Raw genomic sequence first — 56,896 nt, 5'->3', positions numbered from 1 at the left:
GCCGACGACCTATAGTGCGAGAGTGGTCATCATCACCCTGGAGGCCCTGCCCGGCGCCCTACTCGTCAGCAGGAGACACGTGGACCTCTCGCGTGTCGCCAGCGCGCTGTGTAGCCGCTGACGCCTCCCATGAGCACCGCGCACGGGCGGGCACCGGAAGGCCGCCGCCCCGGCCCGCCGCAACGCGCCGCCCGCGCCTACCGTCCCATGACCAACGCCCGCCGCACGCGGACCCATCGTGCTCCGGCCCCGGTCCGTCCCCGCTGCGGCGGCCCCAAGACCCGTCCGAGCCGCCGCCCGCGCCGGCGGCTTCCCGAGGAGGTCGGCGATCCCAGTGACCAAGCAGGTCCGACAGATCGATCGTGTCATCATCCGCTTCGCCGGTGACTCCGGTGACGGCATGCAGCTGACCGGCGATCGCTTCACCCAGGAAACCGCGTCGTTCGGCAACGACCTGTCCACCCTGCCGAACTTCCCCGCAGAGATCCGCGCACCCGCCGGAACCCTACCGGGGGTCTCCAGCTTCCAACTCCACTTCGCCGACCACGACATCATGACCCCGGGCGACGCCCCCGACGTACTGGTCGCGATGAACCCCGCCGCGCTCAAGGCCAACGTGGAGGACCTGCCACGCGGTGCCCTGGTGATCGTCAACACCGACGAGTTCACCAAGCGCAACCTCGCCAAGGTCGGCTACGCCTCCAACCCCCTTGAGGACGGCTCGCTCGCGGGACACAAGGTCAGCGCCATACCGCTGACCTCGATGACGGTGAAGGCCCTGGAGGACTTCGCCGTCTCCAAGAAGGACGCCGAACGCGCCAAGAACATGTTCGCGCTCGGCCTGCTGTCGTGGATGTACAACCGTCCCACCGAGGGGACGCTCGGCTTCCTCAAGACGAAGTTCGCCCACCGGCCCGAGATCATGGCCGCCAACCTCGCGGCCTTCCAGGCCGGGTGGAACTTCGGCGAGACCACCGAGGACTTCGCCGTCTCCTACGAGGTGAAGCCCGCGGCGCTGCCCCCCGGCACCTACCGCAACATCACCGGCAACCTCGCCATCGCCTACGGGTTGATCGCCGGCTCGGAGCTGTCGGGGCTGCCCCTGTTCCTCGGCTCCTACCCCATCACCCCGGCCTCCGACATCCTGCACGAACTGTCCAAGCACAAGCGCTTCGGCGTGCGCACCTTCCAGGCCGAGGACGAGATCTCCGGGGTCGGCGCGGCGCTGGGCGCGGCGTTCGGCGGCGCGCTGGGGGTGACCACCACCTCGGGCCCGGGCATGGTCCTCAAGGCCGAGACGATCGGCCTGGCGGTCATGACGGAGCTCCCGCTGGTCGTGATCGACGTCCAGCGCGGCGGCCCCTCGACCGGGTTGCCCACCAAGACCGAACAGGCCGACCTGTTGATGGCGCTGTACGGCCGCAACGGCGAGTCCCCGGTTCCCGTGCTCGCACCGCGCTCGCCCGGCGACTGCTTCGACATCGCGATCGAGGCGGTCCGCATCGCGACGACCTACCGCACCCCGGTCATCGTGCTGTCCGACGGCTACCTCGCCAACGGCTCGGAACCCTGGCGGATCCCCGAGGTGGACTCCCTTCCCGAGATCCGGGTGGACTTCGCCTCGGGTCCCAACAGCGAGGACGGCACCTTCCAGCCCTACCTGCGCGATCCCGAGACCCTGGCGCGCCCATGGGCCGTACCCGGGACCCCCGGCCTGGAGCACCGCGTCGGCGGCATCGAGAAGAGCGACCGCACGGGTGACATCTCCTACGCCCCGGCCAACCACGACCTGATGGTGCGGACCCGCCAGGCGAAGATCGACGGCATCGCACGCGACATCGCCCCCCTGGAAGTGGACGACCCCGACGGCGACGCCGACGTGCTCGTGCTGGGCTGGGGCGGCACCTACGGCTCGATCGGCGCGGCCGTGCGCCGTGTCCGCCGGGCCGGGGGCCGGGTCGCCCAGGCGCACCTGCGCCACCTCAACCCGTTCCCGGCCAACCTGGGCGAGGTCCTGCGCGGCTACGACCGGGTCCTCGTCCCCGAGATCAACCTCGGCCAGCTCGCGCTGCTGCTGCGTGGCAGGTTCCTGGTCGATGTCATCGGCTACACCAAGGTCCGCGGCCTGCCGTTCAAGGCCGAAGAGCTGGCCGGCGTGATTCAGGAGGTCATCGACCGTGTCGAATAACCCCCCGGTTTCCCCCACCGCCCCGAACGGGCGGCCGTTGCGCGGGCTGAAGCTGGTGCCGCGCAGCGACACCGCCTACAAGATGAAGGACTTCAAGTCCGACCAGGAGGTCCGCTGGTGCCCGGGCTGCGGCGACTACGCGATCCTCGCCGCCTTCCAGGGGTTCCTGCCCGAACTGGGCGTCCCCCGGGAGAACATCGTCATCGTCTCGGGGATCGGCTGCTCGTCCCGTTTCCCCTACTACCTGAGCACCTACGGGATGCACTCGATCCACGGCCGCGCGCCGGCGATCGCGACGGGGTTGGCGGCGAGCCGCCCCGACCTGTCGGTGTGGGTGATCACCGGTGACGGCGACGGGCTGTCGATCGGCGGCAACCACCTCATCCACGCGCTGCGCCGCAACGTCAACATCAACGTGCTGCTGTTCAACAACCGCATCTACGGGTTGACGAAGGGCCAGTACTCCCCCACCTCCGAGACCGGCAAGATCACCAAGTCCTCGCCCATGGGGTCGCCCGACTCGCCGTTCAACCCGTTGTCGCTCGCCCTCGGCGCGGAGGCCGGCTTCGTCGCGCGCACGATCGACTCCGACCGCAAGCACCTCACCGGGGTGCTGCGCGCCGCGGCCGACCACGAGGGCGCGTCGTTCGTCGAGATCTACCAGAACTGCCCGATCTTCAACGACGACGCCTTCGAGCCGCTGAAGGACCCGGCCGAACGCGACAACCGGCTGCTGCGGCTGGAGCACGGCGAACCGCTCCGTATCGGTCCCGACCGCGGTGTCGTGCTCGGCGACTACGGCGAGCTGGTCGTCGCCGATATCGCGGAGGTCGGCGAGGAGCGCCTGGTCCGCCATGACGCCCACCGCGCGGACCCCGGGTACGCCTTCGCGCTGTCCCGGCTGGACCAGCCGGCCTTCGCGCACGTGCCGATCGGCGTGTTCCGCGACGTCGAGCGGCCCAGCTACGACCGGTTGATGGCCGACCAGATCAGCGAGGCCCAGACCACGCAGGGACGGGGGGACCTGGCCTCGTTGCTGGCCGGGGGCGACACCTGGACGGTCGGCTGAGCTCCTCGCCGTCCCCTCCGGCGCGCGCCCGGTCCCGCCCCGGCGCGCGCCGGGGCCGTCCCTGGCCCCGTGACACCCCCACCGGCTAGGTTCGGGGTGAGGCGGGTCACAGCGCGCGGTGGCCCACGGTGGACGGGGAGGGCGCATGGGTGTCGGCGGAGCGGCGACGACGGCGAGCACGGTGGACGGGGTCGTGCGGAGAACGGCCACGAGGCTGCCGCGCCGCGTCGGGTTGCGTTTCCAGGACCGCGAGTGGACCTACGCCGAACTGGACGCCGGCGTGGACCGGGTGGCCGCCTGGCTGCTGGGGCTCGGCCTGTCCCGGGGCGACCGGGTGGCCACCTACGGGCACAACTCCGACGCCTACCTGCTGGCCTTCCTCGGCTGTGCCCGGGCCGGGCTGGTGCACGTGCCGGTCAATCAGGGCCTGACCGGCGACGAACTCACCTACCTGCTCACCCAGTCCGGCAGCAGCGTGGTCCTGACCGATCCGAACCTCGCCGGCGAACTCGAGGAGATCCGCGCGCGGGTCCCCGTCCGCGACGTCCTCGCGCTGCGGGGCGCGCCGGAGTCGGTGCTGGAGGTCGCCCGCGACCCCGCCCTGCCGCGCACGGTGGACGTCGAGGTCGACGACACCGACCTCGTGCAGCTGCTGTACACCTCGGGGACCACCGCGCGCCCCAAGGGGGCGATGATGTCCCATCGCGCGTTGGTCCACGAGTACGCCTCAGCCGTCCAGGCGCTCGACATCGATCCGGACGACCGGCTGTTGCACGCCCTCCCGCTCTACCACTCCGCCCAGATGCACGTGTTCCTGCTGCCGGGGCTGGCCGTCGGCGCGGTCAACGAACTGGTCGAGGTGCCCGAGCCCGAGGACCTGCTGCGTCGGATCGAGGAGGACGGGATCACCTCCTTCTTCGCCGCTCCGACGGTGTGGGTCGCCCTGGCCAACGCCTCCGGTTTCGCCCACCGTGACCTGTCGGGGTTGCGCAAGGCCTACTACGGCGCGGCGATCATGCCGGTGCCGGTGCTGAGCCGGATTCGGGAGCGGTGGCCGGACATCGGCTTCTACAACTGCTTCGGGCAGAGCGAGATCGGTCCGCTGGCGACCGTCCTGCGGCCCGAGGAGCACGTGGAGGGGCGCCTGGAGTCGTGCGGCCGCCCGGTGCTGTTCGTCGAGGCGCGGATCGTGGACGAGGAGGGCCGCGACGTCCCCGAGGGGGAACCCGGCGAGATCGTGTACCGGTCGCCGCAGTTGTGCGACGGCTACTGGGACAAGCCCGAGGAGACGGCCGCGGCGTTTCGCGACGGCTGGTTCCGTTCCGGGGACATGGCCCGGCGCGACTCGGAGGGGTACTTCACGATCGTGGACCGGATCAAGGACGTCATCAACACCGGTGGGGTGCTCGTGGCCTCCCGGGAGGTCGAGGACGTCTTGTACCGGCATCCCGCGGTGAACGAGGTGGCGGTGATCGCGCTTCCCGACGACACCTGGGGCGAGGCGGTCACGGCGGTCGTGGTGGCGGGGCGGGCCGTGAGTGAGGAGGAGCTCATCGGGTTCGCGCGTGAGCGGCTCGCGGGTTTCAAAACGCCCAAGCGCGTCTATCTCGTCTCTGACCTGCCGCGCAACGCCAGCGGAAAGCTGCTCAAGCGGGTCCTGCGCGAGAGGTTCACCGCCACCTCCTAAAGCCCCTCTGTCCGGTCCAGGGTCCCCCTCGGTGGTCGCCGAGGGGGACCTTCGTTACTCCGGGATATGTCCTGGCCAACTTTTTTCGGCCGACTGAAAATAAAACAGCTGGTGACCTTATATCCCCTACAGGGCAAGTGTTCGCTTTAACCTTCTCTTAGGTTTTTCGAACGGTAACCTGCTGCGACTATGACCGCCTACGCCTCCCCCCACCCCCCGGAGACCCGGCCCCGTAGCGCACGGCGGGCCCAGCGCAGGTCCGAGCCGGCCCCCGCGGGCATCCTCCCCTCCCGCCGCCCGATGCTGGCCGCGGTCGCGGCGGCCGCCCTGGCCCCCTTCCTGACGCTGCTGGTGCTCGTCTCCACCCAGTGGGAGCCCCTGCTCTCGCTCGACCGCTCCCTCGCCACGGCGCTGTACGAACGCGTCCACCCCGATCCCCAGTTCGCGCACGCGCTGGAGATCTGGACCGAGATGTTCGGCACCTGGGCCATGCGCATCGTGTCGCTGCTGACCGCCCTGTGGCTGTTCGTCCGACGCGAGTTCAGCACCGCGGTGTGGGCCGGTACAGCGGTCTTCCTGGCCAACCTGTTCGGGTTGATCACCAAGCTCGGCGTGGACCGCGCCCGGCCGGAGTTCGCCGACCCCATCACCGTCGGGGTGGGCCCGTCCTTTCCGTCCGGTCACTCCCTGATGGCCGCCACGGGCATGGGCATCCTGCTGTTCGCCGCGCTGCCGCTGCTGCGCGGCGTCTGGCGGCACGTCGCCTGGACCATCACGATCGGCATCGCGCTGAGCACCGCGCTGAGCCGGCCCATGCTCGGCGTCCACTGGTTCAGCGACATCTTCGCCGGTGTGAGCCTCGGCGTGTTCACCCTCGCCGCCACCATGCTGCTGTGGACCTTCCTCCCACCGGTGGCACGCAGGTGGGACCGTTCATCCCGATCCCCGCGTTGAGGCAATAGCCTGCTGGCATGCGTATCGTCATCGCCGGAGGACACGGGAAGATCGCACTGCGCCTGGAGCGGCTGCTCGCCGCGCGCGGTGACACCCCCGTGGGCCTCATCCGCAACCCCGACCACGCCACCGACCTCCGCGAGGCCGGTGCCGAGCCCGTGGTGATCGACCTGGAGAAGGCCACCGTCACCGAACTGACCGAGAAGGTGATGGGGGCCGACGCGGTGGTGTTCGCGGCCGGCGCCGGACCGGGCAGCGGCGCCGCGCGCAAGGACACCGTCGACCGGGCCGCCGCCCGGCTGCTCGCCGACGCCGCCTCCCTGGCGGGGGTGCGCCGCTACCTCATGGTCTCGGCCATCGGCGTGGACGACGGCCCGGCCCCGGGCACCGACGAGGTGTGGGCCGCCTATGTCGAGGCCAAGCGCGCCGCAGACGCCGACCTGCGCGAGCGCAGCCTCGAACTGGACTGGACGATCCTGCGCCCGGGTCGCCTCACCGACGACCCGGGAACCGGACGGGTCCGGCTCGCGCCCAAGGTGGAGCGCGGGGACGTCACCCGGGACGATGTCGCGGCGGTGCTGGTGGCCCTCCTGGACGAGCCGGCCTCGATCGGCCGGACGCTGGAGCTGGTCGGCGGGGACACCCCCGTCGCCGAGGCCGTCGCGGCGGCCACGGCCTGAGCCGTCCTCGCCTTCCCGGTGGTCCACTGGGACCACAGAGGGCATCATGGAGGGCGACGGCCCGGCGGGTTCCTCCCCGGCGAGCGCCGGGGAGCGTAGCGCTCCACGGGTACGAGCCGCCGCACAGGGCAGATGGGTACGGTTACAGATGAGCGTCACGCAGGTCGTGAGAGACAGCACCGTCGTCGAGCACGCCAAGGTCGCCGCGCAGCAGAAGCGCAGAATGTTCGTCGTGCAACTGCGCGTCAACACCTATGACGACGCGGCCAGCAGTGTCCGGCCGGGTCTGACCCGCATCCTCGAAGGCATCGAGGAGGCCGGCTGGCGGTTGGAGCAGACCTCCTACAGCCAGGGGGAGAACGGCGAGCCCGCCCAGTTGTTCATCTTCCGGCCCGAGCCGCCCGAGCCCGAGCAGCCCAAGGAACCCGAAGCGGCCCAGGAGCAGCACTCGGGACAGCAGCAGGCCTACCAGCAGCCGACCGGGGCCCACCAGCAGGACCACTACGGCTACCAGTACCCGGCCGGCCAGTACGGCCAGCCGGGTTATGGCCAGCAGTACCCCGGATACGGCCAGCAAGGCTACGGCCAGCAGTACCCGGGTTACGGACAGCAGTATCCCCCGGGATACGGCCAGCAGCAGTGGTGACATCGCCCAACGCCGCTGGTCCCCGCCCCCGGGCGGGGACCAGCGGCGTCTCCGGGCCGGAAAATCCCTGGCCGCGGCGGAGGATCGCGCGTTAGGCTCCGCGAGGCCACCACAGCACCCGCAGCCTCGGAGGAGACGATCACCCCCACCGGTCCCGCCCCCGTCACCATCCGCCCCGCCGTCCTCGACGACGGCCCGGCACTGGCCCTTCTCGACCACCGAACCTGGTCGTGGACGGTCTCGCCGGTATCGCGCTGGCCCGCCGACGCGGAGTTCTTCACCGACCCCGCCGAGACGCGCGACGTCACGGTCGCCGAGGCGGACGGCCAGGTCGTCGGGTACGTGCGCGTCCGCCCGGCGATGCGCCTCGACTCGGCCGCGCACGTCCAGGAGGTCGCGGGTCTGGCCGTGGCGCCCGAGGCCCAGGGGCGGGGAGTCGGCCGCAGGCTCCTCGACGCGGCCCGGAGCGTCGCGGTCGAACGGGGCGCCCGCCGCCTCACCCTGCGCGTCCTGTCCACCAACGTCCGGGCCCGGGCGTTGTACGCGGCCGCCGGCTACCAGGTCGAGGGCGTCCTCAAAGAGCACTTCCTCCTCGACGGCCGCTACGTCGACGACGTCCTGATGGCCCTGGACCTGACCTGACCCCTAACCGGCGGCGGCCTCGGACGGCCCGCCACCGGCCCGTAGGAAGCGGCGCAGCAGCGCACCGAGCTCGGCGGGGCGTTCCACGTAGACCATGTGGCCGCAGTCCAGCACGGTCTCCTCCAGGTGCCCGCCCGAGCGCGCGCGGCAGTCGGCGAGAAACCCCGGCCGGACCAGGTCGGCGCGGCCCGCGACCACCAGGAGCGTGCGCAGCCCCGCCGGCGGTGTGACGTGCGGACGGACCATCTCCGCCCGCGCTGCCGCGACCGCCTCGGGGGCGAACCGCCAGCGCCAACGCCCGTCGTCCCCCTGGACGAGATGGTCGTCGACCTCGTCGTCGACGGCACCGGGCGTGGCATCGGGCCAGCTCGCCGCGCGGACCGCGCGCGCCTCGTCGGGATCGGCGAAGGAGGGCGCCGGTCCGGTCTCCCGCGTCGCCGTGGCCGCGGGCAGGCCGATGGCGGGGTCCAGCAGGACGAGAGCGCGGAGGCGGTCCGGCACGGCGTTGGCCACGTGCAGCGCCACCGCCGCGCCGAAGGAGTGGCCCACCAGGTCGACCGGTCCCGCGGGGAGCCCGTCCAGCAGCGCCGTGACGTCGGCGGCGTGCCGCTCCAGCGTCCACGGCCGCCGCCAGGTCGACCGGCCGTGACCGCGCAGGTCGGGCGCGTACACCCGGGCCTCGGGCAGCTGTTCGGCGGCGAAGCGCCGCCACCGGCCGCCATGGCCCTGGATCCCGTGCAGCATCACGGTGGGCGCGCCCGTCGGGGGCCCGAAGACGTGCACGTGGAGGGGGCTCTCGCTCATGCGGGAAGCATAGTCGGCCCGCTCTCGGGCGCCCCGCGCCGCCCGGGGTCGTGGCCGGCACCGCCGGGCCGCCCGTGCCGGGACCGTCGTGGCCGTGCGGGACGGCGCGCCCCGAGGCCCCGCGCTCCGTCCCTTCGCGTCCCCCGCGAAACCGCACAGGGCGCCCTTTCCCCGAGGCGGGACCCCGCCACCGCCCATGTCGCGGGGCGGCCGGCCCCCTCCGCCGCCCTCCCCACGACCGGCACGGAGGGGGAACGAATTCAGGGGAAGGTGACGAGGAGCTTGCCCGCGGCGGAAGGGGCCTCGGCGATCAGCCGGCGGATCTCCCGGAGGGGGCGGGCGCCCGACACGGCCGTGCGCAGTGATCCCGCGGCGATACCCCGGTAGGAACGGTCGAGCAGGGCCTGGATCTGCTCCCGGGAGGACGCGTGCACGATGTCGCGCAGCCGGAAGAGGTGGATCCGCCGCCCCGGGTGTTCCCGGAGGCTTCCCGCCGGAATCGGCCGGCCCGACAGCAGACCGTAGTGGACGAGTGACCCCCCCGGCCGGATCGCTCCCAGCAGCGTCGCCGCGTGCTCGCCGCCCACGCAGTCGAACGCGACGTCGACACCGGCCCCTCCGCTCAGCCGCCTGACCTCCTCCCCCCAGCCGGGAACGGCGGTGGACACCACCGCCGACCAGTCGGCGGGAGAGGGGACCCGGCGCCCGGTGGCCCCGCTGGTCAACCCGATGACCTCGATTCCCCGGGCGTCCAAGAGGGCGCGCAGCTGCCCTCCGATCGCCGACGTGGCCCCGTTCACCGCCGCGACGCGGACCCCGGCGTGCGCGTGCTCGTCGACCATGAGCAGGGCCGAGAGCGGGTTGACGTAGGCGAAGCAGGCGTCCTCCGTGGTGACGTCGTCCGGCACCGCGAAGCACCAGCGCGCGGGGGCCACCTTGTACTCCTGCCAGTTCCCCGCCGTCCCCAGGGGCAGCACGCGCCGGCCCAGAAGCTCCCGGGGGGCGTCCTCCCCCACCTCGACCACCTCTCCCACCCCCTCGAACCCCGGCACGAAGGGGTAGCGGGTACGCGAGGCGTAGGCGCCCGAGATCGTGACGAGGTCGGAGGGGTTGACGGTCGACGCCAGCATGCGCAGGCGCACCGAGCCCCCTTCGTCCAACGCGCCGGGTTCGACCTCCACCACGTCGACGACGGACGGTGGGGGTCCGGGTTCACGCGCCAACGCTGCCAGCATCCTCGATCCCCTCGTTCACCGGATCCCGCGCGGACCCTCCGCGCGCCCCGGACAGCAGGTCATGATGCATCATCCACGACGGTGAAGAGGGTCGATACGCCAAGCCCGCCCGCGGTGGCCATCATGGCCACGGCCGTTCCCCCCTCCCCGGCGCTCCGCTGCCGCACCAGCTGGCTGTAGACCCGGGTGACCAGGACCGCCCCGCTCGCCCCGTAGGGGTGGCCGAGCGCGATCGCGCCGCCGTTCCGGTTGACGCGATCGGGGTCGATCCCCAGCAGGTCCAGGCAGGCCAGGGTCTGCGAGGCGAACGCCTCGTTGAACTCCACCACGTCCACCCGGTCCAGTTCCACTCCTGGCTGGCGCGCCAGCAGCCTGCGGGTGGAGGCGACCGCGCCCACCCCGAGCAGGTTCGGATCCACCCCCGCCGCGGCGCCGTCGACGAAGGCCAGCACGCGCCGGTGGCCGAGGGCCCGGGCCCGCTCCATGCTCGTGACCAGCACCATGGCGGCACCGTCGTTGAGCGGGCACGAGTTGCCCGCCGTGACCGTTCCCCCCTCCACGAAGGCGGGACGCAGGCGGGCGAGCCGTTCCGGGCTGGAGCGCGGACGCGGGCACTCGTCCCGCTCCACCCGGGGGCCGAACTCTCCGAGGGTGGTGATCTCGTCGGCGAAGAGCCCCTCCTCTTGTGCCTGGACGGCGAGCCTGTGGCTCCTGGCGGCGAAGGCGTCCTGCCGTTCACGGCTGACGCCGTAGACCCGGGCGACGTTCTCGGCGGCCTCCCCCATGCCCGGGTCGCCCACGGAGTCGGGCGAGAACCTGGCCTTGTCGTAGAAGACGGGCATCCCCGTCCGGCCCGATGGCCGCCGGACCCGCCAGGGCGCCGTACTGACGCTCTCCACGCCGCCGGCGAGCACCACCTCGGCCGCCCCCGCCTGCACCAGGCGGCACGCCTGGTTGATCGCCTCCAGCCCGGCCCCGCACTGCCGGTCGACGGTCACCGCGGGCACGGAGAAGGGGAGGCCGGCGGTGAGCGCTGCCACCCGGGCGACGTTTCCGCCCGGCCCCGCGGCGTTGCCGGCGACCACCTCGTCCACCTGGTCCGCGGCGACGCCACCGTCGCGCAGAACCGCCGCGATCACCCCGGCGAGCAGGAACTCGGCGCCGACGTCCCGGAAGCAGCCGCCCGCCCGGCCGATCGCGGTCCTCCTGGCCGCCACGATGACGGGGGTTGTGGCGGGGTCACGGGATCCGTTGGACTCGATCATCCCTACCGGCCTCGATCCACTCGGTGAGCGTTCTCTTGCTGATCTTTCCGCTGGAGGTCAACGGCCACTGGTCGACGCTGTAGAACTCCCTCGGCACCTTGTGCCGGGGCAGGTGCCGCTCGACGTGTCGTCGCAGCTCCTCCTCTGCGAGGTGCCCGGCCTCGGACCGGCGCAGGACCGCGACCAGCCGGGTGCCCAGGTGGGGGTCTGGCAGGCCCAGCACCTGGACCTCGGACAGGGGGCGCGCCTCGCGGAGGGCGCCCTCGACCTCGGCGGGGTAGACGTTGTGCCCTCCGGAGATGAGCATCTCGCCCTCGCGGCCGATGATGTGCAGTGCCCCGCCCCGGAGGTAGCCCTGGTCGCCGACCGTGCACCAGGCGCCGTCCCGCCGAAACCCCGTCCCGTCGCCGGGGCCGAGATACCCCTCGGAGACGATGTCGCTGCGCACGAACACCGTTCCGCGCTCTCCCTCGCCCAGCTCCGCCCCGTCGGGGGAGCGGACGCTCACCTCGACGCCGGGAAACGGTTCCCCGACGTAGGAGGCGGAGTCGTGGAGGTCCGGGAGGGGGGCGGACAGGTCGGTCGTCGCGGTGGAGACGAAGTTGAGTTCCGACGCGCCGTAGTACTCGACCAGGAGGGCGCGGGGGGCGACGCGCGCCAGCGACGCCATCACGGAGCGGTCGAGTTTGGCGCCGCTGCTCACCAGGGTGCGCAAGCCCTCCAACGCCCCCGGGGAGTCGGCCGCCACGGCGAGGGCGCGCAGCATGGTCGGAACCCCCAGGAACCTGGTCGCCCCCCGATCGGTGACACCGCTGACGCAGTCGCGGGCGCGGAACCTGCGGGCCGAGACCAGGGTGCCGCCCGAGTACAGCGACTCGGCCAGGCCATAAAGGCTCAGCCCGTGGGCGAGCGGTCCAGGGGCCAGTGTCGTCTCGCCCGGCCCGGCGCGGAGCAACCGGGCGCTCGCCGGCAGGCTCCCCCGCCATGAGCGCCGGGTGCGGGCGAACGCCTTGGGCGCGCTGGTGGTCCCCGATGTGAAGCCGATGAGGAGGATCTGGTCGTCGTCGCGGTCCGCCAGTACCCGGCTCGCCGACGCCGCGTCCGTCCGCGAGGTCCACACGTCGAGGCGGTCGGTGCCCGGCGCCTCGACGCCCGCGGTCACGACCACGCGGCAGCGTCGGGCCTCGGCCAGGCCGGCCACGTCGGCGGAGTCGGTGACGAGGACGTCCGGCCCGAGCGTCGCCAGTACCGCGGCCGTCCGCCGCGACGGCCACGACGGGTCGAGTACGGCCGTCGCGCAGGTGGAGGCGGTGGCGCCGACGAAGGCCCGGACGAAGGACGTCGAGTTGCGCAGGGACAGCGCGACCACCCCTTGGGGCGGGCGGCCGGGCAGCAGCGCCCGCGTCCCTACGGAGAGGGCGTTGAGGCGGTGGGCGAACCCCAGCGCGCTGTCGGCGAGCTCGGCGAAGCCGACCGTCTCCCCGTCGATCTCGAAGGCGGGCCGCCCGGGCTGAGAGCGGGCGTGTCCGAGGATCTCCTCGATGATCGGCACGGCGCCTCAGGCCCCCAGGAGCCGGCGGTAACTGCGGTGGACGTTCACCGCGATCAGGGTCGCCACGACGACCTTGACGAGGTCGCCCGGCAGGAAGGCGAGCGAGCCGATCGCGGAGGTGGCGAGGGGCAGACCGGTGACCACGGCGGTCCAGGGAACACCGAAGAGGTAGATCACCAGCACACCACCGGTGAACACGCTGGCGCCGACCGCGAGGTAGCGCACCGCCTGGCGCTCGAACCTGATCGCCCAGTACTTCACCAGCAGGCCGATGACGATCGCCGCGGGGATCCAGCCGATCAGGTAGCCGCCGGTGGGGCCGAGCAGGACCCCCATGCCGCCCCGGCCGCCCGCCAGGATCGGCATCCCCGCGATGGACAGCACCACGACGACCGTGGCCGCCAGCCCGCCGCGCAGCGGGCCGAGCAGCGCGCCGGCGAGCATCACCCCGAGGGTCTGCACGGTGATCGGCACGGGAAGGATCCCGATGGCGATGGCGGGCACGAGGCCGAGGGCGGCGATCAGCGCCGCGAAGACCGCGGTGAGGACCGTGCTCTGCGTGGTGTCCGTTCTCTGCTGGGACATGGGAACCTCAGATCGGGTCGGAGCCGTTGGGAGCACGGAGGGCCCGCCGGGGGCCGTCCCGTTCTGTTCCTCGTTCGGCGGAGTCGTAGCATCGGGCGTCGATCGCCGAGGCGACCTCCGAGGCCGACTCCAGCGTCCTGACGATCAGGGGTACGAGCACGGCCATGGGGCTGTTGCCCAGGCCCCTGGCGTGCTGCGCCTCCCTGATCTCGAAGTACTTCGTGCGGATCTCGGGGATGAACCGCAGCGTCATCGACAGCGCGAGACTGACCTGCGCGGGGTTGAGTCCGACGTGGCGGAAGGGGCGCAGCAGGCGCTCGAACAGGTCCAGGGTCTCGCTGAAACCGGTGGTCAGGGTGACCGTGTAGGCCAGCACGCACAGGGTCAGCAGGCGCAGGGTCGCGGTGACCGCCTCGGAGGGCGACATGGCCAGGGCCATGGTCACGAAGACGACCGCGGCGATGATGAGCAGGCCGCTCATCGCACGCAGCAGCCGTGCCGCGCCCACCCGGGCGAATCCGGCGATCACCAGTGCGGCGGCGAGCGCGGCGAGCTGCGCTCCCGTGTCCCGCAGCAGGTAGACGCCGATGCCGGCCGCGAAGAGGAAGGCGAACTTGTACCCGGCGGGGACGCGGGCGAGGGGGCCGTTCTTCGTGGAGCCGCCGATCATCGGCACAGGTCCTCGTAGAAGGAGATGGCCGAGGGCGGGTCGCCGTCGAAGACGAGCGCGCCCTCGTGCAAGACGATGGCCCTGTCGTAGCCGGTGATCAGGTCCAGGTCGTGGGTGACGACGATGGCCCGCTGGGTCAGCGCGTCGATCCGCTGCTGGAGCCGGCGCTTGTTCCTGAGGTCCAGCATCGTGGACGGTTCGTCGAAGACGATCGTCTCCGGTTCCATGACGAGCACGGAGGCCAGCGCGACCATCTGCTTCTCCCCGCCGCTGAGCGCGTAGGACTCGCGGTCGGCCAGGTGGGACAGTTCCAGCTCGGCGAGGGCCTTCTCGACCGCCACCGCGGTCTCGGCCCTGCCCAGCCCCAGGTTCTTCAGGCCGAACGCGATGTCCTCCGAGACCACCGGCATGACGATCTGGTTCTCGGGGTTCTGGAAGACGAAGCCGACCTTGCGCCGCACCTTCTTGGCGTGCTTGTCGGTCGGGTAGCCGTCCACGGTGACGGTTCCCCGGGTCGGCAGGACCAGGGCGTTGAGCAGGCGTACCAGGGTGCTCTTGCCCGAACCGTTGAGCCCGATCACCGCGATCCGGTGTTCGTCGAGGCTCAGGTCGATGTCCTTGAGGACCGTCTTGCCGTCACGCTCGACGGTGACCTCGGAAAGACGGATCCGCGCGTTCGCGTCGCTCATCAGGCGTCCACGCGCAGGGAGTCGGCGACGTCCGGGGGCACCCTCAGGGCCGTCCTGTCCGGCGACACCCGCACCCAGGTGATGGTGACCTTGGCCGCGACGGCGGGCTCGCCGTCCCCTTCCGGTTCCCGCAGGACGGTGACGTCGAAGGTGAGCCGGGGACCGGCGACCCGGACGTCGCGGACGCGACAGGCGACGGTGTCGCCGAATCTCAACGGCCGCCGGTATTCGACCGACAATTCCTTGACGAGGAATATCAGGTCGCCGACTCCCGGCCGGGTCCGCTCGGCCAGTCCCCGTTCGGCGAGGAAGTCGTTCACCGCGTTCTCGCCGTAGACGACATAACGCGAGTTGTGCACGTTGCCGTGCATGTCGACGTCGGAGAAAGGGACCCGCATCAGACGGCACACCACCGGGGAACGCGGCGGAGTCCGCTCCCCTCGGACAGGCGCCCCCTGGAGTCGGGACGTTCTCGGCACGGAACTTTCATACAGGGGAGACCTTCACCAAAGAGGGGACGGCGTTGTGACCGGATGTCCGGGAAGGCGTTCCCCGCACACCCCGGGAGGCGTGGACGTGTGACGGCTCGACAGGCAACGAGAGCATAATTCATCCGCCTGGATACCACCATGGCCCGTGGCCTGGGAATTCCGAAATGGATCTCTATCTGTTCGGATACCGCACCACTGGATAATCCGCCGGACCTGGTTCCCTTTCCGCCGCCAACGGCGACGGGACCGTGAGCGGAAAGGGGCGGCATCCCCCACGCCAGGCGGACGGTTCCGGCCCCACGCGTCCGGCCCGCTCGATCGCGGCGGATATCGACGTCAGGGCCTCGCCGACCGCGTACCCCGTGGTCCCCGCATTCGCGGCCGGCTCATCCCGCCCGGCCACTCCCCGCGGCCCGCCCCCTCACCGGGCCGCCGTACTCCCGCGGCTCATCACGCCGGTCACGCGAGTGACGCCATGACGCGGTTGCCGCAACCGGACCTCCCCGACCTCCGGCGACAAGACCTTCGCGTTCCCCACCGGGAACACGACGGCGTGAGCGGGAGACGAGCGGACGGCGACCCTTCACGGCCGTGGATGACACGAGAACGGCTCTTCCAGACCGCCATGGCCGATTGACCGCTGAAGCCTTTCCCGCCAACCGGGCGGAGCTGGATCACCTTGGGGAAACGCTCGGAGGCCGACGCGATTCACGGGACGGTCTCACCCTCTTCCTACGGCCCACCGCCTCGCGCGCCCTGACCGTGGCCCTCGCCATGGAGATGAAGCGCGGTATCAGAGGATGTCCGCCACGCTTGGGGTAGACCAGGTTAAGCGGGACACGTGGAGCGTCCGGAATCGCGAGGAAAGAAACACAGGAGTTGATGTGCTGCTGCCCGACGAGTTCCGGGGCCACTCCCACCCCTTTGCCGGACGCTACCGCGACCAGCCATTCGTCGAAATTCCGACAGGTCACGGAGACACTGGGGCGACCATCCTCGGGCCAGTCGTCCAGGCTGACGGTTCCACTGACCTCGTTCAGAACGATCTCCTGGTCGGCGATCTCTCTCCAGCTCACCTCTTCCCGCTGGGAGAGATCCGATCGTACGGACACGGCCGCGATCTGCTTCTCATACGAGAGCGTGACGACTTCCAGTCCGGAAACATCCACCACCCCTCGCAGGATCGCCAAGTCGACGTCACCACAGTCGATGCCGGCAAACGGGGAGTCGCTCCGGTGCACCTGTACCGCAACCCCGGTCTCCTCCTCGAAGTCCCTGAAGAGCTTTTGCGGCCACTCCGCGGGGAATCCCCAGGTGAATCCGACACGGAGCGAGTCACCCCCCTGCTCAAGACGTAGGGCTTCCTCAAGCTGGGGCAGGAGGAACTGGATCCTGCGGTAGAGCGCCTCGCCGGCCGGCGTGAGTTCCACCTGGCGCGTGGTCCGCTCCAGCAGACGGCGACCGAGAAGCTCCTCCAGGCGCCGGATGTTACGACTAAGTGTTGACTGAGATACGTTCACCCTCTTCGCGGCACGGGTAAAATTCCGCTCACCTGCTATGGCCAAGAACCCACGTAAATGGTGCAGTTCGACATTCACAGCCGCCAGTATATACATTGACCTTTTATCGCCTTCTTGAAGTCCTACAGAACATACCGGTCCGGCGCAACGACTCCACCCCCAGAGAACCCCCCGGTAATCGCACCCGCGAAGAGACATCGGGAAGAAAAAGACTGTCGGACCAGGGGGATTCCGCTGTTTGTTCCACGTTAACCTCCCGGCCCACTTCTCCGACACTCTCCTCGTGATCTGCCGAAACAATTGCCGGCACCGTTACCCGATACCCGCACCTGAGGCATCGATGTAATTCACATGTCCTCAAGCGGCCATAAAGTAAACGAGAAGGCGGACACATCGGTCCGGTAACTCATCGACAGCCAACGTCGGACTTCCCGGAACCATTTTTCGCCCCCACCGTCTCCGGCCGGGTCATCGCGCACGGCCGGCCACGCGAACCGATTCGGCGGAAACAGCGGACACATTGACAACGCGTCGTCCGGAGAGAGCGGGAACGGCCACCCATCAACCGCTCGCAGCCATCAGCCGAAGACGTTCCCACGACGACGCCCGTGCCATTCACACCCGCGATACCGGTCCACCGCGGCGCCGTCGGAACACCCCCCGCAGTGTGCCCGGTCCGTCCCATTCCATCCGTATAGGTGAGGCGTCCTGCTTAGATCGCGGCTCTTTCCGCGCGGATGTTCACGCTGCTCGGACAGGCGATCCGGCTGAATCCCCGTCGCCTCGGGCTCCTCCCCCGAAGGCGCGTCGTCCCGAACATCGACGAGCCGGCTCCGGCAGATCCTTCGCAGCGCCCGGGAACACGGTGCGGTTCCACCACCCGGGTCCTTGGAACACCCCGACCGGCCCGGTGGAGCACGGGCGGCGCCCGACCCGCACCGCGACCGCCGACCACAGCGAGCGACCGCCGTCCGCCCGAGATCCGGGGCGGCCCGGTTTCACGTCTTCAGAGCCGAATCCGGCGGGAGGTCATGCCCGCCCACGGACGTGACGTGGGCGACCGGTCCGGCCGGCCCGCCCTCGGCCGGACCGGCCAGCACGCTGGAACCAAGAACTACGGCGACTCCGACACCGGTCGCCCGGCGACCGCTCTCCTCGCCCGTGGCGCCGCCGGCCCGCCTTCGGACGCGAGCACCGCGATCCCACCGTGAAGCGGCGCTCCGGGTCCCATCGAAACCGCGACGGGGCGCCCAGGCGAGGCGCGCCCCGTCTTAGCGAGGGGCGACCGGTCCACCCCGGCACCGGCCGCCCCTGCCAGGCTCCCCCGGTCTCAGGAACGGCTGCGGTCCGGCTCGATCCGGGCCGATGGACGCACCGCCTGGACGCGCGCGACGATCAGGGCCAGCACCAGCGTCGCGAACGCGACCCCAAGCGCCCAGCCGGGAAGCGCACCGGCGGCTGTCCCATGGTCCAGCAGCAGCCCTCCCAGGGCCGCGCCGGCCGCCGATCCCAGGTACATGGCGGCCATCTGGAACGCGATGATCGCCATGGCCTGCTGCTGACGGCCCTGGACGAGCAGATGTTGGAGGACGGGCACACTCGCCCACCCCGCGGCCCCCCACAAGGCGACCGCGACGATCCAGACGAGGACGTGGTCCAGGAACGCCAGGGCGCCCAGGGCCACGGTCAGGGCCACAACGACGACGGGGAACAGTCGCCGGGACCCCAGGGCGTCCACGGGACGGCCGATCAGGGCCGAGCCGGCCACACCTCCGATGCCCCACACCCACACCAGGGTGAACGCCATCGAGGCCAGACCGCGGTCGTCGGCCATGGGGACCAGGTAGGTGTACAGGCCCAGGCTCGCCACCCCGAGGAGGAAGGCCAGGATCACTCCCGCGGTGATCACGGGAGCCGTGAGCAGCCGCAGGTTCTCACCGACCTTCGCCACCAGAATGGTCGGGTAGGGTCCTCGCCGGGCCAGGACCGCGGCCATGCTGATGATCCCGATCGCCACGACCAGGCCCATCGTCCAACGCCACCCGGCCCACTGGCCGATGAGCATGCCGAGGGGCACCCCCGCCACGGTGCCCGTTGAAAGTCCGAAGGTCACCAGGGCCATGGCCCGGCCGCGCTCGTGTTCGGCCACCATGGCGGCGGCCGTGGCGGTCGCCACCGCGGTCAGGATCCCGGCGCCGACGCCGGCCAGCACCCGCGACCCGAGGAACACCATGATCTCGGGGGCCAGCGCGGTGATGAGGTTGCCGAGGTTGAACAGTCCCAGCGAGACGATCAGGGCGCGCTTGGTGGAGCCCGCGACGAGCGGGCCCGACAGCAGCGGGCCGGCAAAGGCGTAGGCCCCGGTGAAGGCGGTGACGCCCAGGCCGATGGCGGCCACCGACACCGCGAGCGAGTCCGCGACCTGGGGAAGGACACCGGCCAGTACGTAGGCGTCGATACCGAGCGAGATGGCCGCGGCGACCAGCGGCCAGAGTCGCAGGATCACTGCTCCACTCCCGATCCGCGCGTCTCGTCGTCGGACTCCTCGGCCCGTGCGGACTTGTAGCCGGACAGGACGGTGTCGATCAGCCCGGGAAAGCGGAGGTCCAGGTCCTCGGCCCGCAGGCTGATCATGCATTTACGTCCCTCGGCCCGCACGAAGGCGACGCCGGACTCACGCAGCAGGCTGGTGTGGTGGGTCAGGGTCGATCTGGGCAGATCGGGGCCGAGTTCGATGCTGTCCAGCTCTCCTTCCTCGGCGAGTTTGCGGACCATCTCCAAACGCAACGGCTCGCTCAGCGCGAACAGGACACGCGGCAGCGAGATCTCCCCGGTCTCAGGATGGACGTACGTGCGTACAGCGGCCATAGTCACCCCTCTCTCACAATTGTGCGACTATTGCCGCACGATCATAGTGCGAAAATATTCGCACAATCAATGGTTCCGCTCCCTGACGCGCCGGGCTGTGACCGGAGAAAGGCCGCGAGGGAGCCGAAGGAGGGGGAAGGGCCGGCCGGCGACCTGTCCACGGCCATGGCCGCGTTGCCCGTTGTGGACACATCAACCGAGGTCAGCGCTTCTTCGCCCACCCGAGCGGGCGCCCCTCCCGCCATCCGTCCTCCGCGGTCCGGATCGCTTCGGCCCGGACTGACCGACTTCGGCCACGGCCCCGTGGGCCAGGCACCGGGTCGTGGGGCGGACGTGGGGCTCCCCGGATCGAGGACCGCTCCCGGGCCGGTGGCCCATGAGGGAAGCGGGGCCCCGGCGCGTTGCGCGTCGAGGCCCCGGGAGGCCCGATCACCACGGCCGGCCTGATGGGACTGCGCCACCCCATCGGGCTGAGGCGCCAGCTCCGCCTTCCCCGGGACGACGCGGCCCCTCCTCACAGTTGGCGGCCCACACCCCGTGGAGTCACAGATCGAGCGTGATGTCGTAGGCGGCCAGCCAGGAGTTGAGCCCCAAGGCCATCTCCAGACCGGAACGGTCGTACTGGGCGCTCACCTCGCCGAGCGGGCTCGCCAGGAGGTTCTTCACCGCCACTTGGTCGAGCAGGGGCAGAACCGGCGACGAGGAATCGTCGAGCACCTCGGCGAGAGCCGTACGCAACCCCCGCTCGTAAGCCGGATCCTGGGTGGTGGGATAGGGGCTTTTGACCCGCTGCACGATCGACTCCGGCAACAGGTCCTTTGTGGCCGCGCGCAGGAGGCTCTTCTCCCGCCCGTCGAAGGACTTCATCTCCCAGGGCGCGTTGAACACGTACTCGACCAGGCGATGGTCGCAGAAGGGCACGCGCACTTCGAGCCCGACGGCCATGCTCATCCGGTCCTTGCGATCGAGCAACGTCTGCACGAACCGCGTCAGGTTGACATAGCTCATCTGCCGCATGCGGCGGTTGGTGCCGTCCTCCCCCGCGAGCACCGGCGTCTCGGAGATGGCCTGTGCGTAACTGTCCCTCAGGAACTCCGGCATCTCCAGCTTCCGTAGCAAGGCGGGATCGAAAAGCGACTTGCCGTCGAAGTACTTCCCCGTGGCGGACGTCAGCCAGGGGAAGGTCTCGGCCTCGACCGCCTCGGGGTCGAAGAACCAGCGGTACCCGCCAAAGACCTCGTCCGCCGACTCGCCGGACAGGGCCACCGTCGATTGTTCACGTACGGACTGGAACAGACGGTAGAGGGAGGGCCACATATCCCCCCAGTAGGCGGGCGGCAGGTCGAGGGCGCGGAGCACCCTGTCACGCAGGGAGGGGTCCGCCAGTTCGGCGCTGTCCATCACGATCTCGCTGTGGTCAGCGCCGATCCGGTCGACGAGATCACGGACGAACGGGGCGTCCGAGGAGCCTCTGACCGGGTCGGCGACGAACTCCACGCCGTGGTCGGCGAAGTCGACGGAGAAGGAGCGCACCGCCCCTTCGCCTCTCGCGCTCAGCTTCTGGGAGGCCAAAGCGGTGATGACGGAGGAATCGAGACCGCCCGAGAGCAGAGAGCACAGGGGGACGTCGGAAACGGTCTGACGCTCGACGATGTCGTCGAGCAGCGCTCGTACGGTCTCGATCGTCGTCTTCAGGTCGTCGGGGTGCTCCCGCGCTTCGAGGGCCCAGTATGTACGCCTGCTCAAGCCCTCTCGACGCACGCGCACCAACTGTCCCGGACGCACCTCGTACATCCCGGCGAAGACACCGCTCCCCGGCGTCTTCACCATTTCCAGGACCTCCCGGAGCCCTTCGGGGCCGACCCTGCGGGGCACAGCGGGGTGCGCGAGTATCGCCTTGGGTTCGGAGCCGAAGACGACGCCGTTCGCGGTCGGGAAGTAGTACAGCGGTTTGACGCCCATACGGTCGCGGATCAGCACGAGAGTCTGGGCCCGTTCGTCCCACACCGCGAAGGCGTACATGCCGTTGAGGTGGTCGACGACCCCTTCTCCCCATTCGAGGTAACCGCGCAGAACGACTTCCGTGTCACTGTGCGTTCTGAAGGTGTGTCCGCGTCCCTTGAGTTCGCGGCGCAGCTCCTGGAAGTTGTACACCTCTCCGCTGTAGGTGAGGCAGGCCAGGACCCTGCCCCCCTCCTCGGCCACCATGGGCTGCCGGCCGCCCTCCAAGTCGATGATGGAGAGCCTGCGGTGGCCGAGAGCGACGTGCTCACCCGTCCACATGCCCTCTGCATCGGGGCCTCGGCAGGCCATGGTCCTGGTGACGGCCTCAAGCGTGGCTGTGTCCCGGCGGACGTCACAGTTGAAATCCACCCATCCGGCGATTCCGCACATGGTCGGCTCCTTGGTCCGGTGTCATCGGAGTTCTGGGTCTGTGAAAGAGCGGAACGCAGGCGAGATATTCACCCGAGACGCTCCCAATCGACTTCTTCCAGGACGGTCCTGCCATTGGGAAAATAGCTGACGGGACCTGTCACATAGGCGCGGGCCTCCATTTCGTTCAGGAGGCGCTGCAGGGCGAAGGCGTCGCTTAATCCGGCGAAAGGAATGTTGGGATCTCGGCCACTGGCGACATATCGTGTGACGTCATCGACCATCCTGCCGAGCTTGACGACCGTCTCGGCCCCCTTGGGGACGGCACGCAGTCCGGTATCCAGTTCGTGGACGACCACGTCTCCCGCACCGGTGCGCCGCCAGACTCGCAACCGGTCGGCATCCCACACAGGGGTGTCGTATACGGCGTTCGCGTAGAGCAGATCACCTGAGCGATCACGGAACACGAAATCGATCTCGCGCTTACGGGTGATGTTGACAAAACTGCTGTAGCCACTTACCACGCCGCTGCCGAGTCGGGCGGAAATCGCCACACTATCGAGCACGTCGTGACCCGATACAGAGAAATCCGACCGTACCCCGAGAACGGTTTCCAGGGACATCGGTGTCCCTGCTCCACAGATCCATTGGAGCAGATCGAGCGGATGTATGATCTCGCTCGACACCCCACTGGTGGGACGGTGATCGTTAATACGGTCCTTGCCCCAGGTGAAGTGGGCGCGGACAAGTGTCAATCCGTCCTCGCGGACGAGATCGCGGAGGAGCATGGTCGTTTCCGCGTAACGTTCCACCAGGTCCATACAGAACCCTGAGACCTTCCTGAGAGCGGACTCCACAGGAGTGAGGTCATCACCGGAGGTGACCAGCGGCTTCTCCGCCAACACGAAACCGTCGAATCCCGAGAGCGCCCGCAATACTTCCGCGTGCGCCAGATCGGGCACCGTGACCACGGCGACGTCCGGGCGGAAGTCCTCAAGCGCTTCGTCGATGAATCGGTAGTACGGGATGGGCACGTCCTGGCGGGTACGTCCGACGTAGGAGAACTCCACCGGAGTTCCCGTGTTCTCGAAAGCCTTTTTGAATCGCCGGCCCGCGTATCCGAGGCCGATGATGAGAACCTTTGCCACTCAACAACCTCTCACGTCCAGATAGAGCAGATCCTCACCGGTCGGCGCGAACCCCAGGGATCGGTACAGCGGAGCACCATCTCGCGTGGTCTGGAGGACGACGCTCTCGGCTCCGGCCTCGCGGAGCCAGCACAGCGCGTCGTCCATCACTCTTCTGCCGAGCCCCTGGCGGCGGGCCGACGGATCGACCACGACCGTCTGCACCCAGCCCACCCGCCCACTGGGGCAACGGGCGGTGGGAGCCCGATGGTCGACAACAGCGATCGCGCAGGCGAGGAGGCTCCCAGGGGAGCCGATGACGCCCACCCGCACCGTGGGCACGCTGCCGGCCGTCACCGGTTCAAGCCACTTCCGGTAGGCCTGCCTCCACACTTCTTCGTCTTCTGGAGTGCGCGCCGTGTACGGACCTTCGCCCGTACTGAGCAGATACGCGCGCAGCCGCACGAGTTCGTCGATGTCATCTGCTGTCGCATGCCGCGGCAGCGGGTATCCATTGCCCCTCACGGCGGTCACTTTAGGCATTACCGAGCAGAAGCAGAAATGCCACACGAAGCGCATCTATGCATGCGATAAATAAATGCAGTTCAAGCTTCGCCGCTTCTTCCCAGAGTTACGTTTCCCCACTTCCGGCAACGGCGCCGAGATCGCCGGGCCGTACGGATCCTCATGGACGCACACGCCACCTCATGGTTTCTCATCTTCAATCTTCGGCGCCCGATGGGGTTACAACAGAATCCGCGGAACCGCCGGAGAAGCAGGCACAGGGAAATGGCAGGTCCTCGTTGACCTGGATTCTTCGCCCGACCTTCCGATGTTCATCGGAACTTACCCTCTCCCCTCCCGGGCCTCTGGGACCGTTCTCGACTCCCGTCGGCCGCCCACATCGGCGACCTCCAAGCTCCTCTCACCCCGCCTGCACGCACCAGAGAAATCCTCTCTTTCACCAGGAGTCGGTTCCGGCCACCGGAACACAGACCGGTTGCGTCTCACCGTCGGGACGGAAAAACGATCCGCACGCCCCCTTCGGAGGCATACGTTTTCCGCCCACTCACGCTGATTCACCCTCGGGTAAACCAACAGACCCGCACTGTTCGCACGCCTCCCCCAGCTCCTAAGAAAGACCTGCATGCCGTCGACCCGCTACAGCTGGAGTTATGCGGATAGTCCATGACCGCTCTCGGTTTGCATTTCCCAGGAGTCAACAGCTCACCTACATTCATTCCGGCAGAACGCGCGACGGAGATTGGAGTTACCGTGTTCGGCTATGTAGATTTCTTTTCCGAGGAGATAGCCAAGCTCAAGCGACAGGGCGGATACCGCACTTTCCTGGAGATCGAGCGCCAGGCGGGCCGCTTCCCCTCCGCCCGAACCTCTGACCTGGGCCGGGAACGGCACATCAGCGTGTGGTGCAGTAATGACTACCTGGGCATGGGACAGCACCCCGCGGTCCTGACTGCGATGAAACAGGCCATCGACGAGGCCGGCGCCGGCAGTGGTGGATCACGCAACATATCGGGCAACAACCGTTACCACGTGGAGCTGGAACGGGAACTGGCCGACCTCCACGGGATGGAGTCGGCCCTGGTCTTCCCTTCCGGCTATGCCGCGAACGACGCCGCGTTGACCGTCCTCGCGGGCCGACTGCCGAAGTGCGTGGTCTTCTCGGATGAGCTCAACCACGCTTCGATGATCGCCGGTATCCGGCACAGCAAGGCGGAGAAACATGTCTTCCGGCACAATGACGTCGACCACCTGGAAGAACTGCTCGCCGGAACCGATCCCGCGCTTCCCAAGCTGATAGCGCTGGAGAGCATCTACTCCATGGAAAGCGACGTCGCTCCGCTGGCGCGGGTGGCCGAACTCGCGGAACGGTACGGCGCCTTCACCTATCTCGACGAGGTGCACGCCGTGGGGATGTACGGTCCACGGGGAGCGGGCAAGGCCGCCGAGCAGGGACTCGCCGGGCGTTTCGACGTCATCCAGGGAACCCTGGCGAAGGCGTTCGGCACCGCCGGTGGATACATCGCGGGACCCGATTCCGTCATCGACGCCGTTCGCAGTTTCGCCTCCGCCTTCATCTTCACCACCTCTCTCCCGCCGGCCGTCGCCGCGGGGGCACTGGCCGCGGTCCGGCATCTCAAGCGCTCCGACCACGAACGCAGATCGCTCCAGGAGCGCGCGGCCCTCCTACAGGGGTTGCTGCGGGAGCGGGCGATCCCGGTCGTGTCGGAGGCCGCGCACATCATCCCCGTCCTGGTGGGGGATTCGCTCAAGTGCCGCCAGGTGGCCGCCGAGTTGCTGGACCGACACGGGTTCTACGTCCAGCCGATCAACGCACCGAGTGTTCCCGTCGGAACCGAACGACTGCGGGTGACCCCCACGCCCCTGCACAGCGACCGTGAGGTGCTCGCGTTCGCCGACGCCTTGGACTCTGCCTGGGAGAACGCGGGCCTTCCGCGCGCCCTCGCCCAGGCCGCGCTTTAAGCACTGGCCCGGCCCTGTCTTCCCCAAGGGAGGTATCCCACCATGAGCAAGGACGTCGTCGTTGTAGCGGACCCGCTGCCCGAATCCGTGTTGGAGCCGTTGGGCGACTTCGAGGTTCGGTTCTGTGAGGGCAGTAACCCCTCCGCGCTGAAAAACGCGCTCCCCGACGCCAGCGCCCTCCTCGTCCGGAGCGGAACGCAGGTGGACCGCGGTGTTCTCGCCGCCGCCCCGAATCTGCGGATCATCGCCCGGGCGGGAGTCGGAGTGGACAACATCGACGTGGAGGCGGCGACGCGGGCGGGGGTCCTCGTCGCCAACGCGCCTCGGTCCAATGTGCTGAGCGTCGCCGAGCTCACCATCGGACTGATCCTCACCGGGCTGCGTCACGTGTTCCCCGCGAACGCGGCCCTGCGGGCCGGCCAGTGGAACCGGAGCCGGTATCAGGGACGGGAGCTCGCCGGAAGCACGGTGGGGCTCATCGGGCTCGGACATGTCGGCACGCTCGTCGCGGAGCGCCTGCAGCCCTTCAATGTCAGCCTTCTCGCCTACGACCCCTTCGTATCGTCCGCGCACGCCGCCAGCGTCGGGGCGCACCTGACCGATCTGGACAGCCTCATGGCGCGCAGTGACATCGTCTCGGTCCACGTTCCCAGAACCCCGGAGACGAGAGGTCTGATCGGAGGACGCGAACTCCAGTTGGCGAAGCCCTCCCTGTTGCTGGTGAACACCGCGAGGGGCGGAATCATCGATGAGGGCGCCCTGAACACCGCTTTGAAGGAAGGCAGTATCGCGGGCGCCGCACTCGACGTGTTCGAGATCGAACCAGCCGTCGGCAACCCGCTGCTCAACCACGAGTCCGTCCTGGCGACGCCTCATTTGGGGGCCAGCACCCGTGAGGCGCAAGAGAGGGCGGGCCGAGAAGCCGTGGCCGCCGTCGTCCAGGCGCTGACGAACCAGCCGGTGCCCTCCGCGATCAATCCGTCCCTACGCCCCGGGTAGCCGTCCGGGGGCGGCGCGCCAGATCGAGGGGGCCGTGGCGGGCCGCGTCGACCGGGTACGTCCCCACGCTTGCCCGATCGCTCCACCGGTGCTCGACCCGGGTGGCCCCCAGCAGAAGGGCGTGAACCCGAGGGGCTGTGGTCGGGCTCCGTGAAACCCGCGGGGCCTCGCCCCCGTCACCGCCCGCAAGATCTCGCGGGCACGGTCCGGACCGGCCGGACGTGTCCCTCCTGGGCTGCTCCCCGACAGTGGGAGCGGTTCCGGCGAGCACGGTTCCCGCCGCCGGGGCGCCCGCCTCGCAGAGCCCACTGACGGGGACGGCCGAGTGATCACTCGGCCGTCCCCGTGCGCACCCGTCGACCGTCCTACTCGGCCGCGCGCCGCGAAGCGGCGTCGCCGGTGGCCGCGACCCCGATGGGGCAGCTCTGTCCCGTGCCGCCGACCCCGCAGTAGCCGTTGGGGTTCTTGGCGTCGGACAGGTACTGCTGGTGGTAGTCCTCGGCGAAGTAGAACGGGCCCGCCGCGGTGATCTCGGTGGTGATGGATCCGTACCCGGCGCGGGTCAGGACCGGCTGGAAGGCGTCACGGCTGGATTCGGCCGCCTCGCGCTGCTCCTCGGAGTGGTAGAAGATCGCCGACCGGTACTGGGTGCCCACATCGTTGCCCTGGCGCATGCCCTGGGTGGGGTCGTGGCCCTCCCAGAAGACCTTGAGCAGGTCGGCGTAGGAGATACGGGCCGGGTCGAACACGACGCGCACCGCCTCGGTGTGGCCGGTCAGCCCGCTGCACACCTCCTCGTAGGTGGGGTTGGGCGTGAAACCGCCCTGGTAGCCCACCGCCGTGGTGATGATGCCGTGGTCGGCACCGATCCGCCAGAAGGTGCGCTCGACCCCCCAGAAGCAGCCCATGCCGAACTCGGCGATCTGCGCGCCGGGCGGGTAGGGCGGGGCGAGCGGGGTGCCGAGCACCTCGTGACGGCCGGGGACCGGCATCGGGGTGTCCCGTCCGGGGAGCGCGTCCGCGGCGGTGACCATCGTCGTCTTCCTGAAGCCGAACATGTCTCCAGGCTATCCACGGCGCACCGGGGTTCCCAGTCCGTCCCCCGGGGGTGGGGACAGGTCCACCCCCGATCCGGTGGCTGGCCGTCGTGTCCTCCGCCCGCCTCCCGTCTACCTTCGTGACCAGGGGGAATCCGTGGAGACGGCCCAGGGCCGGGAAGGGGGAGACATGGGATGGCGCGTGCGGAGCACGATGCCGGCCGTCCTCGTCACGGCCGTCGTCCTCGCGTCGGTCACCGCGGGCCCCGCCGCGGCACTCGCCGACCTGCCGCAACGGCCGCGACCGCTCACGGCCGCGGAGGTGGGCGGGTTCCTGGACACCCGCGTGCCGCGCCTGCTCGCCGAGCACGACGTTCCGGGGGCCGCCGTCGTGGTGGTCACCCGCGAGGGCCAGCTCCTCACCCGCGGCTACGGTCAGGCGGACGTCTCGGCGGGTACGCCGGTCGATCCGGAACGGACCGCGTTCCCCCTGGACTCGGTGGTCAAATCGGTCACCGCGACGGCCGTCATGCAGCTGGTGGAACGCGGGCGGCTCGACCTGGACGCCGACGTCAACGACGTCCTCACCGAACTCCACGTCCCCGACACCCATCCCGGCCGGCCGGTGACGCCGCACCACCTGCTCACCCACACCGCGGGTTTCGAGGACACGCTCACGGGGGCGATGCCCGCGGACCCCTCCGGCGAGGTCCCGCTCCCCGACTACCTGCGCTCGCGTCTGCCCGCTCGAACCCACCCGCCCGGCGAGGTCGCGGCCTACTCCAACTACGGTTACGCGCTGGCCGGCCACCTCGTCGAGGCGGCGTCGGGGCTGTCCTACGAGGACTACGTCGCCCGGCACGTGTTCGCCCCGCTGGGGATGGCGCAGGCGGAGGTCGGCCGCCCCGCCGAGGTGGCGGACCGGCTCGACCTGGCCCGCTCCTACGCCCCCGGCCCCGGCGGCTGGGTGGAGGTCGGCCGCGGGGGCGACAACGTGGTGCCGGCCGGTGGCGGTTACGCGACCGTGGAGGCGGTGGGCCGGCTGTTGCGGGCCCACCTGGGCGACGGGGAGCTCGACGGTCGGCGCGTCCTGTCCGAGACGAGCGCGCGGGCGATGCGGGAGGCCCGGTTCACCCACCATCCCGCCCTCCCCGGCGTCGGATACGGGTTCGAGCAGCTGCGCGGCGGCACCGAGCCGATGGTCGGGCACCGCGGCGACGGGCCGGGGTCGCACGGGCTGTTCGCCCTGTTCCCCGAGAGCGGCGTGGGCCTCTACGCGGTGCAGAACGGGGACGGTGCCGCGGAGGGGGACCGTACCGTCCGCGACGTCGTGGTCGCGGAGTTCGCCGAACGCTTCCTGCCCGGACGGCCGCCGGGAGACGCCCCCGGGCCCGCCGGCGACACGACCGGCGTGGCCGGGGTCTATGTGACCGCGCGGATCGGCGAGGGCGGGGTGGCGCGGGCGGCCGGCCTGCTGGACCACCGCGTGGTGGCCGCCGGGACGGGCGGAGGGCTCGTGGTGGACGGCGTGGCCTGGCGTCCGGCCGGCGGGGACGTCTTCCGTTCCCGGGAGAGCGGTGAGCTGCTGACCCTGGTGCGTGACGGCTCCGGCGCGGTGATCGGTCTGGGGTACGGGGCGGCCCCCTCGACCACCTACCTGAGGGTGCCCTGGCAGGTGGCTCCGCCGACGCTTCTCGTCGCGGCGGCCGCCGGGCTGCTGGCGCTCGCCAGCGTGGCGCTGTGGCCCCTCCACGCCCTGCGGGGAAGGGGGCGCGACCGTCGTGGGAGCGGGGACGGCCGGGCGGCGACGCTCACCGCGGTGTCCGCGGCCCTCACGGCGCTGGCGGGGGTGCTGTCCGTCGCCCTCCTGGGCGCCTTTCCCGCGGGTTGGAGCCTGGTGACGCGGCTGGTCATGTCGGGCTCGCCGCTGCCCGCGCTCCCGTTGACGGCGGTGGCGGTGCTGGGGTGGGTGATGGCCGCGTTCGCGGTCACGGCCTGGTGGCGGAGGCGGTGGTCGCGGCTCCAGCGGTTCCACTACGCCCTTATGGCCGTGGGAGCCCTGCTGGTGGCGCTGGTGGGCTGGGAGGCCGGACTGGTGTGGCGTCCTCTGGGCTGATCCGGATGGGGCGGCCGCATCCTGCCCCGCTAAACAGAACAGTTAAGTTTTTTTCATTATTCACTTGTGAATAATTCCAATACTCTGAAACACGTGTCCGAGATAAACCGTGGTGCCCTGTTTGGTGTTGGCGCCTACCTCCTGTGGGGGCTTGTCCCCCTCTACTGGCAGTTACTCGTCCCGTCCTCCTCGCTGGAGATCCTCGCCCACCGGATGGTGTGGTCATTGGCGGTGGTCCTGGCGATCCTGTTGGTACGGCGGCACTGGAGGTGGATGGCCGAGGTCGTCCGCAGCCCGCGACGGTTGGCGCTGATCGCCTGCGCCGCGTTCATGATCTCCATCAACTGGGGTCTGTTCATCTTCACCGTGAACTCCGGGCACACCCTTCAGGCCGCACTCGGCTACTTCATCAACCCCCTGGTCAGCATCGCCCTGGGGGTCCTGGTGTTCTCCGAACGGCTCCGCCGCGCCCAATGGGCCGCCGTGGCCCTGGGAGTGGTCGCCGTCGTCGTGCTCGCCTTCGATTACGGGCAGCCGCCCTGGCTGGCCCTGGGGATGGCGTTCTCCTTCGCCGCCTACGGCCTGGTGAAGAAGTTCGTGCGGCTGGACGGTCTGGAGAGCCTCACGATGGAGACGCTGGTGCTCTTCCTGCCCGCGCTGGGCTACGTCCTGGCCCTCCAGTTCACCGGCGACGCCGCGTTCGGCCACGTCTCCGTCGCGCACACCGCGCTGATGGTGGGGTCGGGCCTGGTCACCGCGGTCCCGCTGCTGCTGTTCGGGTTCGCCGCCTTCCGCATCCCCTTGAGCATGGTCGGTCTGCTCCAGTTCATCGCCCCGGTGCTGCAGTTCCTGTTGGGCTGGCTGGTGTTCGGGGAGGAGATGCCCGCCGGACGCTGGATCGGGTTCGCGATCGTGTGGGCCGCGCTGGTGGTGTTCGCGGTCGACATGGTGCGGACCACACGGCGCGCCTCCCGCGGGCGCGCGGCCGTCGCGGCTGAGGGACGGCCCGAGCGTGCCGCGACGGGGCGGGGCTGAACGCGGCGGTCACGAGGGGGGCGGGGGGACATCGCCGCGCCGGGGGTCGCCTCGGTCGAGGTCTCCCGGCCCCAGGTCGTCCCAGCCCCGGTCGGTGCGGGGCCCCGGCTTCCCGGTGGCCCGCTCCCGCTCCTCGCCGTGCAGCCCCTCCGTGCCGCTGGCCCCACCCCGAGGCTCGTCGTCCTCCATGTCGACCAGTGTGTCCCCCTGGAACTCCCCCTCGTGGGTCCCGGCGACGGTGTACTCCTCGTAGATGAGGATTCCGTCCTCGCCGACGTCGACCTCCTCGGCGCCCTGGGCGACGTCGACGCGCGCGTCCTCGGGGATCATGTACCCCTCGGGCACCTCGTCGGGGTCCCCGTCGGGCGCGGGGTCGAGCGTGTCCCGCTCGTCCGGGCGCTGACCGGGGACGGCGGGACGGATTCCGTAGTGCCGGTAGACGAGGTGCTCCTGCTCGGCGGAGATGTGCCGATCGGCACCGAACTCGGGGGCGGTCGTGATGGTCTCCCTGTCGAAGGGGACCTGGACGTCCTCCCCCGCCATGCGGGCGACGCCGATGGGGACCAGGGACTCGTGCCGGCCGAGCGGCCCCGTGCGCACGGCCGCCCAGACGGGCGTGTCGGTCTCGTCGTCGAAGTAGACCTGGCCGATCCGGCCCACGCTGTCACCGTTCTCGTCCAGCAGCCTGTGGCCGGTCAGGTGCTGTGTCCGCGGTCTCGCTGTCACGGTGCTTTCCTCTCCCAGGGGCGGGGTGTCGGTCGGCGGTCCCAGGGCCCGTGACCTTCTTCCAGAACCGCACGAGACTGGCAGTACCCGACCTTTCTCCGCGAAATAGCCCTTATTAGGGGAGCGATACCGAGAAAGGGGCACGGCGTGACCCCCACACCGCCGAGAACACGGAACGCGGCCGGAGGAGCACGCTCCGCCGGCCGCGTCCACGGGAAGGACGGTGATCAGCCGCTGCGCTCCACGACGTAGTCGCACAGCGCCTCGAACGCCCTGCGCGCCGGGACATCCGGCAACGTCGCCAGCTCGGCGCGGGCCTTGTCCGCCCACGCCCGAAGGTCCGCGTAGGCCATCTCCATCGCCGGGTGGGCCCGCAGGAGCTCCAGCGCCTCGGCGGTCTCCGCGTCGTCGAGCGGGCGGCCCAGCAGCGAACGCAACCGCGCGTGCTCGGGCTCGGAGCCGCGCAGCGCGTGGAACATCGGCAGGGTCAGCACGCCCTCGTGCAGGTCGGTCCCCGGCGTCTTGCCCGACTCGCCCGGGTGGCTGGCGACGTCGAGGATGTCGTCGGAGAGCTGGAAGGCCATGCCCAGCGCGTCACAGGCCCGCGTGATCGTCTCCACGATCTGCGGGTCGGCCTTGCCGAAGGTCGCGCCGAACTGGGCGGAGGAGGCGATCAGCGACGCGGTCTTGTCGGCGATGACCTGGAGGTAGTGCTGGAGCGGGTCGACGCCCTCGGCCGGTCCGGACGTCTCCAGGATCTGCCCCTGCACCAGCCGGCCGAACGTCCTGGCCTGCAACCGCACCGCGTCGGCCCCCAGGTCGGCCAGCATCTCCGAGGCGCGGGCGAAGACGTAGTCGCCGACGAGGATCGCGATCTTGTTGCCCCAGCGCTGGTTGGCGCTGACCTCGCCGCGGCGCATCGTCGCCTCGTCCATCACGTCGTCGTGGTAGAGCGTCGCGACATGGGTGAGCTCGACCACGGCGGCGGCCGGGACCAGCTCGGGGGCCTTCGGGTTACCGAAGTACGCCGCCAGCAACACCAGGGTGGCCCGGAACCGCTTGCCCCCTGCCGACAACAGATGTGACGCGGCCTCCGTGAGCAACGGATCGCTGGCGGTGACGGTCTCGTGCAGCACTTCCTCGACACGGTCGAGAGCCGCCTGAACCTCCCGAGCAAGGGCCTCGTCGATACTCGGCAGAGCGAGGAAACCGCTCGGGACAGCACCGCTCACCTGAAAGCTCCACACGTCAGCAGGGCGCGCGATATCCCCTTAACGGGCATACCGCGCGCTCTCGGGATGAACAAAACCGTCTAGCCAAGTTATCGGACCCGGATTGAACAGCCAAAGCCACGCACCGCGCGGCCCCGCTCACCGGGCGAACATGTCCGTGGGCGCCTCCCCCGCGACCTCCGCCTCGGCCGGCTGGGGCAGCATGGTGTCCAGGACCGGTCCCGGGTAGACGCCCAGGAACACGGTCGCGGCCACCCCGACCGCGATCACGACCCCGGTGGGGCCGCCCGGCCTGAGCACCCGGGGTCCCTCCTCCGCGGGCTCGGCGAAGAACATCAGCACGATGATGCGGACGTAGAAGAACGCGGTGACCGCGCTGCTGAGCACGCCGATGACGACCAGCGGGGTGGCGCCGGCGGCGACGGCCGCCTCGAACACCGCGAACTTCCCGATGAAGCCGCTGGTCAGCGGAATGCCGGCGAACGCCAGCAGGAAGAGGCCCAGCGCGCCGGCCAACACCGGGGAGGTCCGGCCGAGCCCCGCCCACTGGGTCAGGTCGCCCGCCTCGCCGCCGCCCTCGCGCGAGCGCACCAGCGTGACGACGGCGAACGCCCCGACCGTGGTGAACCCGTAGGCGGCCAGGTAGAACATCGCACCGGCCAGCCCCTCGGGGCTCGCCGCGATCACCGCGGTGAGGATGAAACCGGCGTGCACGACGGAGGAGTAGGCGAGCAGCCGCTTGATGTCGCGCTGGGTCACCGCGATGACCGCCGCGGCCACCATCGTCAGGATCGCCACCACCCACATCATGGGTCGCCACTCCCAGACGGAACCGCCGAAGGGGACGTAGAACACCCGCAGCAGCGCCCCGAAGGCGGCCACCAGCGTGCAGGAGGCCATGAGCGCGGTGATCGGGGTGGGGGCTCCCTGGTAGACGTCGGGCTTCCAGTTGTGGAACGGCACCGCGCCCACCTTGAACAGCAGGCCCACACCTGCCAGGGCGATCCCCGCCAACAGCAGCGGTTCGCCGTTGGCGATGACGCCCGCGCCACCGCCGGCGACGGCCTCGGCGACGTCGGCGAAGTTCACCGAGCCCGCGTACCCGTAGACCAGGGCGATCCCGAACAGGAAGAACGCCGAGGAGAACGCGCCCAGGAGGAAGTACTTGACCGCCGCCTCCTGCGAGAACAGCCGCCGCCGACGCGCCAGGCCGCACAACAGGTACAGGGGCAGGCTCATGACCTCCAGCGCGATGAACATCGTGAGGAAGTCGTTGGCCGCGGGGAAGAGCAGCATGCCCAGCAGCGCGAACAGCACCAGCGGGTAGACCTCGGTGTGCTGCGAACCCGCGAGGACGTGTTCACGCTCCTCCTCGCTACCGGGCACCGCCGCGGCCTGCGCGGCGAAGGAGCTCTCCTCCTGACCGTGCTCGGCGATCAGCAGCAGGCTGGCGAGGGCGAGCACGAGGATCGTGCCCTGGAGGAACAGCGTGGGCCGGTCGACCGCGACCGTGGCGAAGGCCACCACGATCCCGGCCCCGTCGGCCGGCAGGGCCCCCACCAGCGAAACCGTCAGCACGAACGCGAGGAGCACCGCGCCCAGCGCCAGGACGAGCTGGGTGACCCTGCGACGGGCGCGGGGCACGAACGCCTCGGCGAGCACCCCGAGCACGCCCGCGGCGAAGATCACGAGCATCGGTGAGAGCAGCCCGTAGTCGATGTCGGGCGGCCCCTGAGTGATGACGGGCGCCGCGAGCGTGGTCTCCAGCGCCGAGTAAGCCGCGTGGTTCACTCGCCCGCTCCTTCCTGCCCGCCGGCGACCTGGTCGAGCGCCGGAGCGGGATCGGTGACGTCAATCTGCTGCATGGTCTGCTCGACAGCCGGGTTGATGACGTCGAGCAGCGGCTGGGGGTAGAGGCCGAACAGCACGATCAGCGCGATGAGCGGGCCGACGGCCCACAGTTCGCGCCCCGACAGGTCGCGCGGGGCCGGCCTGTCCTGGGGAAGCGGTCCGGTCATGGTGCGCTGGTACATCCACAGGATGTACAGGGCGGCCAGGACCACGCCGACGCTGGCGATGACGGCGGGAACCGGGTAGGCCGTGAACGTGCCGACGAACACCAGGAACTCGCTGACGAACGGCGACAGTCCCGGAAGCGCCAGGCTGGACAGGCCCGCCACCAGGAACGTTCCGGCCAGGACCGGGGCGGCCTTCTGCACCCCCCCGTAGTCGGCGATCTCGGCGGACCCACGCCGGGCGATGAGGAAGCCCACGATCAGGAACAGCGCGCCCGTCGAGAAGCCGTGGTTGACCATGTACAGCGCGGCGCCGGACTGCCCCTGGGAGGTCATCGCGAAGATCCCCAGCGTGATGAACCCGAAGTGCGACACCGAGGTGTAGGCGATGAGCCGCAGCATGTCGCTCTGGCCGATGGCGACCACCGCGCCGTAGACGATGCTCACCAGGCTCAAGACGATGACGGGCCACACGAACCAGGTCGCCGCGCCGGGGAAGAGCTCCAGGCAGTAGCGCAGCATGCCGTAGGTGCCGACCTTGTCCAGCACCCCGACCAGCAGCACCGCGGTCCCCGGCCGCGACGATCCGGCCGCCGAGGGCAGCCACGTGTGCACCGGCCACATCGGGGCCTTGATCGCGAAGGCCACGAAGAAGCCGAGGAACAGCCACTTCGCGGTGGCCGGGTCGATCCCCGCGAGCAGGCCCTCGGGGCCGGCCAGTTCCGACCACAGGAACGTGCCCTGGCCGGCGCCGGAGCTCAGCGCGTACACGCCAATCACCGACACCAGCATCAGCAGGCCGCCGAAGAGGCTGTAGAGCAGGAACTTCACCGCGGCGGCACGGCGCTGCGCGCCGCGCCCGTAACGCCCGATCATGAAGTAGACCGGGATGAGCATCGCCTCGAAGAGGACGTAGAACAGGAAGACGTCGGTGGCCGCGAAGACCCCGATCATCATCGCCTCAAGGACCAGGATCAGGGCGAAGTAGCCCTTCCCGCGGTCCTCGGCGTCGTCGTTCTCGTTCCACGCCGCCAGGACCACCAGGGGTACGAGCAGCGCGGACAGCAGGATCAGCACCAGCGCGATGCCGTCCACGCCGAGCGCGTAGTGCACCCCGAAGCGGGGGATCCACGGGTACACCTCGGTGAACTGCAACCGGGCGCCCGACGGGTCGAAGCGCGACGCCATGGCGAGGAGCAGGACCAGCGTGGCGAGCGTGACACCGAGCGTCACCCGCTTGGCCGTCTCGGCCCGGTCGCGTGGGAGCAGCGCCACGCCCAGCCCACCGAGGGCGGGTAGGGCGATGGCCAGGGTCAGCCAGGGAATCGTCATCGGGTTCCTCGCGTGCTGGGTCGGAACGTGCGCTGGATCGCCGGCGCGCAGGCCGGGGCCGGCCCGTCCCCCCGAAGACGGCTTCGGGGGACGGTGACGGCGGTGTGCTGTCTAGGCAACGCCCACCCCCAGCATCGTGGCGACCACCACGGCCGCGCCGAACACCATGGTCAGCGCGTAGGAGCGGGCGAACCCGGTCTGCGTCTGGCGCAGCCCCTGCGAGCTCTGGCGCACTCCCTCGGCGACCCCCCTGACCACCCCGTCGACGGCCGTGTCGTCGAAGGCGACGGCGGCGGCGGTGAGCCGCTGGCCGGGGCGCATGAAGAGGGCCTCGTTGAGGGCGTTGCCGTAGAGCTCGTTGCGGGCCGCCACCGTGATCGGGTTGCCCGCGGGAGCGGTACGCGGCACCTCGGCGCGGCCGTAACGCGCCCAGGCGAACGCCACGCCGGCGACCATGAGCGCCAGCGCGGTCAGGCTGGGCCAGCTGGTCAACATGTGGGCGAGGCTGAACTCGTGGTGTTCCGGCGCCCCGACGACCGGCTCCAGGAAGTGGGCGAACCGGTAGCCGAACACCAGGATCGCGCCGAGGAAGACCGAGCCGAGGGCCAAGACGATCATCGGAACGGTCATCGACTTCGGGGACTCGTGCGGGTGGACCCCGTCGTCCCAACGCGCGGTGCCGAAGAAGGTCATGAACATGACCCGGGACATGTAGAACGCGGTGAGCCCCGCGCCGATCAGGGTCGCCCAGCCGAGGATCTGCCCGGTGACGCCGCCGAAGGCGAACGCCGCCTCGATGATGCCCTCCTTGGTCCACCAGCCGGACAGGAACGGGAAGCCGATGATCGCCAGGTAGCCCAGGCCGAAGGTGGCGAAGGTGATCGGCATGGCCTTGCGCAGCGCGCCGTACCTGCGCATGTCCACCTGGTCGTTCATACCGTGCATGACCGACCCGGCGCCGAGGAACAGCCCCGCCTTGAAGAAGCCGTGGGTGACCAGGTGCGCGATGGCGGCGGCGTAACCGATGGGGCCGAGCCCTGCGGCCAGCGTCATGTAGCCGATCTGGCTCATGGTGGAGCCGGCCAGGGCCTTCTTGATGTCGTCCTTGGCGCAGCCGATGATCGCGCCGGCGAGCAGGGTGGCCGCGCCGACGGCGGCGACGACGAGCTGGGCGTAGGGCGCCGCCTCGAAGATCGGGCCGGAGCGGACGATGAGGTAGACGCCGGCGGTGACCATCGTCGCCGCGTGGATGAGCGCCGACACCGGGGTCGGGCCCTCCATCGCGTCGAGGAGCCAGGCCTGCAACGGGAGCTGCGCGGACTTCCCGCACGCGCCGAGCAGGAGCAGCAGCCCGATCGCGGTGATCACGCCGCGACCGGCGTCACCGGCCGCCTCGGCCACCGGCGCGAAGGAGAGGGTGCCAAACGTCGCGAACATCAGCATGATCGCGATGAGCAGCCCCATGTCGCCGACACGGTTGATGAGGAACGCCTTCTTGGCCGCGACGGCCGCCGACGGCTTGTGCTGCCAGAAACCGATGAGCAGGTAGGAGGCCAGGCCCACCCCCTCCCAGCCGAGGAACAGCAGCGCGTAGTTGTCCGCGAGCACCAGCACCAGCATCGCCGCGACGAACAGGTTGAGGTAGGCGAAGAACCGCCGCCTGTTCTCGTCGTGCGCCATGTAGCCCACGGAGTAGATGTGGATGAGCGATCCGACGCCGGTGATGAGCAGCGCGAACGTGATCGACAGCGGGTCGATGAGCAGGTTCACGTCGACCGTGAACGCGCCGACCGAGAACCACTCGTAGACGTGTGCCGAACGGCTGCGCTCCTGTGGCGCCAGGCCCAGCAGCTGGACGAGGGCGAGTACCGCCCACGCGAAGCCGGCCAGCGACATCGCGATGGCGAGCCAGTGCCCCCAGCCGTTGGTCCGCCTGCCGCCCAGCAGCAGGATCGCGGCGCCCGCGAGCGGGAACGCGATCAGGAGCCAGGCGTTGGCGAGGATCGCTCCCTCGGCCGCGGCGGTGACCGCGTGCGGCTCGGCGGCGAGAATTTCCGTCACGTCGCCCTGCCCCTCTAGTGCTTGAGCAGGTTGGCGTCATCGACCGACGCCGACCTGCGGGTTCGGAAGATCTGCATGATGATCGCCAGCCCGACGACGACCTCGGCCGCGGCGACCACCATCACGAAGAAGGCGATGACCTGGCCCTCGATACCGCCGTGGATGCGCGCGAACGCCACGAAGGCGAGGTTGCAGGCGTTGAGCATCAACTCCACGCACATGAAGACGATGATCGCGTTGCGCCGCACCAGCACCCCGGCCGCGCCGATGGCGAACAGGACCGCGGCGAGCAGGATGTAGTTCATCGGGTCCATGACCGCTCGGCCTCCTGCCCGTTCTCGTGGTTCTCGTCCGTGCTCCCGTCGCCGTCGGTCTCCTCGCGGGAGACCTCCGCGGCGCCCTCGGGCGGCTCCGGGGCGACGGGACGTCGCGGCGCCGGACCGGTGGTGAGCCGGATGTCCTCGGGCACCTTGGACTGGTCACGCGGGTCGCGCGCGGCCAGGACCGGGTTGAGGGACAGCTGCGAGACCGAGCCGTCCGGCAGCAGGGCCGGCATGTCGATCGCGTTGTGCCGGGCGTAGGTCCCCGGCCCGGGCAGCGGCGTGGGGTGGTCCCCACGGATGCGCTCGCGCGCCATTTCACGCTGGGTGCGGCGGCGCTTGAGGCGCTGGGTGTGGGCCAGCACCAGGGCGCCGAGCACCGCGGTGATGAGGAGTGCGCCGGTCGCCTCGAAGGCGATCACGTAGCGGTAGATGATCTCGCCGGCGATCCAGGGGATGCTGCCCCCCGCGGCGGTCACGCCCGCGTCGAGGCCGACCGGCTCGGCGACCGTGATGCGGGCCAGCCCGCCGCCCAGGGCGCCGAGGAAGCACAGCACGATCACTGCGGTGAGCAGGCGCTGTCCCCGGATCGTCTCGACGAGGGAGTCCGCCGAGCTCACGCCGACGAGCATGAGCACGAACAGGAAGAGCATCAGCACGGCGCCGGTGTAGACGACGATCTGGACGACCATCAAAAACGGCGCCTGGTTGATGCCGTAGAAGATGGCCAGCCCGATCATGACCACGGCCATCATCAGGGCGGAGTGGACGGCCTTGCGGCTGAACACGACCCCCAGGGCGGCCAGGATCACGATGGCGCCGATCACCCAGAACGCGGTTCCCTCCGCGCCCGACACCGGTCCGGCGGCGAGTGTCGTCGTCTCCTGTAGGAGTCGGGGAGTCACCGTGCGGCCTCGCTGTCCTTATCCGCGGAGGCGCCGGACACGGCGGCCTCGGGCTGCTCGCGGCCCATCCGGTAGTACTCCTCCTCGGTGTCGCCGAGCCGCATCGGGTGCGGCGGGGCCTCCATCCCGGGGAGCAACGGGGCGAGCAGCTGCTCCTTGGTGTAGATGAGGCTCTCGCGGTCGTCGTCGGCGAGCTCGTACTCGTTGGTCATGGTCAGCGCGCGGGTGGGGCAGGCCTCGATGCACAGCCCGCACAGGATGCAGCGCAGGTAGTTGATCTGGTAGACGCGGCCATAGCGCTCCCCCGGGGAGTACCGCTCCTCCTCGGTGTTGTCACCGCCCTCGACGTAGATGGCGTCGGCCGGGCACGCCCAGGCGCACAGTTCGCACCCGATGCACTTCTCCAGGCCGTCGGGCCAGCGGTTGAGCTGGTGACGGCCGTGGAAACGCGGCATCGTGGGCGCCTTGACCTCGGGGTACTCGACCGTGGGCACCTTCTTGAACATGGTCGTGAAGGTGACGCCGAACCCCTTGACGGGATCGAGCCAATCAAGCACCGGTAACCTCCTCGCGCTTGCCGGACGGCGCCGGCGGGGCCGTCCGGGGTTCCTCCGCTGGCACGCTGCTGCCGTAGTGCGGGGCGTGGGCGGGCGGCACGGGGAAGCCCCCGTACGCCGGGTCCTCGTGCACGGCCCGCGCGTCGCGGGCGCGTTCCTCGGCCTCGGCGGCCTGCCGACGCTCGGCGGAACGGCTCATCGCGAGCAGGGCGGCGAGGACCGCCAGGAAGAACACCACGATGACGGCGGACGTGACCAGCGGCGGGTAGCCCTCGTTGCGCAGCACCCGGATCGTCGCGACGGCGGTGATCCAGACGAGCTGCACCGGGATGAGCAGCTTCCAGCCGAGCTGCATGAGCTGGTCGTAGCGGACGCGGGGCAGCGAACCGCGCAGCCAGATGAACAGGAACATGACGGCGGCGAACTTCGCCAGCCACCACAGCACCGGCCACCAGCCCTCGTTGGCGCCCGGCCAGAAGGTGGTGATCGGCGGGGGCGCGAGGTAGCCGCCCAGGAACAGGGTGACCGACATCGCCGCGACGGTGACCATGTTGACGTACTCGGCGAGGAAGAACATCGTGAACTTCATCGAGGAGTACTCGGTCATGAACCCGCCGACCAGCTCCCCCTCGCCCTCGGCGAGGTCGAAGGGCAGCCGGTTGGTCTCGCCGACCATCGTGATCAGGTAGATCACGAACGACGGGAACAGGATGATCGCGAACCAGATCGGTTGCTGCGCCTCGACGATCCCCGAGGTGCTCAACGTCCCCGAGTAGATGAACACCGCGATGAACGACAGGCCCATCGCGATCTCGTAGCTGATGACCTGGGCCGACGCGCGCAGTCCGCCGAGCAGTGGGTAGGGCGAGCGGGACGCCCAGCCCGCCAGCACGATCCCGTAGACGCCGATCGAGGCGGTGGCCAGGACCAGCAGCACCGCGACCGGGAGGTCGGTGAGCTGGAGGCGGGTCTGGACCCCGAACATCGACACCTCGGGGCCGACCGGGATGACCGAGAAGGCGAGGAACGCCGGGATCGCCGCGACCATCGGCGCCGCGATGTAGACGACCTTGTCGACGCTGCGCGGGATGAGGTCTTCCTTGAGGGAGAGCTTCACACCGTCGGCGAGGGACTGCAACAGGCCCCACGGCCCCAGGCGGTTGGGGCCGTGACGCTGCTGCATGCGCCCCATGACCTTGCGGTCCGCCATGATCATCATGAGGACGCAGAGCATGAGGAAGACGAAGATCACGAGCGCCTTGATCAGGATGATCCACCACGGATCAGTCCCGAAGCCCTCGAACCCCGGCTCCGCGGCCAACCGGACCGCCTCTGCGTGCACGGATGGATGGGTCGTCACAGTCGGCTCCCAGCACTCGTCACCGCGCCGGCGGGCGCGGTGTCGTCCACGGCCAGCGACACGACCGTGCCGTTGCCCGCGCCGAGCTCGCGGCGCGCGGCGCAGTCGCGGGCGGTGGCCGGCAACCACACGACACGGTCCGGCATCTCGGTCACCACGGCGGGGACGCTCACCGAGCCACCGGGGCCGGTGACCCGGAGCCGGCCTCCGTCGGCCAGTCCGATCTCGGCCGCGGTGGCCGCGGACAGCCGCGCGATCGAGGGACGCGCGGTACCGGCGAGGTGGGGCTCCCCGTCCTCCATCCGGCCGGCCCCGAGGAGACGGCTCCAGGTGGCCAGCACGGCCTGTCCCGCCTCGGGCGCGGCCTGCGCCGCGGGCCGGGTGACCGGGTCGGGGACGCGGTCGCCGGCCCAGGCCCCCAGGCGGTCCAGCTCGCGCCGGGCGGCCGTGGCGTCGGGCAGTCCGAGGTGGACGTCCATCTCGTCGGCGATCGCCGAGAGCACGCGCAGGTCCGAGAGCGCGCCGGGGACCTTCAGCGCCGCGCCGAACGGACGGCCGCGGCCTTCCCAGTTGACGAAGGTCCCGGACTTCTCGGCGACCGCCGCCACGGGCAGCACCACGTCGGCGCGGTCGGTGACGTCGCTGACCCGCAGCTCCAGGCTGACGATGAACGGGACCCGGCCCAGCGCGGCGCGGACGCCGTCGGGGTCGGGCAGGTCGTCGGGGTCGACGCCCGCGATGAGCAGCGCGTCGAGTTCGCCGGCCGCCGCCGCGGCGATGATGCCCGCGGTGTCACGGCCCTCGAGGGCGGGCAGGTCGCCGACCGACCACACCCGGGCCACCTCGGCGCGGGCCGTCGCGTCGGAGACCGGCCGTCCCACCGGCAGCAGGTTGGGGAGCGCGCCGGCCTCGATCGCGCCGCGCTCGCCGGCCCGCCGCGGGATCCAGGCGAGCCGGGCGCCGGTACGGTCGGCCAGCCGCGCGGCCGAGGACAGCGCCCCCGGCGACTCGGCCAGCCGCTCGCCGACGAGGATGACCGCCCCGGGTTCGCGCAGCGCCTCGATCGCCTCGGCGCAGACCGTCCCCAGTTCGTCCAGGGCGCGGGCCTCCTCCCCCGGCCGGGCCGGCAGGAGCCTGCCGTCGAGCTTGGCCAGCCCCCGGTCGGCGTGGGAGGCGACGGAGTAGACGCGCAGCCGGTTCTTGCGGACGGCCTTGCGCAGCCGCAGGAACACGATCGGCGACTCATCCTCGGGTTCGAAGCCGGCGAGCAGGACGGCGGGCGCCTTCTCCAGATCCGCGTAGGAGACCCCGATCCCCGTGCCCGCGACCCGCGCGGCGAGGAAGTCGGCCTCCTCGGCGCTGTGCGCCCGGGCCCGCAGGTCGATGTCGTTGGTGTGCAACGCGACACGGGCGAACTTGCTGTAGGCGTAGGCGTCCTCCAGCGTGAGCCGCCCGCCGACGAGGACGCCGACCCGTCCCGTGGCCGCGGCGCGGGCCAGTCCCCGGGCCGCGACGCTCAGCGCCTCGGGCCACGAGGCGACCTCCAGCGCGCGGCTGTCCTCGTCGCGCACCAACGGCCGGGTCAACCGGTCGGGGCGCGTGGCGTAGGTGAACGCCCAGCGTCCCTTGTCGCAGTTCCACTCCTCGTTGACCTGCGGCTCGTCACCGGCGAGCCGCCGGGTGACCTTGCCCCGGCGGTGGTCGGTGCGCAGCCCGCAGCCCGAGGCGCAGTGCTCGCACACGCTGGGCGTGGAGACCAGGTCGAAGGGGCGCGAACGGAAGCGGTAGGCCGCGCCGGTCAGCGCGCCGACCGGGCAGATCTGCACCGTGTTGCCGGAGAAGTAGGACTGGAACGGCTGCCCCTCGGCGATCCCGACCTGTTCCTTGGCGCCGCGTTCCAGCAGCTCGATGAACGGGTCGCCGGCGATCTGGGCGGAGAACCGGGTGCAACGGGCGCACTGGATGCAGCGCTCCCGGTCCAGCAGCACCTGGCTGGACAGCGGGATCGGCTTGGGGAAGGTCCGCTTGGTCTCGGTGAAGCGGGTCTCGCCCTGGCCGGTGGACATGGCCTGGTTCTGCAGGGGGCACTCACCGCCCTTGTCGCAGACCGGGCAGTCCAGCGGGTGGTTGATCAGCAGGAATTCCATGATCCCGCGCTGGGCCTTCTCGGCCACCGGCGAGGTGAGCTGCGTCTTGACGACCATGCCCGGCATGACGGTGGTCGTGCACGACGCCTGCGGTTTGGGCATTCCCCGCCCGTTGCCCGCGTCGGGGATCTCGACCAGGCACTGGCGGCACGCGCCGACCGGGTCGAGCAGCGGGTGGTCGCAGAACCGGGGGATCTGGATGCCCAGCAGCTCGGCCGCGCGGATGATCAGGGTGCCCTTGGGCACCTGGATCTCGAAGCCGTCGATGGTGACGGTGACGAGGTCCTCCGGGGGGACTGCGGGCGTCCCGCCCGAAGTCGTGTTCGTGGTGACGGTCACCGTTCCTCCTCGCGTTCCCGTCGTGTCCGGTGGGTGTCGGTCGTGGTCCGGTCGGGTCTCACCGGCCTCCTCCCCACACCGTCGACTTGGCGTGGTCGAACGGGCAGCCACCGTGTTCCAGGTGGTCGAGGTACTCCTGGCGGAAGTACTTGATGGACGACGTCACGGGGCTGGTCGCGCCGTCCCCCAGCGCGCAGAAGGAGCGGCCGAGGAGGTTGTCGCAGATGTCCAGCAGCCGGTCGAGGTCGGCCTCGGTGCCCCGGCCGTCCTCCAGCCGCTCCAGGACCTGCACCATCCAGTAGTTGCCCTCGCGGCACGGCGTGCACTTCCCGCACGACTCGTGGGCGTAGAAGGAGATCCACCTGCCGACCGCGCGCACGACGCACGTCGTCTCGTCGAAGATCTGCAACGCGCGGGTGCCCAGCATCGACCCCGCGGCGCCCACCGATTCGAAGTCCAGCGGCGTGTCCAGGTGGTCCGCCGTGAAGATCGGGGTGGAGGACCCGCCGGGGGTCCAGAACTTCAGCTCGTGGCCGGCGCGGATCCCGCCGGCCATGTCCAGCAGCTCGCGCAGCGTCACCCCGAGCGGCGCCTCGTACTGGCCGGGCCGGGTGACGTGCCCCGACAGGGAGAAGAAGCCGAAACCGGCCGACTTCTCGGTGCCCATCGAGGTGAACCACTCGGCGCCGTTGGCCACGATGCTCGGCACGCTGGCGATCGACTCGACGTTGTTGACGACCGTGGGCGAGGCGTACAGGCCGGCCACGGCGGGGAAGGGCGGCTTGAGCCGGGGCTGGCCGCGGTACCCCTCCAGCGAGTCGAGCAGCGCGGTCTCCTCGCCGCAGATGTAGGCGCCCGCGCCCGCGTGGACGACCACGTCGAGGTCGAACCCGCTGCCGAGGACGTCCCGGCCGAGCAGCCCCGCCTCATAGGCCTCGGCCACCGCGTGCCGCAGCCGCCGGATGACGTGCAGGACCTCGCCGCGCACGTAGACGAAGGCGGTGTTGCTGCGGATCGCGTAGGAGGCGATCGCGATGCCCTCGACGAGCGCGTGCGGGTTGGCGAGCAGCAGCGGGATGTCCTTGCAGGTGCCCGGTTCGGACTCGTCGGCGTTGACGACGAGGTAGCGCGGGTTGGGGTTGTCCTTGGGCAGGAACCCCCACTTCATCCCGGTCGGGAAGCCGGCCCCGCCCCGGCCGCGCAGGCCGGAGGACTTGACCAGCTCCACGATGGCGTCGGGCTCCATCGTCAGCGCCTTGCGCAGGGCCTGGTATCCACCGGTCTCGCGGTAGGCCGCGAGGGTGAAGGAATCGGGTCGGTCCCAGTTGCGGGAGAGGACCGGCGTCAGCGTCGTCACTTCGCGTCCCCTTCGACGTCGTCGGCCCGTTCGGCCGCCGGGCGGGCCGGGTCGGGCGCTGTCCAGCCGTTGCGACGGGCCACGTCGAGGCCGGCCAGCGACGGCGCGCCGGCCTGCGCCCCCTGGGTGGCCAGGCCGTCGGAGAATCCGGCGAGCACCCGGGACGCCTGCTTCCAGGTGCACAGGCGGTCGGGTCCCCGGGTGGGCTTGACGTCACGGCCCAGGCGCAGGTCGTCGACGAGGCTCTTGGCGCTGTCGGGCGTCTGGTTGTCGAAGAACTCCCAGTTGACCATCACGACCGGCGCGAAGTCGCAGGCCGCGTTGCACTCGACGTGCTCCAGCGAGACCTTGCCGTCCTCGGTGGTCTCGTCGTTGCCGATGCCCAGGTGTTCCTTGAGGGCCGCGAAGATCTCGTCGCCGCCCATCACCGCGCACAGCGTGTTCGTGCACACGCCGACGTGGTACTCGCCGGTCGGACGGCGCTTGTACATCGTGTAGAAGGTGGCCACGGCGGTCACCTCGGCGGTGGTGATGCCGAGCTGCTCGGCGCAGAAGGCGATGCCGTCCGCGCTGACGTACCCCTCCTCGGCCTGCACCAGGTGCAGGAGGGGCAGCAACGCGGAACGCTCCCGCGGGTAGCGGGCGATGATCTCCTTGGCGTCGACTTCCAGCCGGGCCCGGGTCGTCTCGTCGCTGAACACGCTCATCAGCGGTCCACGCCTCCCATCACAGGGTCGATGCTGGCCACCGCCGCGATGACGTCGGCCACCGTGCCGCCTTCGCACATCGCCGCCACCGCCTGGAGGTGGGTGAACGAGGGGTCGCGGAAGTGCACCCGGTAGGGGCGCGGCCCGCCGTCGCTGACCGCGTGGCAGCCGAGTTCGCCCTTGGCGCTCTCGACCGCCGCGTAGGCCTGGCCCGGCGGCACCCGGAAGCCCTCGGTGACGAGCTTGAAGTGGTGGATGAGCGCCTCCATCGAGCCGCCCATGATGTGGGCGATGTGGTCGGGGGAGTTGCCCAGGCCGTCGGCGCCGAGCGCGAGTTGGGCCGGCCAGCCGATCTTGGCGTCCTCGATCATCACCGGGCCCGGCTTGAGCCGGTCCAGGCACTGTTCGATGATGCGCAGGCTCTGCTCCAGCTCCGCTACGCGCACCCGGTAGCGCGCGTAGACGTCGCCGCCGTCGGAGACCGGGATGTCGAACTCGTAGTTCTCATAGCCGCAGTACGGCTTGGCCTTGCGCAGGTCCCAGCCCAGCCCCGAGGCGCGCAGCAGGGGTCCGGTGACGCCCAGGGCCATGCATCCGGCGAGGTCGAGGTAGGCGACGTCGCGGGTGCGCTTGAGGTAGATGGGGTTGGCGTCGAGCAGCCGGCGCATGTCCCGGATGCGCTTGGGCATCTCGGTGAGCAGTTCCTTGATCTTGCCGACGGCTCCGGGCGGCAGGTCCTGGGCGACCCCTCCGGGGCGGATGTAGGCGTGGTTCATCCGCAGGCCGGTGATCATCTCGAAGATGTCGAGGATCATCTCGCGCTCGCGGAACCCGTTGGTCATGATCGTGGTCGCGCCGAGCTCCATGCCGAACGTGGCCATCGCGACGAAGTGCGAGGACATCCGGTTGAGCTCCATCATCAGGACCCGGATGACGTCGGCGCGCTCGGGAACCCGCTCGGTGATGCCGAGCAGCTTCTCCACGGCCAGGCAGTAGGCCACCTCGTTGAAGATCGGCGTGAGGTAGTCCATGCGGGTCACGAACGTGGTGCCCTGCGTCCACGTTCGGAACTCCATGTTCTTCTCGATGCCGGTGTGCAGGTAGCCGATGCCGACCCGGGCCTCGGTGACGGTCTCGCCGTCCAGGGTCAGGATGAGCCTCAAGACGCCGTGCGTCGAAGGGTGCTGCGGCCCCATGTTGACGACGAGGCGTTCGGCGGCTCCCTCACGCGCCGCCGAGACGACCTGGTCCCAGTCGCCGCCCGAGGCGTCCACGTAGGTGTCGGTGGTGGTCATGCGTACGACCTCCGCTCGTCCGGCGGGGGGATCTTGGCGCCCCGGTACTCCACCGGGATCCCGCCCAGGGGGTAGTCCTTGCGCTGCGGGTGCCCCTCCCAGTCGTCGGGCATCTGGATCCGGGTCAGGGCCGGATGCCCCTCGAAGACGATGCCGAAGAAGTCCCAGGCCTCGCGCTCGTGCCAGTCGTTGGTGGGGTAGACGTCGACGATCGAGGGAACACGCGGGTCGGCGTCGGGGCAGGTGACCTCCAGCCGGATCTCCCGGTTGTGGGTGATCGAGCGGAAGTGGTAGACCGCGTGCAGCTCGCGCCCCTCGTCGGAGGGGTAGTGGACGCCGGAGACCCCCAGACACAGCTCGAAGCGCAGCGCGGGGTCGTCGCGCAGCCGGCGGGCGACGTCGCGCAGCCGGTCGCGGCGGATGTGGAGGGTCAGCTCCCCCCGGTCGACGACGACCCTCTCCACCGCGTCGGCGAACCCGGCCCCTTCGGCGCCCAGCCCGTGCCGCAGGGCGGTGACGATCTCGTCGTACCCCTCGGTGCGCGGGTCGTCGGGGTCGGTGTAGGGCGGTTCGGTGCCCATCGGAGGGGCGCCGCGGACCCGCAGCCCCCCATAGCCCGATGTGTCACCGGATGTCCGGCTTCCGAACATGCCGGTGCGGACCACCGGGGAACTGAGACGTTGCTCACCTGCCCGAATAGGGGCGTTCTCCCCTTCCGGGGGGTTAGTCTGTCCTTTGTGATCTTGGGGGCTCATGGGGTCACCCCCTCGGTCCGCTGAACCAGAGGAAGAGTGCGCAGCTTACGCTGCTCGATCTCCTCGATCTCACGTTCACGGTGCGCGCCGAGCTTGGTGTTTTGGACCTTGTCGTGCAGTTTCAGCACGGCGTCCAGCAACATCTCCGGTCGCGGCGGGCACCCCGGGAGGTAGATGTCCACAGGCACGATGTGATCGACGCCCTGCACGATGGCGTAGTTGTTGAACATGCCACCGCTGGAGGCGCAGACGCCCATGGCGATCACCCACTTCGGCTCGGCCATCTGGTCGTAGATCTGCCGGAGCACGGGGGCCATCTTCTGGCTGACCCGGCCCGCGACGATCATCAGATCGGCCTGACGCGGCGTGGCGGAGAACCTCTCCATGCCGAACCGCGCGATGTCGAAGCGTGGTCCGCCGGCCGACATCATCTCGATGGCGCAGCAGGCCAGTCCGAACGTCGCCGGCCACATGGACGACTTGCGCACGAAGCCGACGACCTGTTCGACCGTCGTCAGCAGGAAGCCGCTCGGCAGCTTCTCCTCGAGACCCATCCCGCGAACCCCCTTTCCCGGTTGTCCGTTCCGCTGGAATGACCGCACGGCGGACGTGCGGTGATCTTGGGTGGGCGGGGCATCCGCGTCAGCCCCATTCGAGACCGCCGCGGCGCCACTCGTAGGCGTAGGCGATCGAGACGTTGACGAGGAAGAGCAGCATCGCGACGAGGCCGAACATGCCGAGCGCGTCGAGGTGGATCGCCCAGGGCACGAGGAAGATCACCTCGATGTCGAAGACGATGAACAGCATCGCGGTCAGGTAGTACTTGATCGTGAAGCGGCCACCGCCCACCGGCTGTGGCGTCGGGTCGATCCCGCACTCGTAGGCCTGGAGCTTGGCCCGGTTGTAGCGTTTGGGCCCGGCGATCGCTCCGACCACCATGGACAGGACCACGAACCCGGCGCCGATCCCGCCGAGCACGAAGATGGGTGCGTACAGCTCCATCGCTAGCCGTTCCCCTTCTCGTCACGGGGCGCGCGGAAGGCGGGGGTCGATTCGCCTCCCGCGCCCGTGGACATGGTGATGTTCCCGCATGTGATTTCTTTCACTTGCGGTGGTGGCCTTTGCGTCGCGGTTGCCATGAGGCAGGCCCTTCGGGGTCGTCCGGGCCGGCTCAGGCCGCCGGGGCCATCTTGGACAGACCGTTGATCACCCGGTCCATCGCGTCCCCTTGGCTCGGCTCGGTCAGGTTGGCCAGCAGCTTCAGCGTGAACCGCATCAGCAGGGGCCGGGGCAGCCCGTACTTGGTCGCGTACTTCATGATGTCCGGGTTGCCGATCATCTTCACGAAGTAGCGTCCGAGGGTGTAGTAGCCGCCGTAGGTGTCGCGGAGCGTGCGCGGGTAGGCGAGGAGGGTGCGTTCCCGCGCCTGCTGGGTGGGGCGGCTCATCGCCTGGACGATGACGTCGGCGGCGATGTGCCCGGCCTCCATGGCATAAGCGATGCCCTCGCCGTTGAACGGGTTGACCATGCCGCCGGCGTCGCCCACGAGGAGCAGGCCGCGGGAGTAGTGGGGGGTGCGGTTGAAGCCCATGGGCAGCGCGGCACCGCGGATGCCCCCCTGCTGGTTCTCCTCCGTGAACCCCCACTCGGCGGGCATGCTCTGCGTCCAGCGGCGCAGGAGCTTGCGGTAGTCGACGTCTTGGAAGGAGGCCGTGGAGTTGAGGATGCCCAGGCCGACGTTGCTCGTGCCGTCGCCCACGCCGAAGACCCAGCCGTAGCCGGGAAGCAGCACCTCACGCCCGCCGCTGGAGTCCCACAGCTCCAGCCAGGACTCCAGGTAGTCGTCGTCATGGCGGGGGCTGGTGAAGTAGGTCCGCACCGCGACCCCCATCGGACGGTCGTCGCGCTTGCGGATGCCCATCGCGACCGACAGCCGCGAGGAGTTGCCGTCGGCGGCGACGACCAACGGGGCCCGGTAGGTCACCCGCTCGCCCTCGGCGTTCTTCGCGCGCACGCCCACGATGCGGTTGCTGCGCGCGTCGATGATCGGCTCGGTGACGTTGGTGCGCTCCAGCAGCCGCGCGCCGGCCTTGACCGCGTTCTCGGCGAGGATCTGGTCGAAGTCGAAGCGGGTGCGGACCAGCCCGTAGTCGGGGTACTCGGCAAGCTCCGGCCAGGGCAGTTCCAGCCGCACCCCGCCGCCGATGATGCGCAGTCCGCGGTTGCGGATCCAGCCCTCGTCGTCGAAGGAGATGCCCATCGCCGTGAGCTGCTTGACCGCGCGGGGGGTCAGACCGTCGCCACAGACCTTCTCGCGGGGGAAGGCGGTCTTCTCCAGGACCAGAACGTCGAGGCCGGCCTGGGCCAGGTAGTAGGCGACGGTGGAACCGGCCGGACCCGCGCCGACGACGATGACGTCGGCCTCGTGCTCGGGGCGTTCCTTGACGGCAGACGGTGTGGTCGGTGCTGTCTCGCTCACGAGTGGTCCTGACTGGTCGGCGCGGCTCTGCGCAGGCGGGGCGGGGACCCGCTGGTGTGGCTGCTTGCTACTTCGAAAAGGTTCGTACGCTTGTGAAGGGCTTCACAAACCCTTTTGCCCGCAGTCTAGACCTTTCCCGAGCCACGAGCGACCCCCGGGGGGCATTCATCTTGTCCGCGCCCTTTCCGGGCGCGACGGCCTTTCACGCTGTCACTGGAGTTGACGGGGAATACAACTGTCTGTTTTGTCGCCTTATACGGCAAGAGGGGACTTTCGTACTCAAATATGGAGACGAGACACCCGAATACGCGGCTTAGGCCAGCCGGCGTCCCCGATGCAGCGCCACCGCCCCCAGCGTGAGATTGCGCCAGGCGACGTCCGACCACCCCGCCGCCTGCATGCGCCGCGCCAGCACCGGCTGGTTCGGCCAGTCGGCGATGGACTCGGAGAGGTAGGCGTAGGCGCCCGGGTTCCCGGTGAAACAGCGCGCGACGAGCGGCAACGCCACCTTCAATCCCGCGCCGTAGATCCGGTCCAGCGGCCGCACGGGGATATGGCTGAACTCGCAGATGACGATCCGGCCTCCGACCTTGGTGACCCGCAGCAGCTCTCGCAGCGCCCGGTCGACGTCGTTGACGTTGCGCAGCCCGAACGAGATCGTGACGGCGTCGAAGGTCTCGTCGGCGAAGGGCAGCCGCAGCGCGTCACCGGCGACGACCGTGACCCCCCGCCGCGAGGCCCCTCCCCGCCGCCGTGCACCCACCTGGAGCATGCCCAGGGAGAAGTCACAGGCGATGACCCTGGCGCCCTTGACGGTGAAGGACTCCGACGAGGTCCCCGTACCGGCCGCGAGGTCGAGCACGAGCTCGCCGCTGTAGGCCTCGACGGCGTTGACGACGGCGCGCCGCCAGATCCGGTCCTGGCCCAGCGAGAGCACGTCGTTCATCAGGTCGTAGCGGCCGGCGATGTCATCGAACATGGCGGCGACGTCACGGGGTTGCTTGTCGAGTTCGGCACGGGTCATGGGAATCAGCCTAGAACGTGTCGAACCCGGAACGGGCGAACCCCCGCCTCCACCGCGTTTGCCCTCCTCACCCACACGCCACACCGACTACGCTTGGTGACCATTCGAACCTCGTCGGTAACGCGAGGTGATCCCGCGACGGCCCGATCTCCTGGAGTACGCCCGTGCCCCACAGCCACCGCACTCTCGTGACCGCAGCGCTGTCGGCGCTCGCCCTGACCTCCACCGCCCTGTACGCCTCCCCCGCCCTGGCGGGACTCGCCCACGACTCCGTCGTCAGCGAGCGTCCCGTGGCCTGGACCCCGCATGTCCTGGACGGCAGCGTGAAGGCGATCGCCCAGGTCGGTGACGTCATCGTCGTCGGCGGCGACTTCACCCGCGTGATGGCGCCCAACCGCACCGGCGAGACCGAGCGCGCCGGGCTGTTCGCCTTCCGCCCCGGTACGGGGGAGCTCCTGACCGAGTTCCGGCCCGAGGTGAACGGCACGGTCATCTCCCTGGTGCCCTCCCCCGACGGCGGGGTCTTCGTCGGTGGCGACTTCACCACGGTCAACGGGGAACCGCAACAGGGCGTCACCAAGCTGTCGGTCCCCGACGGCAAACGCGTCACCGGCTTCACCGCCTCGCTGGAGGGGGGCTCGGCCTACCGCCTGGCCCAGCACGGCGGACGGCTCTACGTCGGCGGCTCCTTCACCGCGGTCAACGGCCAGGCGCGCACCGGCCTGGCCCGGCTCGACGGCGTCACCGGGAAGCTCGATCCCCATCTCGCGCTGACGCTCAGCGAACCGCGCTCGGGAAGGCTGCGCGTGCAGGAGCTCGCGGTGAGCCCGGACGGCCGCAGGCTGGTCATCGGGGGCACGTTCACCGTGGTGGACGGGGAGCGCAGGTACCAGATCGCCATGATCGACACCGGATCGGGTCCGGCCCGGCTGAGCGCGTGGTCGACCGAGGCCTACTCCAAGCCCTGCGACTACGAGGAGATCAACACCTACATCCGGCAGATGGACTTCGCCCCCGACGGCTCCTACTTCGCCGTCGTCACCCGCGGCGGTCCGGAGAAGAAGCCCGGGCTGTGCAAGACGGTCGCGCGCTGGGAGAACGAGGACCGCGCGGGCGCCGAGCCCACCTGGGTCAACTACACCGGCGGCGACTCGATCCACTCCGTGGCGGTCACCGGCTCGGCCGTCTACGTGGGAGGACACCAACGCTGGATGGACAACCCCGAGGGGGACAAGGACGCCGGTCCCGGCGCGGTGGAACGGTCGGGGATCGCCGCGGTGGACCCGGTCAGCGGCAAGGCCCTGGCCTGGAACCCCGGCCGGACCCGGGGTTATGGGGTCGAGGCGCTGACCCCCACTCCTGACGGCCTCTACGTCGGCAGCGACACCGACCGGCTCGCCGGCGAGTACCACGCCCGGCTGGGCATGTTCCCGATCGCCTAGGACGCGCGGGTCAGCCCCGGCGCTCGTCCCTCTCCTCGCCCCCGGCCGCTCCTGCGGCCGGGGCCGCCGCGTTCTCCTCGACGGGGGTGACGCCCTCGGCCCGGTCGGCGGCCTCGCGGCCGGCCACCTGGAACTCGTCCTCCTTCGCGGCACCGGCCTCCAGCTGCGCCCCCATCCCGCGCATCCGGGTCATCCAGCCGGCGACGACCTCCGACATGGCGTCGCGCTGGGCGTTGAGCAGGATGTAGCTGACCAGCCCACTGAGGAGGAAGGCCAGCGCGATCGCCAGGAACCCGCGGGCGCCGAGCAGGTAGAGCAGGCCGAACGCGACCGCGAACAGGAGGAGCCGGGACGCGGTGTAGGCGATGACGCTGCGCATGGGTTCTGCCTCACAACGGACGAGACGACGTTTCGGACGGGGCGGCCGGATCCGGACGTCTCCACGGGCCGATGTCCCATGGACACGCCGGAGGGCATCCGCCCTCTTCACAGGGTAAGGGGGGTTCTCCCCGAGACCCGACCGACCCACCCGTGACGAGTTCGAGCTGTTCGGAGCGCGGAACCCGGCCCGGGGAACGGACGTTGGACCTCTGTGAGACAGCCCCGGACAACCACCCGAATATGAAGGTCACGTTCCGATCACATTCAGGCGTCCCCTGTCCCCTCCTTCCCATTTTTACGAAAACTAGGGAGGAATCGGACTAACTCGTGCACACTAGGGGATCAACCGCCCGCCCATATCCCAGGCGGGCCCGAAGGGGGATTGTGAAGGTGGAAAGAGGAAGCGAACGCTTGCTGACCCCCGGAGAGGTGGCTTCCCTCTTCAGGGTGGATCCGAAAACGGTGACCCGTTGGGCCGCCTCCGGCAGGATCAGCAGTATCCGAACACCCGGCGGCCATCGCCGCTTCCGGGAATCCGAGGTGCGCGCGCTGCTGCACGGGGAGAACGGCGAATCCCCACGCTGACCCGGCCGCGGCCATCAGGTCCAATGTGCCGCCCCGACGCCGAACACCACACCGATATCAGCGGATAGGCTGGAAACATGGTGTGGCTCGGTGCCCTTATCACGCTGCTCTCGATTGTGCTCTGGGTGTACGCGTTCTTCGACGCGCTCACCAGCCCTGCCGAGGAAGTGCGTCACCTGCCGAAGTTGCTGTGGTTGGCCATCATCCTGCTCTTCATGGTCGTCGGCCCCCTGCTGTGGCTCTTCCTCGGCCGTCCCCGGGTAGCGGCTCCCACGGTGGCCCAGGGGCCCGTGCACCAGGTCTCCGCCGACGACCTGGACCCCTCGGACTTCCAGCGTCCCTCCGGCCGCGCCCAGCCGCTCGGTCCTGACGACGATCCGGACTTCCTGCGCCGCCTGAACAAACGCATCAACCCCGAGGACTGACGACATGACGAGGGGCCCGTCCCAATGGGGCGGGCCCCTCGTCTGGTCTCCTCTGGTCGGTGAACGCCACCTAGGCGTAGGAGTGCAACCCGCTGAACAGGTAGTTCACCCCGAAGAAGTTGAAGAGCAGGCAGGCGAAGCCCACCAGGCCGATGACCGTGGCCTTCGTCCCGCGCCAGCCCGCGGTGGCCCGGGCGTGCAGGTAGGCCGCGTAGACGACCCAGGTGATGAACGACCACACCTCCTTGGGGTCCCACCCCCAGAACCGGCCCCACGCCTCGTCGGCCCAGATGGCACCGGCGATGATGCCGAACGTCCACAGCGGGAACGCGAGTACGACGAAGCGGTGCGAGACCCGGTCCAGCAGTTCCGAGCTGGGCAGCTTGGCGGCGATCCCGGTGACCGTCTCGCCCCGCGCCCGCTTGGCCTCGGTCCGCTGCGCCAACAGATAGGTGATCGCCGCCGCGCCCGACACCATGAAGGCGCCCGTCGCCAGGATCGCCGCGGAGACGTGGATGGCGATCCAGTAGGAGTCCAGCGCCGGGATGACCGGGCCGGCCTCACTGTAGAGCCACTTCGCCGCGATCCCCAGCAGCAGCAGGACCGGCACCAGCACGAACGTGCCCAGGTAACGGGCCTTGTAGCGAATGGCGCCGAACAGGAACGCCGCCACGGAGCACAGGCAGACCGCCACCACGAACTCGAACATGTTGCCCCAGGGCCAGCGGTCCGCCGCGAGGCCGCGGGTGACGATCTGGCCGAGGTTGAGCAGGAAGCCCAGCACGGTGACCCCGAGCGCGACGTTGCCCAGGATGTGCTGGGAGGCGCTGGTCTCGGGGTCGGGCGCGCGGAGGTTGACCTCCATGCCGTCCTCGTCGGCGCCCGAAGCCCCGACCCCGACCAGACGCTCGGCCTTGATCGCCTTGCGTCGCCCATACGCCGCCTCGACGGCGAACAGGAACAGGGCGATGGCGTAGGTGACGATCATCGCGATGATGAGGGCGTCGCTGACCGACGCCATGCCCTCGTCGACCGCCGGTTCGGCGGCGAGCACGGTGTTCACCGGCTACTCCTTCTCGGTGCTCGTGTCGTCGGAAGCGGGACGCTCCCGCAGTCTGTCCCGGAGCCGCAGGCTGATCCCGTGCAGCTCGGTGATGGCGCCGGCCCCTTCGGTCTTGCCCAGGCCACCGACCTCGACCACGGTGCGGCCGTCGGCGTCGGGCCTGGCCCGCACCCAGGCGCGGCGGGGGTGGACGAACAGCGTGCACAGCAGCCCCAGCACCGCCGCGACGGCGGCGACCAACGCCGGCACACGCGCCGGGTCGCTGTTGACCTGGACGCTGATGTACTCGCGGTAGCCGGTGAAGGTGATGTTCCCGGCTCCCTCGGGCAGCTCCCAGGTCTCGCCCGGGGAGAGCTGCGGTGAGTCCCCGAGCTCCTCCATCCGTTCGGTGTAGAGCTGGTAGACCGACTGGGAGTCGCCGCTGTCCAGCCCCAGGTCGCCCTTGAAGGCGCGCAGCGTGACCACCGGGTTGCGGGCCCCGGGGAAGTCGGAGGTCAGCTCGCCGGTGGCCGTCTCGGCCGCCGAGGGCAGGAACACCGCGGTGAAGCCGAGCTGCTCCGCTCCCGTGTCGGGCACCTTCACCACACCGTCGGAGACGAAATTGCCCTCCTGGCGGTCCAGGAACGGCACCGCCTGGTCGAAGACGACCTCGCCGTCGGGGTTGGTCACCGTGAACTCCGGCGCGTAGCCGTGGCCGAGCAGGTAGACCTGGGCGCCGTCCACCGACAGGGGGTGGTTGACCTCCAGGGTGTGGGTGCGCTCGGGGGCGCCGGGCGCCTCCCGGTAGGTCACGTCGGCGACGTAGGAGGCCGCCTGACCGGTGAGGTCGCCCTCCTCGATGAACTCGGCCTGGAAATCGTCCAGCCTCAGCCAGAACGGCTGGAGGTCGCCGGGTTCCACCGACGTCCCCGGTTCGTAGGCGTCGTAGGAGGTCACCGTGTTGGCGAACCCGTCCCCCTCGATGATCAGCATGTTGCCGCGGTAACCGAAGAGCGAACCGGCGCCCAGGGCGATCAGCAGGCCGAGCAGGGCGAGGTGGAAGACGACATTGCCGGTCTCGCGCAGGTAGCCCTTCTCGGCCGCCACGGAGTCGTCCCTGGTGTCGATCCGGTACCCCTTGAGCGCGGCGCGCGCCTCGGCGAGCACCGTCTGCGGGGACGCCGCGGTGGTGAAGCTCGCCGAGTAGGGCAGGCGGCCGAAGTTGTGCGGGGTCCGTGGCGGGCGCGCCCGCATCGCGCGGTAGTGCGCGGCGGCCCTCGGCAGGACGCACCCCGTCAACGAGACGAACAGCAGCAGGTAGATCGCGGCGTACCAGGGCGAGGAGTAGACGTCGAACAGGTAGAACCGGTCGAGCCACGGCGCGAGGTCGGGGTTGTCCAGGAAGTAGTTGCGGACCTGTTCGTCGCTGACCGAGCGCTGCGGCAGGACCGAACCGGGGATGGCGCCGATCGCCAACAGGAAGAGGAGGATCAGCGCGGTCCGCATCGAGGTGAGGATGCGCCAGGCCCAGCGCGCCCACCCCAGGGCGGAGAGCCGGGGCGGACTGTCGGTCCCCGTTTTTCCGGTGCTGTCGGCCGCGCCGGCCGGCTTCAAGGAAGTCACTGCTAAATCACCGTCGTGAAGTTGGCGGTCCAGCCCTGCATGATGGCGTT

At 70.1% G+C, this 56,896-nt stretch carries 53 protein-coding genes (1 of these 53 cut by a window edge); 16 read left to right on the top strand and 37 right to left on the bottom strand.

Annotation, left to right across the window (positions count from 1 at the left end):
• Window positions 1–22: 22 nt before the first annotated feature.
• The 8 genes from B5D66_RS26480 (at window position 23) to B5D66_RS19450 (ending at window position 7,866) form a co-directional block, all read left to right on the top strand.
• Window positions 23–121, top strand: a complete 99-nt coding sequence (locus B5D66_RS26480; RefSeq protein ID WP_327308997.1) for a putative leader peptide — start codon at window positions 23–25, stop codon at window positions 119–121.
• 213 nt (window positions 122–334) lie between these two features.
• The gene (locus B5D66_RS19480; protein WP_078763226.1) at window positions 335–2,188 is read left to right on the top strand and encodes a 2-oxoacid:acceptor oxidoreductase subunit alpha; all 1,854 of its coding nucleotides are present in this window, start codon (window positions 335–337) and stop codon (window positions 2,186–2,188) included.
• An 82-nt stretch (window positions 2,189–2,270) separates the two neighbouring features.
• A complete protein-coding gene (locus B5D66_RS19475; RefSeq protein WP_394330073.1) occupies window positions 2,271–3,257 on the top strand; it encodes a 2-oxoacid:ferredoxin oxidoreductase subunit beta in 987 nt (328 codons plus the stop codon).
• A 145-nt stretch (window positions 3,258–3,402) separates the two neighbouring features.
• Window positions 3,403–4,944: a fatty acyl-CoA synthetase gene (locus B5D66_RS19470; RefSeq protein ID WP_078763224.1), complete on the top strand. Its 1,542-nt coding sequence runs from the start codon at window positions 3,403–3,405 to the stop codon at window positions 4,942–4,944.
• 189 nt (window positions 4,945–5,133) lie between these two features.
• Entirely contained in the window at window positions 5,134–5,898 is a 765-nt protein-coding gene (locus tag B5D66_RS19465; protein WP_078763223.1) for a phosphatase PAP2 family protein, read from the top strand.
• Between the two features lie 17 nt (window positions 5,899–5,915).
• Complete coding sequence (locus tag B5D66_RS19460; RefSeq protein WP_078763222.1) at window positions 5,916–6,578, top strand: SDR family oxidoreductase; 663 nt, start codon at window positions 5,916–5,918, stop codon at window positions 6,576–6,578.
• Between the two features lie 148 nt (window positions 6,579–6,726).
• Window positions 6,727–7,224: a hypothetical protein gene (locus tag B5D66_RS19455; RefSeq protein WP_078763221.1), complete on the top strand. Its 498-nt coding sequence runs from the start codon at window positions 6,727–6,729 to the stop codon at window positions 7,222–7,224.
• 15 nt (window positions 7,225–7,239) lie between these two features.
• Window positions 7,240–7,866 (top strand): GNAT family N-acetyltransferase, encoded by a 627-nt coding sequence (locus tag B5D66_RS19450; protein ID WP_327309034.1) that lies wholly within the window; start codon window positions 7,240–7,242, stop codon window positions 7,864–7,866.
• A 3-nt stretch (window positions 7,867–7,869) separates the two neighbouring features.
• Here B5D66_RS19450 and B5D66_RS19445 read toward each other — a convergent pair whose 3' ends face one another.
• The 9 genes from B5D66_RS19445 to B5D66_RS19405 all read right to left on the bottom strand — a co-directional run bounded on the left by B5D66_RS19445 (window position 7,870) and on the right by B5D66_RS19405 (window position 16,755).
• Entirely contained in the window at window positions 7,870–8,670 is an 801-nt protein-coding gene (locus B5D66_RS19445) for an alpha/beta fold hydrolase (RefSeq protein WP_078763219.1), read from the bottom strand.
• Between the two features lie 260 nt (window positions 8,671–8,930).
• Window positions 8,931–9,905, bottom strand: a complete 975-nt coding sequence (locus B5D66_RS19440; RefSeq protein ID WP_078763218.1) for a zinc-dependent alcohol dehydrogenase family protein — start codon at window positions 9,903–9,905, stop codon at window positions 8,931–8,933.
• Window positions 9,906–9,964: 59 nt separating this feature from the next.
• Entirely contained in the window at window positions 9,965–11,170 is a 1,206-nt protein-coding gene (locus B5D66_RS19435) for a thiolase family protein (RefSeq protein ID WP_078763217.1), read from the bottom strand.
• A complete protein-coding gene (locus B5D66_RS19430) occupies window positions 11,145–12,722 on the bottom strand; it encodes a class I adenylate-forming enzyme family protein (protein WP_078763216.1) in 1,578 nt (525 codons plus the stop codon). The genes B5D66_RS19435 and B5D66_RS19430 overlap by 26 nt, the downstream gene beginning before the upstream one ends.
• A gap of 6 nt (window positions 12,723–12,728) precedes the next feature.
• Window positions 12,729–13,307, bottom strand: a complete 579-nt coding sequence (locus B5D66_RS19425) for a biotin transporter BioY (protein WP_078763215.1) — start codon at window positions 13,305–13,307, stop codon at window positions 12,729–12,731.
• A gap of 7 nt (window positions 13,308–13,314) precedes the next feature.
• Entirely contained in the window at window positions 13,315–13,977 is a 663-nt protein-coding gene (locus B5D66_RS19420; protein ID WP_078763214.1) for an energy-coupling factor transporter transmembrane component T family protein, read from the bottom strand.
• Entirely contained in the window at window positions 13,974–14,666 is a 693-nt protein-coding gene (locus B5D66_RS19415) for an energy-coupling factor ABC transporter ATP-binding protein (protein WP_078763213.1), read from the bottom strand. The genes B5D66_RS19420 and B5D66_RS19415 overlap by 4 nt, the downstream gene beginning before the upstream one ends.
• The gene (locus B5D66_RS19410; RefSeq protein ID WP_144390211.1) at window positions 14,666–15,064 is read right to left on the bottom strand and encodes an acyl-CoA thioesterase; all 399 of its coding nucleotides are present in this window, start codon (window positions 15,062–15,064) and stop codon (window positions 14,666–14,668) included. Before B5D66_RS19410 ends, B5D66_RS19415 begins: the two co-directional genes overlap by 1 nt.
• Window positions 15,065–15,831: 767 nt before the next feature.
• Window positions 15,832–16,755 carry a LysR family transcriptional regulator gene (locus B5D66_RS19405; RefSeq protein WP_159457291.1) on the bottom strand — a complete coding sequence of 308 codons (924 nt, stop codon included), beginning with the start codon at window positions 16,753–16,755 and terminating at the stop codon, window positions 15,832–15,834.
• A gap of 953 nt (window positions 16,756–17,708) precedes the next feature.
• Here B5D66_RS19405 and B5D66_RS19400 point away from each other — a divergent pair.
• The gene (locus B5D66_RS19400; RefSeq protein WP_078763210.1) at window positions 17,709–17,888 is read left to right on the top strand and encodes a hypothetical protein; all 180 of its coding nucleotides are present in this window, start codon (window positions 17,709–17,711) and stop codon (window positions 17,886–17,888) included.
• A gap of 119 nt (window positions 17,889–18,007) precedes the next feature.
• Here B5D66_RS19400 and B5D66_RS19395 read toward each other — a convergent pair whose 3' ends face one another.
• From B5D66_RS19395 to B5D66_RS19375, 5 genes are all read right to left on the bottom strand, one after another.
• Window positions 18,008–19,183: an MFS transporter gene (locus tag B5D66_RS19395; RefSeq protein ID WP_078763209.1), complete on the bottom strand. Its 1,176-nt coding sequence runs from the start codon at window positions 19,181–19,183 to the stop codon at window positions 18,008–18,010.
• Window positions 19,180–19,545 carry an ArsR/SmtB family transcription factor gene (locus tag B5D66_RS19390; RefSeq protein ID WP_078763208.1) on the bottom strand — a complete coding sequence of 122 codons (366 nt, stop codon included), beginning with the start codon at window positions 19,543–19,545 and terminating at the stop codon, window positions 19,180–19,182. The genes B5D66_RS19395 and B5D66_RS19390 overlap by 4 nt, the downstream gene beginning before the upstream one ends.
• 543 nt (window positions 19,546–20,088) lie before the next feature.
• Entirely contained in the window at window positions 20,089–21,939 is a 1,851-nt protein-coding gene (gene asnB, locus B5D66_RS19385) for an asparagine synthase (glutamine-hydrolyzing) (RefSeq protein WP_078763207.1), read from the bottom strand.
• 68 nt (window positions 21,940–22,007) lie between these two features.
• The gene (locus tag B5D66_RS19380; RefSeq protein ID WP_078763206.1) at window positions 22,008–23,066 is read right to left on the bottom strand and encodes a Gfo/Idh/MocA family protein; all 1,059 of its coding nucleotides are present in this window, start codon (window positions 23,064–23,066) and stop codon (window positions 22,008–22,010) included.
• On the bottom strand, window positions 23,067–23,588 hold the full coding sequence (locus B5D66_RS19375) for a GNAT family N-acetyltransferase (RefSeq protein ID WP_235001114.1): 522 nt from the start codon (window positions 23,586–23,588) through the stop codon (window positions 23,067–23,069). It lies immediately after the preceding gene.
• Between the two features lie 732 nt (window positions 23,589–24,320).
• On the opposite strand from B5D66_RS19375, the gene hemA reads away from it, so the two are divergent.
• Both hemA and B5D66_RS19365 read left to right on the top strand, forming a co-directional pair.
• Window positions 24,321–25,550, top strand: coding sequence for a 5-aminolevulinate synthase (hemA, locus tag B5D66_RS19370; RefSeq protein WP_200813714.1), 1,230 nt, complete (start codon window positions 24,321–24,323; stop codon window positions 25,548–25,550).
• Between the two features lie 42 nt (window positions 25,551–25,592).
• Window positions 25,593–26,549 (top strand): hydroxyacid dehydrogenase, encoded by a 957-nt coding sequence (locus B5D66_RS19365; RefSeq protein WP_078763203.1) that lies wholly within the window; start codon window positions 25,593–25,595, stop codon window positions 26,547–26,549.
• Between the two features lie 365 nt (window positions 26,550–26,914).
• Here B5D66_RS19365 and msrA read toward each other — a convergent pair whose 3' ends face one another.
• Window positions 26,915–27,607, bottom strand: a complete 693-nt coding sequence (msrA, locus tag B5D66_RS19360) for a peptide-methionine (S)-S-oxide reductase MsrA (protein WP_078763202.1) — start codon at window positions 27,605–27,607, stop codon at window positions 26,915–26,917.
• Window positions 27,608–27,776: 169 nt separating this feature from the next.
• On the opposite strand from msrA, the gene B5D66_RS19355 reads away from it, so the two are divergent.
• A complete protein-coding gene (locus B5D66_RS19355) occupies window positions 27,777–29,702 on the top strand; it encodes a serine hydrolase domain-containing protein (RefSeq protein WP_159457290.1) in 1,926 nt (641 codons plus the stop codon).
• A 93-nt stretch (window positions 29,703–29,795) separates the two neighbouring features.
• Complete coding sequence (rarD, locus tag B5D66_RS19350) at window positions 29,796–30,737, top strand: EamA family transporter RarD (protein WP_078763200.1); 942 nt, start codon at window positions 29,796–29,798, stop codon at window positions 30,735–30,737.
• Between the two features lie 9 nt (window positions 30,738–30,746).
• Here rarD and B5D66_RS19345 read toward each other — a convergent pair whose 3' ends face one another.
• From B5D66_RS19345 to B5D66_RS19260, 18 genes are all read right to left on the bottom strand, one after another.
• Window positions 30,747–31,463 (bottom strand): PRC-barrel domain-containing protein, encoded by a 717-nt coding sequence (locus B5D66_RS19345; RefSeq protein ID WP_144390208.1) that lies wholly within the window; start codon window positions 31,461–31,463, stop codon window positions 30,747–30,749.
• A 227-nt stretch (window positions 31,464–31,690) separates the two neighbouring features.
• Window positions 31,691–32,695 (bottom strand): polyprenyl synthetase family protein, encoded by a 1,005-nt coding sequence (locus B5D66_RS19340; protein WP_078763198.1) that lies wholly within the window; start codon window positions 32,693–32,695, stop codon window positions 31,691–31,693.
• A 138-nt stretch (window positions 32,696–32,833) separates the two neighbouring features.
• Window positions 32,834–34,486 carry an NADH-quinone oxidoreductase subunit NuoN gene (gene nuoN / locus B5D66_RS19335; protein WP_268805520.1) on the bottom strand — a complete coding sequence of 551 codons (1,653 nt, stop codon included), beginning with the start codon at window positions 34,484–34,486 and terminating at the stop codon, window positions 32,834–32,836.
• Window positions 34,483–36,042, bottom strand: a complete 1,560-nt coding sequence (locus B5D66_RS19330) for an NADH-quinone oxidoreductase subunit M (RefSeq protein WP_078763197.1) — start codon at window positions 36,040–36,042, stop codon at window positions 34,483–34,485. The genes nuoN and B5D66_RS19330 overlap by 4 nt, the downstream gene beginning before the upstream one ends.
• 111 nt (window positions 36,043–36,153) lie before the next feature.
• Entirely contained in the window at window positions 36,154–38,103 is a 1,950-nt protein-coding gene (gene nuoL, locus B5D66_RS19325; protein WP_200813713.1) for an NADH-quinone oxidoreductase subunit L, read from the bottom strand.
• A 14-nt stretch (window positions 38,104–38,117) separates the two neighbouring features.
• Window positions 38,118–38,417: an NADH-quinone oxidoreductase subunit NuoK gene (gene nuoK / locus B5D66_RS19320; protein ID WP_078763196.1), complete on the bottom strand. Its 300-nt coding sequence runs from the start codon at window positions 38,415–38,417 to the stop codon at window positions 38,118–38,120.
• The gene (locus B5D66_RS19315; protein WP_078763195.1) at window positions 38,405–39,328 is read right to left on the bottom strand and encodes an NADH-quinone oxidoreductase subunit J; all 924 of its coding nucleotides are present in this window, start codon (window positions 39,326–39,328) and stop codon (window positions 38,405–38,407) included. Before B5D66_RS19315 ends, nuoK begins: the two co-directional genes overlap by 13 nt.
• Window positions 39,325–39,885, bottom strand: a complete 561-nt coding sequence (nuoI, locus tag B5D66_RS19310; protein WP_078763194.1) for an NADH-quinone oxidoreductase subunit NuoI — start codon at window positions 39,883–39,885, stop codon at window positions 39,325–39,327. Before nuoI ends, B5D66_RS19315 begins: the two co-directional genes overlap by 4 nt.
• The gene (gene nuoH / locus B5D66_RS19305) at window positions 39,878–41,227 is read right to left on the bottom strand and encodes an NADH-quinone oxidoreductase subunit NuoH (RefSeq protein ID WP_078763313.1); all 1,350 of its coding nucleotides are present in this window, start codon (window positions 41,225–41,227) and stop codon (window positions 39,878–39,880) included. Before nuoH ends, nuoI begins: the two co-directional genes overlap by 8 nt.
• 14 nt (window positions 41,228–41,241) lie before the next feature.
• Window positions 41,242–43,731, bottom strand: a complete 2,490-nt coding sequence (locus tag B5D66_RS19300) for an NADH-quinone oxidoreductase subunit G (RefSeq protein WP_078763193.1) — start codon at window positions 43,729–43,731, stop codon at window positions 41,242–41,244.
• Window positions 43,732–43,789: 58 nt separating this feature from the next.
• Entirely contained in the window at window positions 43,790–45,088 is a 1,299-nt protein-coding gene (nuoF, locus tag B5D66_RS19295; RefSeq protein ID WP_078763192.1) for an NADH-quinone oxidoreductase subunit NuoF, read from the bottom strand.
• Window positions 45,085–45,795 (bottom strand): NADH-quinone oxidoreductase subunit NuoE, encoded by a 711-nt coding sequence (nuoE, locus tag B5D66_RS19290; RefSeq protein ID WP_078763191.1) that lies wholly within the window; start codon window positions 45,793–45,795, stop codon window positions 45,085–45,087. The genes nuoF and nuoE overlap by 4 nt, the downstream gene beginning before the upstream one ends.
• Window positions 45,795–47,090 (bottom strand): NADH-quinone oxidoreductase subunit D, encoded by a 1,296-nt coding sequence (locus B5D66_RS19285; protein ID WP_078763190.1) that lies wholly within the window; start codon window positions 47,088–47,090, stop codon window positions 45,795–45,797. The genes nuoE and B5D66_RS19285 overlap by 1 nt, the downstream gene beginning before the upstream one ends.
• The gene (locus B5D66_RS19280) at window positions 47,087–47,845 is read right to left on the bottom strand and encodes an NADH-quinone oxidoreductase subunit C (RefSeq protein WP_078763189.1); all 759 of its coding nucleotides are present in this window, start codon (window positions 47,843–47,845) and stop codon (window positions 47,087–47,089) included. The genes B5D66_RS19285 and B5D66_RS19280 overlap by 4 nt, the downstream gene beginning before the upstream one ends.
• Entirely contained in the window at window positions 47,842–48,399 is a 558-nt protein-coding gene (locus B5D66_RS19275) for a NuoB/complex I 20 kDa subunit family protein (protein WP_078763188.1), read from the bottom strand. The genes B5D66_RS19280 and B5D66_RS19275 overlap by 4 nt, the downstream gene beginning before the upstream one ends.
• An 88-nt stretch (window positions 48,400–48,487) precedes the next feature.
• The gene (locus B5D66_RS19270) at window positions 48,488–48,847 is read right to left on the bottom strand and encodes an NADH-quinone oxidoreductase subunit A (RefSeq protein ID WP_078763187.1); all 360 of its coding nucleotides are present in this window, start codon (window positions 48,845–48,847) and stop codon (window positions 48,488–48,490) included.
• Between the two features lie 169 nt (window positions 48,848–49,016).
• Window positions 49,017–50,324 carry a geranylgeranyl reductase family protein gene (locus B5D66_RS19265; protein ID WP_078763186.1) on the bottom strand — a complete coding sequence of 436 codons (1,308 nt, stop codon included), beginning with the start codon at window positions 50,322–50,324 and terminating at the stop codon, window positions 49,017–49,019.
• A 313-nt stretch (window positions 50,325–50,637) separates the two neighbouring features.
• On the bottom strand, window positions 50,638–51,348 hold the full coding sequence (locus tag B5D66_RS19260) for a demethylmenaquinone methyltransferase (protein WP_078763185.1): 711 nt from the start codon (window positions 51,346–51,348) through the stop codon (window positions 50,638–50,640).
• Window positions 51,349–51,536: 188 nt separating this feature from the next.
• Between B5D66_RS19260 and B5D66_RS19255 the strand changes: the two genes are divergently transcribed.
• Complete coding sequence (locus B5D66_RS19255; protein WP_144390218.1) at window positions 51,537–52,790, top strand: delta-60 repeat domain-containing protein; 1,254 nt, start codon at window positions 51,537–51,539, stop codon at window positions 52,788–52,790.
• Window positions 52,791–52,800: 10 nt separating this feature from the next.
• Here the strand turns inward: B5D66_RS19255 and B5D66_RS19250 are convergent, their stop codons facing one another.
• Window positions 52,801–53,169, bottom strand: coding sequence for a DUF4229 domain-containing protein (locus B5D66_RS19250; protein WP_078763183.1), 369 nt, complete (start codon window positions 53,167–53,169; stop codon window positions 52,801–52,803).
• 386 nt (window positions 53,170–53,555) lie between these two features.
• Between B5D66_RS19250 and B5D66_RS19245 the strand changes: the two genes are divergently transcribed.
• Together B5D66_RS19245 and B5D66_RS19240 are read left to right on the top strand one after the other, a co-directional pair.
• Complete coding sequence (locus B5D66_RS19245) at window positions 53,556–53,756, top strand: BldC family transcriptional regulator (RefSeq protein WP_078763182.1); 201 nt, start codon at window positions 53,556–53,558, stop codon at window positions 53,754–53,756.
• A gap of 77 nt (window positions 53,757–53,833) precedes the next feature.
• Entirely contained in the window at window positions 53,834–54,181 is a 348-nt protein-coding gene (locus tag B5D66_RS19240) for a PLD nuclease N-terminal domain-containing protein (protein WP_078763181.1), read from the top strand.
• A gap of 70 nt (window positions 54,182–54,251) precedes the next feature.
• Here the strand turns inward: B5D66_RS19240 and ccsB are convergent, their stop codons facing one another.
• The 3 genes in view from ccsB to B5D66_RS19225 are tightly spaced (at most 45 nt apart) and all read right to left on the bottom strand, a layout consistent with a single transcriptional unit that may run on beyond the window.
• Window positions 54,252–55,202, bottom strand: a complete 951-nt coding sequence (gene ccsB, locus B5D66_RS19235; protein ID WP_078763312.1) for a c-type cytochrome biogenesis protein CcsB — start codon at window positions 55,200–55,202, stop codon at window positions 54,252–54,254.
• Window positions 55,203–55,247: 45 nt separating this feature from the next.
• Window positions 55,248–56,837, bottom strand: a complete 1,590-nt coding sequence (gene resB / locus B5D66_RS19230; protein ID WP_078763311.1) for a cytochrome c biogenesis protein ResB — start codon at window positions 56,835–56,837, stop codon at window positions 55,248–55,250.
• 11 nt (window positions 56,838–56,848) lie between these two features.
• Window positions 56,849–56,896, bottom strand: partial view of a cytochrome c biogenesis CcdA family protein gene (locus B5D66_RS19225; RefSeq protein ID WP_078763180.1) — the 3' end only. 765 nt of this gene lie beyond the right edge of the window; only the last 48 of its 813 coding nucleotides appear in the window; its start codon lies beyond the right edge, outside the window; it ends in the stop codon at window positions 56,849–56,851.

The sequence above is a fragment of the Marinactinospora thermotolerans DSM 45154 genome (assembly GCF_900167435.1).
GTDB classification, from domain to species: Bacteria; Actinomycetota; Actinomycetes; order Streptosporangiales; family Streptosporangiaceae; genus Marinactinospora; species Marinactinospora thermotolerans.
The sequence above is the reverse complement of the archived record's forward strand: the minus strand, read 5'-3'. Positions and strand labels throughout refer to the sequence as shown.

What these genes read in the sequence shown, in the direction of transcription:
- B5D66_RS19475 (WP_394330073.1), top strand. Translation starts at nt 2,271, where the DNA reads ATGAAGGACTTCAAGTCCGACCAGGAGGTCCGCTGGTGCCCGGGCTGC.
- B5D66_RS19470 (WP_078763224.1), top strand. Translation starts at nt 3,403, where the DNA reads ATGGGTGTCGGCGGAGCGGCGACGACGGCGAGCACGGTGGACGGGGTC.
- B5D66_RS19465 (WP_078763223.1), top strand. Translation starts at nt 5,134, where the DNA reads ATGACCGCCTACGCCTCCCCCCACCCCCCGGAGACCCGGCCCCGTAGC.
- B5D66_RS19460 (WP_078763222.1), top strand. Translation starts at nt 5,916, where the DNA reads ATGCGTATCGTCATCGCCGGAGGACACGGGAAGATCGCACTGCGCCTG.
- B5D66_RS19455 (WP_078763221.1), top strand. Translation starts at nt 6,727, where the DNA reads ATGAGCGTCACGCAGGTCGTGAGAGACAGCACCGTCGTCGAGCACGCC.
- B5D66_RS19445 (WP_078763219.1), bottom strand. Translation starts at nt 8,670, where the DNA reads ATGAGCGAGAGCCCCCTCCACGTGCACGTCTTCGGGCCCCCGACGGGC.
- B5D66_RS19440 (WP_078763218.1), bottom strand. Translation starts at nt 9,905, where the DNA reads ATGCTGGCAGCGTTGGCGCGTGAACCCGGACCCCCACCGTCCGTCGTC.
- B5D66_RS19435 (WP_078763217.1), bottom strand. Translation starts at nt 11,170, where the DNA reads ATGATCGAGTCCAACGGATCCCGTGACCCCGCCACAACCCCCGTCATC.
- B5D66_RS19425 (WP_078763215.1), bottom strand. Translation starts at nt 13,307, where the DNA reads ATGTCCCAGCAGAGAACGGACACCACGCAGAGCACGGTCCTCACCGCG.
- B5D66_RS19420 (WP_078763214.1), bottom strand. Translation starts at nt 13,977, where the DNA reads ATGATCGGCGGCTCCACGAAGAACGGCCCCCTCGCCCGCGTCCCCGCC.
- B5D66_RS19415 (WP_078763213.1), bottom strand. Translation starts at nt 14,666, where the DNA reads ATGAGCGACGCGAACGCGCGGATCCGTCTTTCCGAGGTCACCGTCGAG.
- B5D66_RS19410 (WP_144390211.1), bottom strand. Translation starts at nt 15,064, where the DNA reads ATGCGGGTCCCTTTCTCCGACGTCGACATGCACGGCAACGTGCACAAC.
- B5D66_RS19400 (WP_078763210.1), top strand. Translation starts at nt 17,709, where the DNA reads ATGCCCGCCCACGGACGTGACGTGGGCGACCGGTCCGGCCGGCCCGCC.
- B5D66_RS19390 (WP_078763208.1), bottom strand. Translation starts at nt 19,545, where the DNA reads ATGGCCGCTGTACGCACGTACGTCCATCCTGAGACCGGGGAGATCTCG.
- asnB (WP_078763207.1), bottom strand. Translation starts at nt 21,939, where the DNA reads ATGTGCGGAATCGCCGGATGGGTGGATTTCAACTGTGACGTCCGCCGG.
- B5D66_RS19375 (WP_235001114.1), bottom strand. Translation starts at nt 23,588, where the DNA reads ATGCCTAAAGTGACCGCCGTGAGGGGCAATGGATACCCGCTGCCGCGG.
- B5D66_RS19365 (WP_078763203.1), top strand. Translation starts at nt 25,593, where the DNA reads ATGAGCAAGGACGTCGTCGTTGTAGCGGACCCGCTGCCCGAATCCGTG.
- msrA (WP_078763202.1), bottom strand. Translation starts at nt 27,607, where the DNA reads ATGTTCGGCTTCAGGAAGACGACGATGGTCACCGCCGCGGACGCGCTC.
- B5D66_RS19355 (WP_159457290.1), top strand. Translation starts at nt 27,777, where the DNA reads ATGGGATGGCGCGTGCGGAGCACGATGCCGGCCGTCCTCGTCACGGCC.
- B5D66_RS19330 (WP_078763197.1), bottom strand. Translation starts at nt 36,042, where the DNA reads ATGACGATTCCCTGGCTGACCCTGGCCATCGCCCTACCCGCCCTCGGT.
- nuoK (WP_078763196.1), bottom strand. Translation starts at nt 38,417, where the DNA reads ATGGACCCGATGAACTACATCCTGCTCGCCGCGGTCCTGTTCGCCATC.
- nuoE (WP_078763191.1), bottom strand. Translation starts at nt 45,795, where the DNA reads ATGAGCGTGTTCAGCGACGAGACGACCCGGGCCCGGCTGGAAGTCGAC.
- B5D66_RS19285 (WP_078763190.1), bottom strand. Translation starts at nt 47,090, where the DNA reads ATGACCACCACCGACACCTACGTGGACGCCTCGGGCGGCGACTGGGAC.
- B5D66_RS19280 (WP_078763189.1), bottom strand. Translation starts at nt 47,845, where the DNA reads ATGAGCCCCCAAGATCACAAAGGACAGACTAACCCCCCGGAAGGGGAG.
- B5D66_RS19275 (WP_078763188.1), bottom strand. Translation starts at nt 48,399, where the DNA reads ATGGGTCTCGAGGAGAAGCTGCCGAGCGGCTTCCTGCTGACGACGGTC.
- B5D66_RS19270 (WP_078763187.1), bottom strand. Translation starts at nt 48,847, where the DNA reads ATGGAGCTGTACGCACCCATCTTCGTGCTCGGCGGGATCGGCGCCGGG.
- B5D66_RS19260 (WP_078763185.1), bottom strand. Translation starts at nt 51,348, where the DNA reads ATGACCCGTGCCGAACTCGACAAGCAACCCCGTGACGTCGCCGCCATG.
- B5D66_RS19250 (WP_078763183.1), bottom strand. Translation starts at nt 53,169, where the DNA reads ATGCGCAGCGTCATCGCCTACACCGCGTCCCGGCTCCTCCTGTTCGCG.
- B5D66_RS19240 (WP_078763181.1), top strand. Translation starts at nt 53,834, where the DNA reads ATGGTGTGGCTCGGTGCCCTTATCACGCTGCTCTCGATTGTGCTCTGG.
- ccsB (WP_078763312.1), bottom strand. Translation starts at nt 55,202, where the DNA reads ATGGCGTCGGTCAGCGACGCCCTCATCATCGCGATGATCGTCACCTAC.